Annotated in this window: 42 protein-coding genes and 3 tRNA genes (2 of these 45 only partly in view); 34 read left to right on the forward strand and 11 right to left on the reverse strand. The window is 59.5% G+C overall.

What is annotated here, in order from left to right; genetic code table 11:
• On the forward strand, positions 1-157 hold the 3' end of the coding sequence (locus GA0061103_RS11060; protein ID WP_092710859.1) for a metallophosphoesterase family protein. It extends 1,088 nt beyond the left edge of the window; only the last 157 of its 1,245 coding nucleotides appear in the window; its start codon lies off the left edge, out of view; the stop codon is at positions 155-157.
• Positions 157-3,612, forward strand: a complete 3,456-nt coding sequence (locus GA0061103_RS11065; protein ID WP_092710862.1) for an ATP-binding protein — start codon at positions 157-159, stop codon at positions 3,610-3,612. Before GA0061103_RS11060 ends, GA0061103_RS11065 begins: the two co-directional genes overlap by 1 nt.
• Before the next feature lie 11 nt (positions 3,613-3,623).
• On the opposite strand, the gene GA0061103_RS11070 is transcribed toward GA0061103_RS11065, so the two are convergent.
• From GA0061103_RS11070 to GA0061103_RS11100, 7 genes are all read right to left on the reverse strand, one after another.
• The gene (locus GA0061103_RS11070; protein WP_092711256.1) at positions 3,624-5,819 is read right to left on the reverse strand and encodes a glycosyltransferase family 2 protein; all 2,196 of its coding nucleotides are present in this window, start codon (positions 5,817-5,819) and stop codon (positions 3,624-3,626) included.
• 56 nt (positions 5,820-5,875) lie between these two features.
• Positions 5,876-6,982, reverse strand: coding sequence for a hypothetical protein (locus tag GA0061103_RS11075; protein ID WP_092710865.1), 1,107 nt, complete (start codon positions 6,980-6,982; stop codon positions 5,876-5,878).
• A gap of 17 nt (positions 6,983-6,999) precedes the next feature.
• The gene (locus tag GA0061103_RS11080; protein ID WP_245304723.1) at positions 7,000-8,199 is read right to left on the reverse strand and encodes a KpsE/RkpR family capsule polysaccharide export protein; all 1,200 of its coding nucleotides are present in this window, start codon (positions 8,197-8,199) and stop codon (positions 7,000-7,002) included.
• Between the two features lie 95 nt (positions 8,200-8,294).
• Positions 8,295-8,948 (reverse strand): ABC transporter ATP-binding protein, encoded by a 654-nt coding sequence (locus tag GA0061103_RS11085; RefSeq protein WP_092710871.1) that lies wholly within the window; start codon positions 8,946-8,948, stop codon positions 8,295-8,297.
• 13 nt (positions 8,949-8,961) lie between these two features.
• Positions 8,962-10,242 carry a KpsE/RkpR family capsule polysaccharide export protein gene (locus tag GA0061103_RS11090; protein WP_092710874.1) on the reverse strand — a complete coding sequence of 427 codons (1,281 nt, stop codon included), beginning with the start codon at positions 10,240-10,242 and terminating at the stop codon, positions 8,962-8,964.
• Between the two features lies 1 nt (position 10,243).
• Entirely contained in the window at positions 10,244-11,308 is a 1,065-nt protein-coding gene (locus tag GA0061103_RS11095; RefSeq protein ID WP_092710877.1) for a hypothetical protein, read from the reverse strand.
• A 140-nt stretch (positions 11,309-11,448) separates the two neighbouring features.
• The gene (locus GA0061103_RS11100) at positions 11,449-12,285 is read right to left on the reverse strand and encodes a class I SAM-dependent methyltransferase (RefSeq protein WP_092710880.1); all 837 of its coding nucleotides are present in this window, start codon (positions 12,283-12,285) and stop codon (positions 11,449-11,451) included.
• A gap of 637 nt (positions 12,286-12,922) precedes the next feature.
• Between GA0061103_RS11100 and GA0061103_RS11105 the strand changes: the two genes are divergently transcribed.
• From GA0061103_RS11105 to GA0061103_RS11130, 6 genes are all read left to right on the forward strand, one after another.
• Entirely contained in the window at positions 12,923-14,101 is a 1,179-nt protein-coding gene (locus GA0061103_RS11105) for a polysaccharide biosynthesis/export family protein (protein ID WP_092710883.1), read from the forward strand.
• Positions 14,102-14,444: 343 nt separating this feature from the next.
• Positions 14,445-21,908 carry a type I polyketide synthase gene (locus GA0061103_RS11110; RefSeq protein ID WP_092710886.1) on the forward strand — a complete coding sequence of 2,488 codons (7,464 nt, stop codon included), beginning with the start codon at positions 14,445-14,447 and terminating at the stop codon, positions 21,906-21,908.
• 62 nt (positions 21,909-21,970) lie between these two features.
• Positions 21,971-23,329 carry an aminotransferase class I/II-fold pyridoxal phosphate-dependent enzyme gene (locus tag GA0061103_RS11115; RefSeq protein ID WP_245304741.1) on the forward strand — a complete coding sequence of 453 codons (1,359 nt, stop codon included), beginning with the start codon at positions 21,971-21,973 and terminating at the stop codon, positions 23,327-23,329.
• Positions 23,330-23,347: 18 nt separating this feature from the next.
• A complete protein-coding gene (locus GA0061103_RS11120) occupies positions 23,348-24,202 on the forward strand; it encodes an SDR family oxidoreductase (protein ID WP_092710892.1) in 855 nt (284 codons plus the stop codon).
• A gap of 131 nt (positions 24,203-24,333) precedes the next feature.
• On the forward strand, positions 24,334-25,911 hold the full coding sequence (locus GA0061103_RS11125; RefSeq protein WP_092711258.1) for an LTA synthase family protein: 1,578 nt from the start codon (positions 24,334-24,336) through the stop codon (positions 25,909-25,911).
• Positions 25,911-27,203, forward strand: a complete 1,293-nt coding sequence (locus tag GA0061103_RS11130; protein WP_092710895.1) for a capsule biosynthesis protein — start codon at positions 25,911-25,913, stop codon at positions 27,201-27,203. Before GA0061103_RS11125 ends, GA0061103_RS11130 begins: the two co-directional genes overlap by 1 nt.
• A gap of 362 nt (positions 27,204-27,565) precedes the next feature.
• On the opposite strand, the gene GA0061103_RS11135 is transcribed toward GA0061103_RS11130, so the two are convergent.
• A tRNA-Val gene (locus GA0061103_RS11135) sits at positions 27,566-27,641 on the reverse strand.
• 391 nt (positions 27,642-28,032) lie between these two features.
• On the opposite strand from GA0061103_RS11135, the gene GA0061103_RS11140 reads away from it, so the two are divergent.
• The 25 genes from GA0061103_RS11140 (at position 28,033) to GA0061103_RS11260 (ending at position 52,119) form a co-directional block, all read left to right on the forward strand.
• A tRNA-Asp gene (locus GA0061103_RS11140) sits at positions 28,033-28,109 on the forward strand.
• A 48-nt stretch (positions 28,110-28,157) separates the two neighbouring features.
• Positions 28,158-28,234 (forward strand) — tRNA-Asp (locus GA0061103_RS11145).
• A gap of 258 nt (positions 28,235-28,492) precedes the next feature.
• Complete coding sequence (locus tag GA0061103_RS11150; protein WP_034489570.1) at positions 28,493-28,858, forward strand: NADH-quinone oxidoreductase subunit A; 366 nt, start codon at positions 28,493-28,495, stop codon at positions 28,856-28,858.
• Positions 28,849-29,430, forward strand: coding sequence for a NuoB/complex I 20 kDa subunit family protein (locus GA0061103_RS11155; RefSeq protein WP_015339504.1), 582 nt, complete (start codon positions 28,849-28,851; stop codon positions 29,428-29,430). The genes GA0061103_RS11150 and GA0061103_RS11155 overlap by 10 nt, the downstream gene beginning before the upstream one ends.
• An 18-nt stretch (positions 29,431-29,448) precedes the next feature.
• The gene (locus tag GA0061103_RS11160) at positions 29,449-30,051 is read left to right on the forward strand and encodes an NADH-quinone oxidoreductase subunit C (RefSeq protein WP_092710898.1); all 603 of its coding nucleotides are present in this window, start codon (positions 29,449-29,451) and stop codon (positions 30,049-30,051) included.
• Between the two features lie 66 nt (positions 30,052-30,117).
• Positions 30,118-31,308, forward strand: a complete 1,191-nt coding sequence (locus tag GA0061103_RS11165) for an NADH-quinone oxidoreductase subunit D (RefSeq protein ID WP_047627059.1) — start codon at positions 30,118-30,120, stop codon at positions 31,306-31,308.
• Positions 31,308-31,625: a hypothetical protein gene (locus GA0061103_RS11170; RefSeq protein ID WP_092710901.1), complete on the forward strand. Its 318-nt coding sequence runs from the start codon at positions 31,308-31,310 to the stop codon at positions 31,623-31,625. Before GA0061103_RS11165 ends, GA0061103_RS11170 begins: the two co-directional genes overlap by 1 nt.
• Positions 31,626-31,640: 15 nt before the next feature.
• A complete protein-coding gene (locus GA0061103_RS11175; RefSeq protein WP_092710904.1) occupies positions 31,641-32,762 on the forward strand; it encodes an NADH-quinone oxidoreductase subunit E in 1,122 nt (373 codons plus the stop codon).
• A 10-nt stretch (positions 32,763-32,772) separates the two neighbouring features.
• Positions 32,773-34,077, forward strand: coding sequence for an NADH-quinone oxidoreductase subunit NuoF (gene nuoF, locus GA0061103_RS11180; RefSeq protein ID WP_092710906.1), 1,305 nt, complete (start codon positions 32,773-32,775; stop codon positions 34,075-34,077).
• Positions 34,078-34,086: 9 nt separating this feature from the next.
• On the forward strand, positions 34,087-34,848 hold the full coding sequence (locus GA0061103_RS11185; RefSeq protein WP_092710908.1) for a 5' DNA nuclease: 762 nt from the start codon (positions 34,087-34,089) through the stop codon (positions 34,846-34,848).
• A 240-nt stretch (positions 34,849-35,088) separates the two neighbouring features.
• Positions 35,089-37,170: an NADH-quinone oxidoreductase subunit NuoG gene (gene nuoG / locus GA0061103_RS11190; RefSeq protein WP_092710911.1), complete on the forward strand. Its 2,082-nt coding sequence runs from the start codon at positions 35,089-35,091 to the stop codon at positions 37,168-37,170.
• 12 nt (positions 37,171-37,182) lie between these two features.
• Positions 37,183-38,226, forward strand: coding sequence for an NADH-quinone oxidoreductase subunit NuoH (nuoH, locus tag GA0061103_RS11195; protein WP_092710914.1), 1,044 nt, complete (start codon positions 37,183-37,185; stop codon positions 38,224-38,226).
• Between the two features lie 40 nt (positions 38,227-38,266).
• Complete coding sequence (gene nuoI / locus GA0061103_RS11200) at positions 38,267-38,758, forward strand: NADH-quinone oxidoreductase subunit NuoI (RefSeq protein WP_092710917.1); 492 nt, start codon at positions 38,267-38,269, stop codon at positions 38,756-38,758.
• 149 nt (positions 38,759-38,907) lie between these two features.
• Complete coding sequence (locus tag GA0061103_RS11205; RefSeq protein WP_092710920.1) at positions 38,908-39,522, forward strand: NADH-quinone oxidoreductase subunit J; 615 nt, start codon at positions 38,908-38,910, stop codon at positions 39,520-39,522.
• A gap of 31 nt (positions 39,523-39,553) precedes the next feature.
• Positions 39,554-39,862 carry an NADH-quinone oxidoreductase subunit NuoK gene (gene nuoK / locus GA0061103_RS11210; protein WP_007689961.1) on the forward strand — a complete coding sequence of 103 codons (309 nt, stop codon included), beginning with the start codon at positions 39,554-39,556 and terminating at the stop codon, positions 39,860-39,862.
• A gap of 7 nt (positions 39,863-39,869) precedes the next feature.
• Complete coding sequence (gene nuoL, locus GA0061103_RS11215) at positions 39,870-41,864, forward strand: NADH-quinone oxidoreductase subunit L (protein ID WP_092710923.1); 1,995 nt, start codon at positions 39,870-39,872, stop codon at positions 41,862-41,864.
• Entirely contained in the window at positions 41,864-43,375 is a 1,512-nt protein-coding gene (locus tag GA0061103_RS11220) for an NADH-quinone oxidoreductase subunit M (protein ID WP_092710926.1), read from the forward strand. Before nuoL ends, GA0061103_RS11220 begins: the two co-directional genes overlap by 1 nt.
• Before the next feature lie 18 nt (positions 43,376-43,393).
• Positions 43,394-44,836 carry an NADH-quinone oxidoreductase subunit NuoN gene (gene nuoN, locus GA0061103_RS11225; protein ID WP_092710929.1) on the forward strand — a complete coding sequence of 481 codons (1,443 nt, stop codon included), beginning with the start codon at positions 43,394-43,396 and terminating at the stop codon, positions 44,834-44,836.
• Positions 44,836-45,600, forward strand: a complete 765-nt coding sequence (locus GA0061103_RS11230) for a biotin--[acetyl-CoA-carboxylase] ligase (protein WP_092710932.1) — start codon at positions 44,836-44,838, stop codon at positions 45,598-45,600. Before nuoN ends, GA0061103_RS11230 begins: the two co-directional genes overlap by 1 nt.
• 14 nt (positions 45,601-45,614) lie before the next feature.
• Complete coding sequence (locus GA0061103_RS11235; RefSeq protein ID WP_092710935.1) at positions 45,615-47,288, forward strand: ribonuclease J; 1,674 nt, start codon at positions 45,615-45,617, stop codon at positions 47,286-47,288.
• Positions 47,289-47,312: 24 nt separating this feature from the next.
• Positions 47,313-47,717, forward strand: coding sequence for a methylmalonyl-CoA epimerase (gene mce, locus GA0061103_RS11240; RefSeq protein WP_092710938.1), 405 nt, complete (start codon positions 47,313-47,315; stop codon positions 47,715-47,717).
• A gap of 149 nt (positions 47,718-47,866) precedes the next feature.
• On the forward strand, positions 47,867-48,142 hold the full coding sequence (locus tag GA0061103_RS11245) for a DUF1467 family protein (protein ID WP_092710940.1): 276 nt from the start codon (positions 47,867-47,869) through the stop codon (positions 48,140-48,142).
• Positions 48,143-48,761: 619 nt separating this feature from the next.
• Positions 48,762-50,084, forward strand: a complete 1,323-nt coding sequence (gene proS, locus GA0061103_RS11250) for a proline--tRNA ligase (protein ID WP_092710943.1) — start codon at positions 48,762-48,764, stop codon at positions 50,082-50,084.
• A gap of 26 nt (positions 50,085-50,110) precedes the next feature.
• Positions 50,111-51,421 (forward strand): lipoprotein-releasing ABC transporter permease subunit, encoded by a 1,311-nt coding sequence (locus tag GA0061103_RS11255; RefSeq protein ID WP_092710946.1) that lies wholly within the window; start codon positions 50,111-50,113, stop codon positions 51,419-51,421.
• A gap of 14 nt (positions 51,422-51,435) precedes the next feature.
• On the forward strand, positions 51,436-52,119 hold the full coding sequence (locus tag GA0061103_RS11260; RefSeq protein ID WP_092711260.1) for an ABC transporter ATP-binding protein: 684 nt from the start codon (positions 51,436-51,438) through the stop codon (positions 52,117-52,119).
• A 5-nt stretch (positions 52,120-52,124) separates the two neighbouring features.
• On the opposite strand, the gene GA0061103_RS11265 is transcribed toward GA0061103_RS11260, so the two are convergent.
• Entirely contained in the window at positions 52,125-52,592 is a 468-nt protein-coding gene (locus GA0061103_RS11265) for a DUF5680 domain-containing protein (protein WP_092710950.1), read from the reverse strand.
• A 79-nt stretch (positions 52,593-52,671) separates the two neighbouring features.
• Positions 52,672-53,259, reverse strand: coding sequence for a hypothetical protein (locus GA0061103_RS11270; protein ID WP_092710953.1), 588 nt, complete (start codon positions 53,257-53,259; stop codon positions 52,672-52,674).
• Between the two features lie 355 nt (positions 53,260-53,614).
• Here GA0061103_RS11270 and dnaE point away from each other — a divergent pair, with 355 nt between their 5' ends.
• Positions 53,615-57,109, forward strand: a complete 3,495-nt coding sequence (dnaE, locus tag GA0061103_RS11275) for a DNA polymerase III subunit alpha (RefSeq protein WP_092710956.1) — start codon at positions 53,615-53,617, stop codon at positions 57,107-57,109.
• Here the strand turns inward: dnaE and GA0061103_RS11280 are convergent.
• A protein-coding gene (locus GA0061103_RS11280) for a L,D-transpeptidase family protein (RefSeq protein WP_092710959.1) crosses the window boundary here: on the reverse strand, positions 57,106-57,671 show its end. 706 nt of this gene lie beyond the right edge of the window; 566 of the gene's 1,272 nt are visible here — the last part of the coding sequence; the start codon falls outside the window, past its right edge; the stop codon is at positions 57,106-57,108. The two genes, dnaE and GA0061103_RS11280, sit on opposite strands and share 4 nt — an antisense overlap.

Raw genomic sequence — 57,671 nt, forward strand, 5'->3', positions numbered from 1 at the left:
CGATATTGCCGCCGAAGCCGGTCGGCTGGTCGACGAGATCGCCGTGCGTCTGCCGGGCGGCCTCGGTGCGACGGAACAGCCGCTGGACGACAGCATGGAAGCCCTCATCGAAGAGGCGCGGCAACTGCTGCTGGCGCGCGGGCAGGGAGCAGCCTGATGCGCTTTACCCGGCTCGATATTCTCCGCTATGGCGCGCTGACCGATCGCGCAATCGATTTTCGCCCCGGTGCGCGGCTGCATGTGATCTATGGTCCGAACGAGGCGGGCAAATCTTCGGCTCTGAGCGCGATCTCCGATCTTCTCTTCGGCTTCCCCACCGCCGCCGAGCAGAGCTTCTTGCACGAACCCGGAACATTGCGGATCGGCGCCGATATCAGCGCCCGCGATGGCGCAAAGCTGAATTTCCGCCGCCGTCGCGGCCGCAAGGGCACGCTTCTCGCGCCCGACGATAAGGAGACGCCACTTGCCGAGGATGCGCTTTCGCCCTTCCTCGGCAATCTCAGCCGCGATGTCTTCGAGCGCGCCTTCGGTCTCGATTCGCAGCGACTGCGGCAGGGCGCGACCGCCATGCTGCGCAGCGGCGGCGAGATCGGCAGCTTATTGTTTTCCGCCGCTTCCGGTCTGACTGGTCTGTCCCGCCTGCGCCAGTCGCTGGAAGCGGAGGCCGACGGCATCTATGCGGCCAGACGCTCGAAGGATCGCGGCTTCTATCGGGCTCTCGACCGCTACGAAGATGCGCGCAAGGCAGAGCGGGATAACGAGCTGAAATCCGGCGACTGGAAGAAGTTGCTTGCCGAAGCGGCCGAGCTGGAGACGGAGCTGGAACGTCTGCAGGCGGAGCGCCGCGGCACGCGCGAGGCGCTGGATCGGCTTAAGCGGTTGAAGACCCTGCAGCCCCTGTTATCGGAAATCGATGCGGAAACCCTCGCACTCGATAACCTTTCCGATCTCGCCGCGATCCCCGATGGCTTTGCCGACAAGCTTGAGCAGAATCTGCGCGATAAACAGACGAGCGAAGAGGAGCTACGGCGGGCTCGGCAAGCCGTTCTGCGAGCGGAGGAGGATCTCTCGCGTATCCAGGTGGATGAAACGCTGTTGCAGATGTCGGGCGATATCACGCAGCTCTTTGCCGATACCGGCAACTACCGTGCCCAGCGGTATGATCTGCCGCGTGTCGATCAGGAGCTCGCCGGTTACGACACGACGCTTTCGCAGCTCGCCCGCCGTCTCGGTCTTGCTGAGGCCGAGCTGGAACGACAGCAGCCGAGCGACATCGATCGCGCGCGTCTGTCCGAACTGGTGGAGCAGGGCCGGCAGCTTGCGCGGCAGATGCAATCGCTTGCCGAACAATCCGACAGCGAGCGCAAGCAGCTTACCGCTCTGGAGAGGGACAGCCTCAACGGGCGGCTGATCGATCCGAGACCCTATACTGACCAGCTTGAGGCTTTGGGCGGCGACCTCTCCGCCTTGGCTCGCCTCGATGGGCTGGAAACCCAGATACGCCGCACCGAGGCCGATCTCCATGAGGCGGCCGGACGACTGCAGCCACCGATCGGTGACATTGATATATTGTTCGCGGTACCGCTGCCGGAAGCGACGGAGATTACGGGATATCGTGATGCGATCGATGCCGCTCGATCGAAAGTGCGCGACGCTACCGGCAAGCTTCAGACCTGTGATGAGCAGCTGGCGGAGATAGAACGAATCCTCGCGGATGCCGAGCGCACCGGGCCGGTTGTCACGCGCGAGCAGATCATTGCCGCGCGCGAAAGCCGTGATGCGCAATGGTCGTCCGTCCAGGAAAAGTGGAAGGGCGACGCGGCCCCGGAAGCGAAGATTCTTGCGGAATTGACCGTCAGTGTGGCCGAGGCGGACCGTCTGGCCGATGCCGCCCTGAGCGATGCGGATCGTGTCGCGCGCCACGCCGACTATCGTTTGCGGCAGGCACGTCTGCTGCAGGAGCGGGAGGAGGCTTCCGGTCGGCTCAAGGGCTTCGAGAAGGCACTGAAGGATGCACAGGAAGCCTTCGCAGCCCTTTTCGAGCCCTGCGGTATCGATGCGCTCGATCCTTCGACGATGCTCGAGTGGCGGCGCGGAGTAGAGCTGCTGCGGCGCGAGCGCAAGGCTTTGCGCGATCTGCTTGATCAGCGCGACGAGAATGCGCTAGCGGAAGGCCGCGTTTTGCCGGCCCTGCAGGATATCGTCGAGGCAACCGGCTATAAGAGCGGCCGCCTTCCGCCGGCAGCGATTGCGGAAGGTCTGCGCAAGCATCTGCGCCTTCTGTCCGAACGCTGGAGCGAAAGCCGCACGCGGGAAGGGGAGATCGGCGCGGCGCGTGAAAGACTGGCCCGGTTCGACGACCAGCAACAGAGCTTGGAACGGCAGCACACCGATTGGCGCGGCGCATTCGCCAAGGCCGTGGAGCTGCTCGGTCTGCCATCCGACACGACGCTGGACATGGCGAATGCCGCCTTGAAGGCATGGCAGGAACTGCCCGATGTCCTGGCGGAGCGCGAAAACCGCCTGCGCCGGGTCAACGGCATGCGGCGCGACATGGCGGATTTCGAGCGGCGACTGGCGACCCTTGGCGCCAATAGCGGCTATGAGCTGGATCATCTGCCGCCGGATGCTGCTGCCGAGGCGCTGCACACGCGCGTCAACGCCATGCGGGGCGAACTGAAGAAGCGCGACGGCCTGGAAGAGGAGCGCCAGCGCGGGGAAGGGCTTGTAGTCCGCCAGGAGGCTGCGCTTGCCGCCATCGCCGCCGGTCTAGGCGAACTGACCGCCGAGATCGGCGGTGTCGAAGATCTGCCGGCACTCCTCTCTCGCCTGCGCGAACGCATGCGTCTGACCGCGCGGCTCATCGAAAGCCGAGATCGTTTCCGTCAGCAGGCCGACGGCAAGGCCGAAGACGAACTCCGCGCTGAGCTAGCCGGCTTCGAACGCGTTGCGGCCGATCTCGAAATCGAGCGATTGACCGAGGAAGATCAGCGGCAGTTCGCCGTGCACGGCGAACTTTCGGCGCGGCTGGCGGAGAATCGCCGGCAACGACAGGCGCTGGAAACGGGCGCCAGTGCCGAATACGCAGTTTTCGAGAAGCTGTCGGCCGAGCAGGAGGCAAAGGATCTCGCGCGGCAATGGGTCGTGCTGAAGATTGCGGTCCGCATGCTCGCCGGTTCGATGGAGGCCTATCGCGAGAAGCAGGCCGATCCCGTCATCCGGCGTGCCGGCGAGCTGTTCTCGCAGTTGACGGGTGGCCGCTTTTCCCGCCTCGTCGAAGCCCATGATGAAAGCGACGCGCTGCAGCTGCTGGCGGAACGTGCGGCCGGCGAACGCGTGCCGCTCGACGGTCTGAGCGAGGGCACGGGCGACCAGCTTTATCTCGCCTTGCGGCTGGCATTCCTCGAGGATTATTCCGCCCGCAACGAGCCGGCGCCGTTGATCGTCGACGACATCTTCCAGACCTTCGATGACGAGCGCGTTCGGGCCGGTCTGCAGGTGCTGGCCGCAACGGCCGATCGCTTCCAGACAATCCTCTTTACCCATGAGAGAAGCGTGGTCGACATTGCCAAAAGCGAGATCGGCAAAGATCTCGATCTGATACAGCTCTGACCGAGCCCGCTTCAGACAGCGTCAGGCATCAAGGGGATGTGCAGTTGCGTCGGCACCACGATCTTCGGGTCTGACTTGTCGCGGCCATAGGCCGGATTGAGCGCGCGGTCGATGAAACCCTGCGTGGCGTGGAGCCGGCGCAGGTTCTGCTTTTCCTGCTCGAAACGCTTTTTCCGCTCGCCGGATTTGTCCGAACCGCGCGACAGCGATTCATGGTGATAAAGACAGGCAAAGGGCGTCCAGACGATGCGATAGCCGGCTTTGTGCGCCCGCAGACAATAATCCACGTCATTATAGGCGACCGCGAAATTCTCCTCGTCGAAGAGGCCGATTTTCCGTAGGCAGTCCCCCGAGATCAGCATCACCGCTCCGGTCACGCATGTCATGGTGTTGCGCACATGCAGCCGGTTCATCGGTCCGCCGAATTCCTTCGGCTTGTTCATATACCAATGACCGGCAAGTCCGCCAAAGCCAACCACCACACCGGCATGCTGCATCTTGTCATTGGCGAAGAGCAGTTTGGCGCCGACGATGCCGGTCCTGTCATAGGCGAGGCAGGAGACCATCTCCTTCAACCAGTCCGCTTCGATGACCTCGACGTCGTTATTCAGGATGAGATAGTGCTCCCCCGTCGCTGCTCTCAGGCCGCGATTGACCGAGCGCGAGAAGTTGAAGGCTTCCGGTGTTACAGTTGCAGAAAATCGCGGCTCGCTCTGGCGGTAGCGCTCGTAGAGATCGAGGACAGGTTGATCCGTGGAGCCGTTGTCGATGACCAGAACTTCGAAATTCGGATAATCCGTCTTTTCAAAGAGATCGCCGAGGATGCGCGAAATCAGATCGAAATTGTTTTTGCTCGGAATGATGATCGAGACTTTCGGCCACGCGTGCGGGGCTTCGAAGATGATCCGGTGCAGCGTGTTGGTGAGGGCACCCTCGACGGCGATCGTCTGCTTCAGCCGCTCAAATCGTTCGACCAGTGCCTTCCTGGCGTTCGTGGTGGCGGCCTCCATGAAGTTGCGGGAAAAGGTCTTGCCATTGCGGCGCCACCAGTATGCCGGGTAGGGCAGGTGGAGGACGCTCTCCTCGGGGACGCCCTCCAGATAACGCAGCAGCAGATCGTAATCCTGCGAGCCGTCGTAGCCCATGCGGAGATAGCCGATCTCCCGAAGGCGGCTGTGGCGGTAGACGGAAAAATGGTTGATGTAATTGACGCCCGTCAGCAGCACGGAATCATAGGCCGGCTTCAGCATGACGCCGGTCGGCTTCAGGACGTCGTCGACCACCAGTTCGTCCGTATAGAGGAAATTCGCGCCTTGATTTTGCTCCAGCGTATGCCGGATGAGCTTGAAGGCATGCGGTGCGATGACATCGTCATGATCGAGAAAGGCAATCCATTGCCCCCGTGCTTGGGACAGACCCGCATTGGTGGCGGCCGCGATGCCGCCGTTGCGCTCATTCAGCACAAAGCGGATATTGTCTTTCGATTGCCGGCTCTGATACCACTGCCCTGTTTCCGGCGACGTCGAGCCATCATCGCTCAGGATGAGCTCGGTGCCTGTTTCGCCCTGTTCTTCGAAGGATTTGACGAGGTCGTCCAGATAGCGGGGCGGTGCATTGTAGACCGGGACGACGACGCTCAGCCAGGTTCCGGCCGTTGCGGATACCGGTGCCGTCTCCAGTGCGGAGGCAAGCCCATAGCTGGCGTCCGCATATTGCACGGTCAGACTTGCGGCGCGTCGCCCGAAGCGAAGCTTGGGTAATTTCATCCAATATTGGGGTAGCTTGCCGAGATCGACGCGCTTGGTTCGTCCATCCGGTTCAAGAAGAGTCGAAATATATGCCTCGGCCGATTTTTTGGACGCAAAGGCCCTGACGGCGAACTGGAACGTCGTCGGGAAGCTGGCCGGATCGGCGCGCAGGGCGCAGATGGAGCCGACCGAACCGATGTCGGCGGTGATGACGAAACGATGCCCTTCCGGAAGGGAGACCGTATCCTTCTCTCGGAAGCCGTAGCCGCGATTGATATAGAATTTGGGATCTAGAGGCTCGTCGATCGCGACTATATGGATGACGACCAGCTTCTTTCGCATGGGCGCAAACCTGATCTCGAAAGCCGGATCATCCCCCAGGGATTTCCATAGGCTGAGATCGGCGTCAGCGGAGATTTCCCGTTCGAGATCGGCGTTTGGTATAATTTTGAGTGTCATCGAAATATTGATTTCATCCACATGCGAGCAGAGACATTGCCTGCGAAATTCCTGGCCTAGCCCGCGCCGCTTAGAGGTTCAAAACGTATGCCTGGAAATGTCGGACTGGCGTACAGCCGCATTTTCTCGATCGAATGTCGCGTAGCATCGCGGGCAGAAAGCCGCTGCGCGCGGTCGCCGATGAGCAAGCCGATAGCGGCAAGCCACTCGTCGGCGGTATTGCCGATGTGAAGTTCCCCGGCAACGGCGCATCGTTCGAAAATCGGGCATCGGGAAAATATGGCTGCTGCCCGCAGGCGGCTGATGTCGATCCGCTTGGTATCCGAGCGGCTCGCATTGGTCTTTCCGGACAGAAGAGGAGCCAGAGCGATATCGGCTTGATGATGCGCTGTCTTTGCGAGATAGGCCGGCCAGGGGAGTGGCGGAATGATCGTCATTCTCGTCGGGTCGATCCCTTGCAGAGCCCAGCGTCGGGCGAGAGTGCCGGCGGCAAACACCTCGAAATGCAGGTTGCTGTGTTTTTCCATCGCGGCTTTGACGATCGGCATGAGGAACTCGTGTTCGCGACGATGGACGCCGGTGGCATGGTAGACCATTCTCAGCGGCGCGCCTCCGTCATCCCCGGCATTGACCACGATTTCTGCTGCATCCGCTGGAAGCGGGGGCAGGATATCGATCCGATGGCTTCTCATCGCGAGCGCGTTTGCCAGGGGTTCGGTCGAGGTCCAGACATGGGTGAGGAGCCTATTGACCCTCGGCATTGGGCGAACCGCCAATTTGATCAGCCTGAACTTATAGAGCCAACCGGCTTCGTTACCTGTCACGACCGCGGGAATGTCGTCGTCGACGAAATAGGCGACCCCGGCCAGCGTGCCTCGTCTTTCTTCCAGCCAGCGCAATTGCGGCTGCTTGATGTAGCGGCAAATGATGACGAAGAGCCCGTCGCTATCGACAGCGTCGAGTGGGTCGTCGAGGCCCTTCATGATGACCGGAATATGGCCAAGTGTCTTGGCCCGCTCAGCAAGATAGTAGCTGAAGCTCGGATTGGGATGGCGCGACAAGATGAGCAGACGTCTCGCAACGCGCTCACCATCTTCCTCCGGCGCACGGGATGGCCGTGGTCTTGGAAGCAATTGATAGACGATATCGCGCAAAACTTGCATGGGGCTTCCGCGCAAAATCACGCCAGGCGACTTCGGAGATTTGCGAGGATGCCGAAAACAGCACCCCAGGCAAGAAGCGTCACGCCCAGGATTCCGCTGATCCAGAGCGCCCGCTGGGGATACTCCGCCTCGTCGGGCAGGCTGGGCGCCAGGAACGTATCGAGGTAGAGCAGCTGCTGCTTGCTGACGAACTTGACCTGCTCCAACGTCTTCATGCTCGTGGCAAATTGCTGCTCGGCAAGGCTCTGTTCCAGTTCGCGCTGTGACATATCCACGGAAACGTCCGCGAGATTCTGCTCGGATTTGTTCTGCCCGGCGACTTGGCTGTTGAGCTGATCGATCTGCTTCTGTCTGCTGTCGATCTCGCGTTTCAACACGCGCATCTGCGGTGCATCGGCGGAGACAGTTCCAAGCAGCGCATCATATTTCTGCTGAAGCTCTATCCTCTCCTTCTGCACGGATGATATCAAGTTGGTGATAACGGCCGACGATCCCGCGACGCTGAGGACGCCTGTCTGGTTGCGCGCAATCAAAAGCTGATCTCGCGCCTTCTGCAGCTGATCCCTAGCATTGTCGAGATTCGCCTGGGCGGTTGCGATGACGTCACGCCAGATGCGGGTGTTGACGTCGTTGACGACGACCTCAGACGCGGCGACAACCTCGCGCAATACCTTCTGGGCATCGGCCGCGGTGAAAGCGCGCGCCTTGACCGTCACGATGCCGCTGTTGGCATCGATTTTGATCGAAACCATGTCTTCCCAGTAATTGAGCAGCTTTTCCGAACTCGCATCCTTCTTCAGGCGCGCAATCCGATCGATCGAGTCGCTACCGTAGATCTTTTGGAAGTCGACCCTTTCCTCGAGCGCGGTAACCATGTCCTTGCTCTTGATGAAGTTGGTGACGATCAGGGTGTTCTGGACGATTTGCGCCGGAGGCAGGCCGGTCACCTTGGTAATCTGATTGCTGCCGAGTGCGGGCGTGGAGGTGCGGACCGTAAAGCGCGTTTCGGATTGATACTGATCGGACGCGACGAGGGTAAAATAGTAGATCGAAGCGATATTGGGGACGACAATCAGCAGAAAGGTCGATGCCAGCATGGCCTTGCCGATGATCTGCTGCATCGGCCGCGGCCGCAGGCCGACAGCCTTGAACAGCTGGCTGCGCCTCGATGTCGAGAAGCGCAGCTTCCGCGCAGTCACCGACAGATTCGTGGCCACGTTCCGGCTATGCTCCGTCGCGCTGAGCTGAAGCGTTTTTGGCGCGTTTTCGGTGTCATGAGCCATATTGGGCCTTGCCGTCGATCCCTGATCTTCTATCGATTCAATCTATAATAGGCTTCGATAGCCTGCTCTACCTTATCGAAGACGATAAGTCTGCCATCGACAAGTACAATACCCCTGTCGCAATGTGTATTAATCATGCCCATGCTATGGGACACCATGATGATATCGGAATTCTTGCGCCTGTTCTCGAATGCGATGCGGCAGCGCTCCTGAAATCTCGCATCGCCGACGGCCAGAACCTCGTCCACGAGATAGCATTCGAACTCGATCGCCATCGAAAGCCCGAATGCCAATCGCGCGCTCATGCCCGAGGAGTAGGTGCGCACCGGCGCATCGAGATAGTCGCCCAACTCTGCGAACTCTTCGACGAAGCGGGAGACACGCCTGACATCCTCGCCGTAGGCGCGCGCAACGAAATGAACATTGGCCCGCCCCGTCATGAAGGGATTGAAGCCGCTGCCGAGGCCCAGCGGCCAGGATACTCGAACATTCTTGCTGATCTTGCCCGAATTCGGCAGCATCGTGCCTGCAATCATGCGGATCGTCGTCGATTTTCCAGCACCGTTCACGCCCAGCAAGCCGTAGGAGTAGCCGGATTCGAACTCGCAATGCACCCGGTCGAGGATGATCTTCTTGCCGCTCTGTGTCTTGAAGAATTTCGAGACGTTCTTGAAGCTGATCATGGTGCTTCCCCACTCATATCCGGTGATCCTCGACGGATGCCCAGATAAGAGAAAGCGTCGCCCAGGTAACAACAAGCGCAAGCAATATGATCAGAGGCGTACTGACACGGCGTGGAAATATCGATTCGTCCGGCAGCACCGGCTTGACGAAAACGGCGAGATAGAGCGTCTTGCGCAAAGCTTCGGCAAGCACGGCATCGTAGTTCTTCTGCGCGCTTTCGTAGAGCTTTTCCGCGATCATGCGATCGGTCTCCAGCCTGGAATAGTCCAGCAGGGCCTTTGCAAGGCTCGCATTCTCAGGGCCTGTCAACTCCGATCTCATCTTCTCGATCTGTGCATCGAGGCTGTCCTTGGCGAGATTGAGCTGCTGATAGGTCGGAGAATTCTGGGCATTGGATTGCCGCATGACGAAGAGACGCGTTTCGAATTCCAGTTTCTGGGCCAGCAGGCCCGTCAGAATCGTGCCGCTGTTCTGCGCTTGTGCCTGCGGGCTGAGAAGGCCGGATGCGTTTTGAAACTGGTTGAGAGCGGTCAAAGTATCGCCATAGGCCTTGCCGCTTTTCTGGACGTCGGCCTTCATGCTCTGCACGATGTCGTTGCGTGCCCGTTCGGAAAGCTCGTTGATGAGCTTTTCGCTTTCCTCGATGATGGCGTCCGCGAGCTTGACGGAATCATCGGGCGTGAAAGCCCTGACCTTCAGCGTGATAATGCCGGAGGTAACGTCTATATAGGCGCTGACATGGTCGTTCCAGTATTTCAGAAACTCTTCATCGGATCGCGCCGAGCCGAATCGCGACAGGAAATCCGCATCCTGCCGGGTAAACATGGCCCGATAATCGAGTTTCTTGCCGATCCGGTTGAGGATTTCCGTCGAGTGGATGAAGCTGGTGACGACATAAGCGTCCTGCGAAGCCGAGCGCATGTTCAGAGCGCTGGTGGCTCCACCGGAATCACCAGCATCACCCGTGTCGCCTGCTCCCGATACAGCACGAACGGCAAAACGTGCTTCCGCTACATATTGGTTCGAGGCAATGAAGGCGTAATATACCGAGCTGGCCAGGAAAGGCAGGATGACGAGTAATACGAAGCCGATAAGTCTCAGCGGCGGCTTGCCGCCCGATTGTGTTTCGGGCTCGTTGCCATCATGCACCGGTATATATTCGACGTCGTCGAGATCGGTGCGCGTACGTTGCGCCGGCAGCCTGCGCCGGAACAGCGAAGGCAGGATATGTCGGCTCGTTTTTACCCGCGGAGAGTCCTGAACTATCGTGTCTTCAATGACTGGCTTCGGCATGTCAGCTTGCAATCGTTTCCGGCAGTCCGGGCGCGGTTGGTTTCATCGCCTGACGCACATAGTGGTCGAAAATCAAATCCTCTTCGAGCATGAGCTCGGCAATATGCAATGAACGCAACCTTGTCGCAACGTCTTCAAGGGTGCTGTGTCTGGGTGGCAACGGAAAATCGTCAACCGAAATCCCGATGAGCTCGCTGAGCGCCTGTTGAAAATAGAGACTGTCCGTATCGAAACCGACAATTGCAAAGCGCGAGAGAAGATCGATCGCGGTGGCGACCTCGGCGCGTGTCACGGTCTGTTCCGGTATGGTCGTGGCCAATTGCCGGGTGACCGGAGATACCAAAACGTTTCTGACACTCTGAGGCGCTTTCTTCAGGGCTGCCTTGAGAGAGGCTTCGTTTTCGAGGCTTACCTCGGCAAAATGCTCCGCAGCAGGCGCCAGGATGATCTTGTCGCGGTCGCCGAAGAAGGAAATCTGAGTTTTCGCCATTCGTTTCAGAAGGAATATCCGCAGAGCGAGTTCGTAATAGGGATCGGTAAGCAGGACGATGGCCTTGAATCCCTTGTCGAGGAACTCTTCATAATTGCGCATCAACAGCCGACCGCTAAGATAGATCGACTCGATGGCGTTCAGATGAAAGGCTTGGAGGGTCGTTTCGTGACCGAAGCGCTCGACGGATGAGAGCTCGTATTGAAAGTTGCGGCCGCAATGGTAGTCGAATTTGACCATTGGCAGCAGCTGTGTCTCTAGCCTTACAATCTTTAACGGAATCGTGTTCGATACTTGCGGTCGCCGATAGATCAACAATCCGGACTTCGCATCATGGATCATCAGCGATGTACGTTCCATGAGGTCCGGCATGATCGTCGTATCGAGCCTGAACCCGACACGGCCATCTTCGTGCCGTCCCGAGTCGATGACCGCCTGCTTGAGCTGGTCGCATGGCAGGATCGTCAGATCGCCGCCGGCGTCCGAGATTCTGATCTGTGGTTTGTCGGAAAAGCCATCGGGGATCAGATAGCCCTCGATAATATTGCCATGATCATATTCGAGGTTAAAAAGCACGGAGTTTCTCCGGCGCTTTTACCAGATCGGCGCAGGGTCGAAATTGCTGATGGAGTGACGTCATTGCGCCCTGCATAGCATCACATCTATCAAGATGCCTATCGATATCGCAGATGTTGGGCCTTGGCATTCGAACCTCGTCAGGCCTCGCTGGGCGTTTTTCGTGCCAGCAGCGAGAAGCTGGGGCCGCCTGGGTGGCTCAGATTTTCATCCCGGATGATAACGTCATTGAAGCCGAATGTGCGCAGCAGCATCAATATATCGTCCTTGTGCATCCAAAAGTGCCGGTCCTTCATGCCGCCGCAGAAAGACGCATTGGCATTGGCGTGGTGATAGCTACGCTCGTAGTAGCGCACCGCAACGCCATCTAGCAGTTTCGTCTCCACCTTGCCGCTGAAAGGCAGCCACCGCACGTCGCCCTCCGGCATTGCGTCCTCGAGGACGAAGTGCGTCCAGATGAAAACCGCATTGGACCGCTTTGCCAGCAAGCGAAGAAACTCGCCGGGGTCGGCCATGTGATAGAGAACCCCTGATGCAAGCGCAAAGTCGTAGATTTCTTCGCCTTCCGTCAGCCACGCCTGAATGTCGCCGAGCATGAAAGAGGCGGTGTCGATGTTCAGGATCTGCTTGGTAACCAGACATCTTAGAAAGCAGAGACGGTTTGCCTCGATCGCATCGATACGCGCCGGGCGATGGCAATTCAGCATATGGGTATGCATTCCCTCAAGCGGGCCGACTTCGAGAATGGTCCTGCCTTCTATCGATCCGAATGTGCGCAATGCCCAATCGATGCGGTCGTCCGCGTAAAGAGGCAGGTTACCGGCGTTAAGATCGAATTCGGGCGGAAACGCACAGTTCCATCCTTGAAGCGCATCGATGGCGTTTTGGTGCGCTGGCCTGCCTTGCTCGTACTGATCGAATATCTCCAGGGGACTTTTCGATGCTTTCTTCTGGGAGCGCTTTGAAAAACCAAGCATTAATACATAACCTTCATTTCAATCGGCATCCCGCCGATCCGGAGAAGTTCTCGCGTTGGCGTATCGCGGCCTCCAAACCGCTTTTCGCCTCGCAGCAAGTTGGCGGAATTCATAAGCGCCGGTGGACAATCGAGGATTGCCGAGGCAGATTCGAGGAGCCATTGATGCTATCTCGCTGGAGGCAGAAATTCGGCAAGTACCGATTGTTGTGGTCTGTCATCTCTGCATGGGTTGCGGGTCATGACTCAACTCTTTTACAGGCAATAGCAATCTTATGAAAAGCGGCATAAGTGCGATTCTGCGGAACTTTATGTCGCTGATCGGGCGATTTTTTACTATTGCCGTTACTTAACGGCCTCTTTTTATTTTTCAGAAAATTTTAATTTTAAACCGCAAATAATACTCGTCCAAATTGCTTTAACCGCCTTTGCCCCTTATAAACCCGATCTGATCGGGCACTTCTTGAATCCCGGGTGTGTTCAGATGATCGCACCTGATATTTTTGATTGCATTTCCGGCGTTTGGGCTTGTTGACGCGTGCCCGTTATGCTTTTCAAGGCGTCGATAGATTTGATGCATTCTATGTCGATGTATGCCATCAGGTAATCACGGCAGCTAATTAGTTTGAGGTTTTCAATTGTTTCGTATTGGCGCCGTACTTTGTTGCGTGGTTCTGGCGGGATGTAATTCCGTTTCGAGCGAAGGTCCGCTGGCTGGCGCTATTGTAAAAGATGCCGGTCAATCCAGTGTCGAATTGGGTCGCAGGAATGCCGCAGTTTTCGACATTGTCGACATCGACAGCCGCAGTGCGCGCCTGGTTTCCGACTACGTTTCCTCCACGCTCAATCGCCGGTTTGGCATGGGCGGTGGTGTCGGTCCGGTCGTTATCGGTGTCGGCGACGCATTGAAGGTCACGATTTTCGAAGCTGGCGCCGATGGCCTGTTTTCGACGGCGCAATCGAAGCAGGTATCGCTCGATATCGTCGTGCAGCCGGACGGTACGGCAGCAATCCCTTATGCCGGCTCGGTTCGATTCGCAGGCAAGACGCTTGACCAGGCTCGCAAGGCAATCCTGGCGGCTCTGGCAACCAAGGCCGTTGAGCCGGATGTTATCGTAACAAGCATGGGCACGCCGTCGCGGACCGTCACCGTTTCGGGTGCGGTCGGCCGTCCTTCCATGGTTCCGCTCGATCTGACCAAGGAAAAGATCACCGAAGTCATCGCCAAGGCCGGTGGCCCCTCGACGCAACCTTACGAAACCTATGTTACGCTGGTTCGCGGCAGCAGGACCGGAACGGTTCTGCTGAAGTCGATCATCGAGCATCCTTCGGAAGATATCTATGTCCAGCCGGGCGACCAGATTTTCCTCGTCCGCGATCCAAGAACCTTCACCTTGCTCGGCTCCGTTCGTGGGGACGGCCGCATCGAGTTCGGGGCGAACGATCTAAATCTGCTTGAGGCCGTAGCCCTCGGTCATGGCGCGATCGACGACTCGAGCAATGCCAAGGGCTTCTTCCTGTTCCGCTACGAAGAGCCTGAAATCGCCAAGATTCTGCTCAGCCCCGCTCGTTTCCAGGACCTGTTGCGCAAGGGTATGGTGCCGGATGCCAAGGGGCGCTATCCGATCGTTTATCGGTTCGATATGTCCAATCCTGACAGCCTGATCGTGGGACAGACTTTCCCCGTCAAGAGCCGTGACGTCATCTACGTGTCGCGCCATCCGTCCGTCGACATCAGGAAGTTCTTGAATCTTATCGGTACGCCGCTAGGCATCGCGTCCCAGGGAGCAGCAACAGCGGTGAATCTGGGGCAGTAATCCTGGAAAAATGGAGGGGCAGCGGTTCTGTCTGATCTACCTGCGCCCCTAATCATTGGCGGATGCCGACATCTGTATGATTGTGACGGATCGTGCCTTGTCGGCAACGGAAATTCATCGCGAACTGACTTGTCGAAAACACGACAATCGTCGCAAGCAATAGCTGCGATCTTCGATTTGGATTAAAGAGTGTAAGAGATCGCATATTGCATCGGTTGTTGCGCTGCCGCATATTGGTTGCACACGCAATTTTTTTGTCGATAACAACCACAGATAATAACGTGCGCAGTTGATATTGAATTTGGCCAGTTTGGTGCACTTCTTCGAGTATTGCTGAGAGATCATGACAGTTGAAATTATCGGACGCGCAAGCGTTGCCCCAGGGGCGAGTTCGATTGAAGAACTGCAGCTTGTCCTCAAGGAGGGGCGTTGTACCGTAAGCCGCATACCAGAGGAGCGCTGGGATCTCGCGCGCTTTTGGCATCCGGCTGTTGGCATTCAGGGGAAGACTTACAGTTTTGCAGCCGGCGTCTTCGATAATGTCTACGCCTTCGATTCCGTGGTTTTCGGCCTTTCCCAGCGCGAAGCGATGCAGATGGACCCGCAGCAGCGCATCCTTCTGAATATAGTCTGGCGCGCTTTGGAAGATGCAAACCTGCCGATCGATGGATTTGAGGGGCAGCGCGTCGGCGTCTATGTCGGGGCATCCTCCCTTGAGTACGGCAATCTGACGTTGGAAGACCCTGCTTCGGGTAGCCCGTATTTCATGACGGGCAACACGCTTTCCATCGTGTCCAACCGCATCTCGCACATATTCGGATTGCGCGGACCGAGCATGACGATCGACACGGCCTGTTCGTCGTCGCTGGTTGCACTCGACCAGGCGGTGAAGGCGCTGGAGAGCGGCGAGATCGATACGGCGATCGTCGGCGGCATCAATATCCTGCTCAACCCCATGTCCTTTGTAGGTTTTGCCCAGGCGCGCATGCTGTCGCCGGAAGGACTCTGCCGCGCCTATGATGACAACGGCCGCGGTTACGTCCGCGCAGAAGGTGGTGCGGCGATCGTATTGCGCCGGACGGACGTGGCGTTGCGCGAAAAGGACCGCAGCTATGCCAGGATACATGCCGTAGGCGTCAATTCTTCGGGACGTACCAACGGCATTTCCATGCCGTCCCGCGAGGCGCAGGCCGCCTTGCTTCAGTCGATCTATGAAGGCCGCAATATCGATGTCAATCGCATAGCCTTCATCGAAGGGCATGGAACGGGAACGAAGGTCGGCGACCCCGCCGAAATATGGGCGATCGGTGAAGTCATAGGCCGCAATCGGCGGGCGCCGGTGCCGATCGGTTCGATCAAGACCAATATCGGCCATACCGAACCCGCGTCCGGCCTTTTCGGACTGCTGAAGGCCGTCATTGCGCTTGAGAATAATTTCCTTCCGGCTTCGTTGCATTTCGACCACCCGAACGAGTCCATCGACTTCGAGGGTTTGAACGTTCGGGTCAACACAGCAACGATCGAGCTTCTTCCGGCCAAGCAGGCACGCTTTGCCGGGATCAATTCCTTCGGCTTCGGCGGAACGAACGCTCACGTTGTCATCAGCGATCCCGATCCGATTGCTCCGCCGGAGCCGCCAATCCGGGGCGAGGGGGTCGTTTTTGCCGTCAGCGCCCATACGGCGTCGGCGCTTTCGACGCTACTTGAAGACTACAGGACCCGTCTTGAAACGGCCGAGCCCAAGGAGGCTCGTCAGATCGTCGCTTCCGCTGCCGCCAATCGCGAACCCATGCGCCATCGCTTTGCTGCCCGCGCGAAGGACAGCGCGGCCGTGCTTGCCGCCATCGATGCGCATCTCGCAGGCAAAAATTCGGTCGGCGAGGCGGGCGAAGCTCCGGCGCAAGCTGCCAAGATCGCCTTCGTCTTTTCCGGCAACGGCGCGCAGTGGGCGGGAATGGGTGTCGGCGCTTATCAGGAAAACCGCCATTTCCGGCAATGTTTTCAGTCCTTCAGCGCGCTCTTTGAATACTATCTCGGCGAGAAGCTGACCGATGTTCTGGTCGCTTCCGATCTTGCCGCACGCTTGGCCGATACCAAGATCGCGCAGCCGCTGTTGTTCGCAATCCAGGCTTCTCTTTCGGATTGCCTGTGGTCCATGGGGGTCAAGCCCGATGCGGTCTTCGGCCATTCGGTCGGCGAAATCGCAGCCGCTTATGCCGCCAAGGCGCTGACGGCTGCCGAAGCGGTTGCAATCGTCGCCAAGCGCTCGCTGCATCAGGATCTCCTTGCCGGCGAAGGCAAGATGGCAGCCGTTGTGCTTGGCGAGGATGCCGCGCTGGCCTTTGCGAAATCCAAGGGTCTCGACAGTATATGTATCGCGGCGATCAATGCTCCGAATTCGGTAACGATCTCCGGTCCGGCCGATGAGATAGAGGCCTACAGGGACGCTGCGCGCAAATCCCAGATCGTCGCGCATGTTCTCGATATCGATTATCCGTTCCACCATCCGATCATCGACCGCGCCAAAGAGGCTTTTTTCGCGGATCTGCCCGATCTCGCGCCGGATAGCGGCACGGGGATCTTCATTTCGACGGTGACCGGCGAACTGCGCGACGGGCGCCTGCTGGATACCCAATATTGGTGGCGCAATGTTCGGGATCCCGTGCTCTTCAAGGCTGGTTGTCAGGCCGCGATAGCGATGGGATGCAACCTCTTCATCGAGATTTCGCCGCGCCCGATCCTGTCGAACTATGTGGCGGAGATCGCCAAACAGGCATCGGTTCAGGTCATTGCGATACCGACCTTGCTACGGGAGGCGCCCGTCGCCGACCATGATCCAGTTTCGCAATCATTTGCGCGGGCAGTCGCCAATGGAGCGCCTGCGCTGCGTGCCCGCGGCAGCGCCACCCGCAACGCCTTCGTCAAACTGCCGTCCCTGCCTTTCGAGCCGGTGGAGCTCCGCACCCCTCCAACGACGGACGAGATCGATATCTTCGGTCGGGATCGCAAGAGCCCATATACGCTGCTCGGCTGGCGCGCCGATCTCAATGGTTCGAATTGGAAGAACCATCTCGATGCCCGTCTCTTCCCCGATCTTGCCGAACATGTGGTCGACGGCAAGGCAATCATGCCGGGCAGCGGCTTCGTCGAGATCGCGGTAACTGCGGCGCAACGCTATTACGGGACGGATGAGGTTGAAATCGGCAATCTCGAAATCATCAGGCCGCTCGAATTGTCCCAGGATCGAATGGTCGAACTGTCGACCATCCTGTCGCCTGAGACCGGAGATATCGAGATCCGGTCACGCGAACGCCTAAGCCATGACGAATGGACGGTTCATGTGGTTGGACGTTGCCGCAAGCCGCTGGCGGGCGAGGGGGACAACAAGTCCTTCGAGCGATCGGGCAATGAGCGCAAATCAACGTTGACCTCCGATGTGACTTACGAAACGGCGGAACGTTTCGGATTGCATTATGGCCCGCATTTCCAGCTTCTGTCCAAAGCCGTGGCCTTCGGTCATCATGTGATCGAAGTGGATCTGAAGCCGGCCGCTCCGCCATCTCATCCGTTCGGCAGCTATAATCTCAACCCCATGTCGGTCGACGCGGCGTTTCACGGTCTCGTCGCATTGTTCGATCAGTTCTCCGGCGACGAAACCGGTGCTCCCTATATTCCCGTTCATTTCGGTACCGTGAGAGCTTTCGGCAAGGGAAGACCGATCGTCAAAGCCATTATCGAGATCGAGCGGTTCAGCGCGAATTCGATCAAGGCCCGTTTCACCCTGTTCGATGCAGATGGCACGCCGGTCGTCGTTCTTGACGATAGCCGTTTCCGCCGTACGCAGCTGCGCCGCAGGGCGACGCTCGATTCCGTCGCTTTTCATTATGAGAGCGTGCCTTCGGCTCTTTTCGCCGGTGGAGACAGATCCAGTGCCGGTACACGGCGGATTTCGTCGCATGGTGGCTCCGACGGGAACCATGTGCTCAACAACGCAAGTCTTCTTCTTGATGCCGCGATCTATCGGGCCTGCCATGATATCGCGCTGAAGGTTGCGGACCGCAACGGTACTGTTGCATTCTCCGGGCTTCCCGGCGATCCCGAGTTCAGGTCTTTCCTCGTCAATTGCCTTTACATTCTGGAAGATGCCGGCATCGCGGAGACGGGAGACGGCAGGTGGCATGTTCCCCTGGAGCCGACGCTGCCGCCGGTGGCGGAGCTGCTGCAGGAAATCTATCGCGAGGACGCCGGGCGCGTGGCCGAGAGTGTCCTCGTTGGCGATGCCTATCGCGAGACGCTCGAGCATCTGGCGATGATACGTCCGCATGTGCTGGGGCGTGAGCCTGCGGCCCAAGGCGCAAACATGCCGGGCGGGGCGACGCTGGAGCATGTGCTTGTCCATTCTCCCTTGAGCCAGAGGCGGCTTTCGATGCTAGCGGAGGCATTGGCTTCCTCCGTCGAGGCGAAGGACGGGGCGATCGGGCACGTTCTGGAGGTCGGCTCGGTATCGGTGGCTTTCAGTCGAAAGCTGGCAACGATCGCCGCGGTCGCAGGTGCATGTCTCGTGATCGCCGAGCCGCGCGAGCAAGCCCGCCGAGCATTGGAGATCGCCTTCGAGCGTGATGCGCATGTTATTGTGGTTGATCCGGCCAGGCTGGCGGACCGCCATGTCGCCGACATCGTGGTCGCCTCCGGCGATCAGAGCCAGCATCTGATGCGCCACAATGACGAGATCAAGCGGATGGTCCGGTCGGTCGCCGCCGGCGGCGCGCAGTTGCTGCTCGCCGATCGCGCGCCGAGCGCTTTCAATGATTTTGTCTTCGGCCTGTCCGAAGGCTGGTTTGCCGATAGCCAGTCGCCGGAATTCCCGGTCGGACGGCTTGGCACACCTCAGCAGATTGCCGATCTCCTCGAGACCCTGGGCTTTGCCAAGCCTCTGATCCAGGAGCAGACTTTCCCCGAAGGCGCACTGATCACGGTGTCGGCCGTATCCGAGCGGCAGCCGGAAGAGAATTCTGCCGTGGAAGCCACCGATCCGATCCTGATCTTGTCGGAGCAGGGCGGGAAGGGTCTCGGCAAGCCGGGCAAGCATATAACGGTCATCGATCTCGGCGGATCGTCTCCGGATATTGTCGACGCTCTCGATGCCATTGATCCGACTACTCGCCGCGTCGTTTATCTTGCGGATATGAACCGCGGCGATACAGCGGAACTCTCGTTGTCTCGTCTCTCGGCGTTCACGCAGTTGGCGAGCCTGTTGTCGCAGAACAGCGATGGAGCGCGGCCTCGACTGGTCATCGTGGCGTCGGGCGGCTCTCCTCTGTCGGTTGGCTCTATCGATGATGCCAACGCCGGCCTATGGGCTTTCGGCCGCGTCCTTCAGAACGAGTACGATGCATTTGACGTGCATCTGCTGGATGCCGATACGGCTGGCGGCCGAACGCTCTCGGTGGTCGATACCCTGATGATGGCGGAAACGGACAATAGGGAATGGTTCCTGGATCGCGCGACCGGAAAGATCCGGGAAATCCGGGCTGTGGCTGGTCCCTTCGATGCCATCGAAGCGAGCCGCAGTGATTTCACAGCAGCAACGATCCGCCAGCATGTGAGCGGGCGTCTGGATAGCGTGGCCTGGGAGGAGACGGGTCTTCCCGCGCCCGACGAAGGAGAGGTTGTGATCTCCGTCGAAGCCACCGGCCTCAATTTCCGGGATGTCATGTGGGCTATGGGCCTTCTGCCCGAAGAAGCATTGGAAGACGGCTTTGCCGGTGCCACGATCGGCATGGAATTCGCCGGGCGAATTCTTGCTGTGGGCGATGCGGTCGATGATCTCAAGCCGGGCGATAAGGTGATGGGGATCGGGCCTGCCGCATTCTCAACTCATGTGTGCGTCCATCGCGACGGTGTGACAAAGCTGCCGGAGCGGATGGAAACCGTTGCCGCTGCCACTGTGCCGGTTGCCTTTCTGACCGCCTATTATGCGATGGTCGAGCTTGGGCGCATTCAGCCTGACGAGACCATCCTGATTCATGGAGCTGCCGGTGGTGTCGGTCTGGCTGCGCTCCAGATTGCCAAGCACAGGGGTGCCAAGGTGATCGCCACGGCCGGCACGGTCGAGAAGCGCGGCTTCCTCGAGATGCTCGGCGCCGATCATGTGCTTGATTCCCGCTCGCTGGATTTCGTGTCCGGCGTGCGGCGGCTTACGGGCGGTGAAGGTGTTGATCTCGTTCTCAATTCGCTCTTTTCGGAAGCGATGGAGCGGAGCATCGAGCTGGTCAAGCCCTTCGGCCGCTTCCTGGAGCTTGGCAAGCGTGACTATTACGCCGACCGCAAGATCGGCCTGCGTCCGTTCCGGCGCAATGTCAGCTATTTCGGTATCGACGCCGATCAGCTTCTGGTCAATGTCCCCGATCTGACACGGCGCATCTTCAAGGAGATCGGCCAGCTTTTCGCCGAGGAAAAGCTGACGCCGCTGCCATATCGCGCCTTCGCTTATGACGAGATCGGCAACGCTTTCCGGCTGATGCAGAATGCCGGCCATATCGGCAAGATCGTGGTGCGGCCGCCTGTTGCGGGTGTCGACAACGTCCTGCGAGCGCCTGCGAAATCCCTGCGTTTCGATGCCAGGGGCGTTTTCCTGGTTGCGGGCGGCATTGGCGGCTTCGGCCTATCCGCCGCTGATTGGCTTGTTTCCAAGGGTGCGCGCCGCATGGCGCTGTGCTCGCGTCGAGGCATTGCCGATACAGAAACGAAAAAGGCGATCGCCGATTGGGCCAAGCGGGGTGTCGTGACGACGCTGCATGCCTGCGATATCACCGATGCTGCCGCGGTCGAGACGCTGCTTGCCTCGCTTCGCGCCGAAGGCCCGCTGAAGGGGGTCGTTCATGCCGCCATGGTTCTGGACGACGCGCTGCTTGCCAACCTGACGCCGGAGCGCAATCGTCCCGTTCTCGAGGTCAAGATCCGTGGCGCCGAAAACCTGGATCGTCTGACGCGGGACGACAAGCTGGAGCTTTTCCTGCTGTTCTCCTCGGCAACGACCATGCTCGGCAATCCTGGCCAGGCGAATTATGTGATGGCAAACGGCTATCTGGAGGGCCTGGCGCGTGCGCGCCGCGCTGCCGGCAAGCCCGCGCTCGCCGTCGGTTTCGGCGCCATCGCCGACAAGGGCTTCCTTGCCCGCAACATCGAGGTCAATGATCTCCTCTCCAAGCGCATTGGTAAGGCAGCGCTGAAGGCACGCGACGCTCTGGAGCAGGTCGAGCGTTATATGCTGGCGGACAGAGGTGCGGTCGATGCGGCGGCGATCATGATCGCCGAGATCGATTGGAGCGCCGTTCGCCTGCTGCCGATCTCCGGCCGGTCGCTGTTCGAGCCGCTGATGCGGCATGCGGGCAGCCATCAGGCCCTCAACGAGGGAGATGGCATCGATCTTAAGGAACTGATCAGGGGGAAATCGGAAGGGGAGGCTCAGGCCGCCCTGCATGCGCTCGTCGCTGCGGAGATCGCCGCCATCCTGCGCGTGACGGAAGACACGGTGACGCCCGACAAGGTTCTGAAGGATATCGGGCTCGACAGCCTGATGGCGATGGAGCTCGGCATGAGCTTCCAGCAGAAGACCGGCTTCGATATTCCTCTGAGTGGCGTCGGCGAGGGTACGACCGTGGGCGATGTCGTCAGCCGCTTGCGTGATCGTGTCATGAATCGCAATGGTGATGATGCTAATGGTGACGCGGCAGGTGATGACGGCGTGGTCGAGCGTCTGGCGCGCAGCCATGCCTCAGACCAGGAAAAAAGGGCCGTCCAGTGACCACGTATGATGCTGATGATGGCAATCCGGCGGAGCAGAAGAAAAGCAAGCTGCTCGAGCAGATGCGCCGTGTTGGCGAATCCTCTGGCCGTAACCGGACCGAGCGGCTGAACCGGCAGCCGCAGGCACAACCGCGCCAGGTAACGCGCTTCGAGGATCTGCCCGAATACAAGCGCGTCGCAACGCAGCGCATCGCGGGTGAATTGCTTGGCGTTGCCAATCCCTTCTACCGGTCGCACGATGCTGCCGCGGGCGCGACGACGCGCATCGGCGGGCGCGAGTTCGTCAATTTTGCTTCCTATGACTACTTGGCGACCAATACCGACCCGCATGTCGCCGCACGTGCCAAAGAGGCGATCGATCGTTTCGGAATTTCGGCGTCGGCTAGCCGCCTTGTGGCAGGAGAGCGGCCTGGTCATGTCGAGCTCGAGCGTAGGCTCGCCGCAGTCTATGGCGTCGATGCCGCCGTCTGCTTCGTCAGCGGCTACCTGACCAATGTCACAGCGATCGGCTGCCTGATGGGGCCGCAGGATCTCGTGATCCACGATGAATTCATTCATAACAGTGCGCTTGCCGGCATCAAGCTTTCCGGCGCGGCACGCCGGCTGTTTCAGCATAACGATGTCGAGAATCTCGAAAATATCCTGAAGACGCTCTCATCGGATTTTCGGCGCGTCCTCGTCATCGTCGAAGGCATCTATTCGATGGATGGCGATATTGCCGATCTTCCCGCCCTGCTGGAATTGAGGGCGCGCTACGGTTTTTGGCTGATGGTCGACGAAGCGCATGCGCTTGGCATTCTCGGCAAGACGGGCCGCGGTACGTTCGAGCATTTCGATCTCGATCCGCGTGATGTCGATATCTGGATGGGGACGCTGTCGAAGACGACCTCTAGCTGTGGCGGCTACATTGCCGGCAGCAGCGCACTTGCCGATATTCTGAAGGCGGAAGCCGGCGGTTTCGTCTATAGCGTCGGTCTCTCACCGGTTCTCGCCGCTGCCGCCGTTGCTGGCCTCGATATCCTCAAATCCGAACCGGAGCGAACCCAACGCCTCAGGCGCAATGGCCACCTTTTTCTCGAAGAAGCAAAGGCTGCGGGCCTCGATACCGGCCTCAGCATGGGCCATTCGGTCGTGCCCGTGATCGTCGGCGATTCGCTTCGTGCAGCGCAGCTTTCGAACGACCTGCTCGCCGAAGGCATCAATGTGTTGCCCATCATCCACCCGGCGGTGCCGGAAGGCATGGCGCGGCTCCGCTTCTTCATCACCTGTAATCATACCGAGGAGCAGATTCGGCGAGCGGTCGCGCTCACGGCCGAAAAACTCAAGAGTTTGAAGGACCGCAATTTCGGTCTTGCCTCGCTGGATATCGACAAGATGATGCAGCTGCTGCCCCTGGCTCAGGCTCCAGGCGGCTCATAAGTTCGGGGCGGTCGTTTCATGCACGTTATCGTCACGGGAGGTTCAAGCGGAATTGGTCTGGCGGTAGCGAAGCTTTATGTGGCCAGGGGTGCTCGAGTTTCGCTTCTTGCTCGCGATACGGGGCGTCTCGAAGCGGCGCGCGCGGAAATCGCAGCGCTTCCCGGTGTCGACGGTGCCTTTATCCGGACGGCTTCCGTTGATGTGGCTTCGGCCGAACAGACCACGGAGGCGATAAAGCTTTGCGAAGCGTCCTTCGGTCCCTGTGATATCCTCATAGCTTCCGCGGGTATCGTCGAACCCTGCGCCTTCGATGCGATGCCGACATCGGTCTTCGATGAGCAGATCTCCATCAATGTTCTCGGGACGGCCAATGCGGTTCGGGCTGTTTATAAAGGCATGAAGAGCCGGCGCGGCGGCCGGATCATGATGATCTCCTCGGGAGCGGCCTTGATCGGCATCTTCGGCTACACCGCCTATTGCGCGTCCAAATCTGCGTTGGAGGGTTTTGCCGAGGCTTTGAGTGCCGAGGCTGGTGCTTCGGGCGTAAAGATTTCCATCTGCTTTCCGCCCGATACGATGACGCCGCAATATCGTCGGGAAATCTCTCTCAGACCTCACGAAGCGAAAATGTTGATGGGGTCCGTCAAGCCGTGGAGTGCAGAGGCCGTCGCGGCAAAAATCGTCCACGGACTGGATCGTGGCAAACAAAGAATCCATTTTGGATTTTCGCTGACGGCGCTTGCATTTTTCGGACCACTGATAAAACCGCCGCTGCTATGGTGGTTTTCGCGCAAGACGCGAAAAATATTTGGTAGGGAGGGGGGGCGCGGTCTTGCCGATACCGCCGAGCAAGGCTTTGATAGTGATAAGTAATACGAAACAACTACCGGTGTTGCGCTGTCGGTGAAACACGTGCAAGAGAAGGTAAGTCAGGGAATTGGCGGCCCGTTCCTCGTGGATATGAGAAATGCCGTAGAGGCGGCGGGCATTTGGATGGCGCAATCTTGAAGCTTCATGATTTTCCAGTTCTTTTGACGCTTGCCTGCTTCGCGTTCTCCTGCGTGATCGTCCTGCTGACCGATCCTTTCGCCATGCCGGCTGCCGTCACCGCCGAGAATCGCCCGAAAAGAAGCTGGCGGCGGGTAGCCTGCGACTGGGCGGCGAGGATCCCGGTCATCATATTGATCTATGTCGCCTTCTTTGCCATTTCCTGGCGCCCGCTCTACAGCACGCAGGCTGTCATCAGCTTCTTCGTCATCTTCACGGGCATATCGAGGGCGAAGTTCGAGTTTATCCGTGAGCCGCTGGTTTTTTCGGACATCGCGCTCGTCGTGGATGTCTTCAAATACAAGGAGATCTTCTACGCGACTTCGCTGAACATCGTCTTCTGGATCATCGCCTTCGCTTATGTTTTCGGCCTCAGCGGCCTCTACATGTATCTTGAGCCATCGGTTTTGCCGGCGTCGAACCAATTGCTATGGGTCCTGTTGATGTTGGCGGTCGCCTTCGCGCCATGGCTCGCGCTGTTCAGCAGGGTCGTCAGCGAACCGGTCTGCCGTTTCACACAGAAGTTTCTCGGCAAGGTTGACGTGAAGATCGATACGGTGCGCTTCGGCACCTTCGCCTCCGTCGTCTTTCATTTCGTCATCTGGGTCGGTGTCCGGCGCGAGGCGATCGTCGCGGAATTATCCGGGCGCTTCATGTCGGCGCTGCAGGAGCTTTGGGAGCATGGCGAAGACGAACCGCTCATCGTCGTCTGGCAATCCGAATCCTTCATCGATCTCAGGCATTTCGGCGTCGACAACATCAAGCTTCCCAATCTCGACCGCCTGCGCGAGCAGGCCGCGCAATGGGGCCGCATGACCAGCGTCTTCGAGGGTGGCTATACGCTGCGAACCGAATTTGCTGTCTTGAGCGGGCTGTTGCCTGAAAATGTACATATCGATGCCAGCTACCCCTATCTGCGCGCCAGCCACTATAAGGATGTGGTCTGGCCGGCGCGGCTGAAGAAGGCGGGCTGGAAGACGCAGTTCATCCATCCCTACGACAAGACATTCTTCCTTCGACACAAGGCATTGCCGCAGCTCGGCTTCGACCGGATGATGATGCTGGACGAGTTCGATCACAATCCGGAACGCGATGGCCCCTATGTCAGCGACCTCTCGCTGACGAAGAGTGTGATTCGGACGATCGACGACGATGGCATGGGCAAGAATTTCCTGTTCGTTGCGTCCATGGCGAATCACGGCCCCTGGGAGCCGGGCCGCTGCGGCGACCTTGTCAATCCGGTGGATATCTATGGCGAGCTCCTGATGCGCGCCGATCACGCGCTCGGCAATCTCGCCCATCACCTCGACAGGCTGGATCGCCCGGTCTGGCTGCTCTTCTATGGTGATCATGCACCCTTGCTGAAAGCCTTTGCAGATCCGTTCCCCGATCCGCGCACCGATTACCTCATCGTTCCGCTTGGCCGCGCGCGCGCCCATTCCCAAAAGCCGCAGCCGCCACAGGAAGAGGCACCGTGGAACCTGTTCGGCACATTGCTGCACTATGCCGGCCTTGCCACCGAGGTTCCGGAGTGATGCCCAGCGGGGAGGGCGCCGCCCCCGCGCGCGTATTCCTGTTCCTGCAGGGGCCATCCTCGCCATTGTTTATCGAGATCGCCGGAATCCTGGAAATGGCCGGCAGCCGCTGCATCCGCATCAACCTGAATGCCGGGGACTGGATTTGTTGGCGCTGGCGCGGCGCCTCCAATTACCGCGGCGGTTTTGCCGGATGGCGCGCTCATGTCAGACAGCGAATCGAGGCCGAGAACGTCACCGACCTGATTCTGCACGGCGAGGAGCGCCCCTACCACCAGGTTGCCATCGAGGAGGCGCGGCGTGCCGGCGTTACCGTCAATGTTGTCGAGATGGGATATTTGCGGCCGGACTGGGTGACGCTCGAGCGAGATGGCCTCTCCTCCAATTCGCACTTTCCGGCTGAGCCTGCCCATATATTGAAGGCAGCGTCCAAGCTGCCGGAACCGGATTGGAAACGCCGCTACAGTCAAACTTTTCTGGCGGAAGCGCTTTATGATCTCGCCTACTATCTCCCGATCGTCTTTCTGCAGTTTCTCTATCCCGGCTATCGGCGGCACGGGCTTTACCATCCCTTGATGGAATATGCCGGCTGGCTGAGGAAACTTCCTTCCAGCGGCAGGAGGGCACGAGAGGCAGAGGGTGTGATCGAGGGTCTGATTGCCGGCGGCAAAGGATTCTTCGTCTATCCGCTGCAGCTTCAGACCGATTTTCAGTTGCGAGCACATTCGCCCTTCCATCAACAGCAGGATGCCATCCGGCTGATTGTTCGTTCCTTCGCGGAGAATGCCGCACCCGACGCGCACCTCGTCCTCAAGCTCCATCCGCTCGACCATGGGCTGGTGGATTGGCGCGCCTATGTCGATCGCATCGGCGCCTCATGCGGATTGTCGCCGCGCATTCATCTGATCGATGGCGGCAATCTTGATCGGTTGATTGCTGCCAGCCAAGGTATGGTGACGGTCAACTCGACTGCGGCGCTTTCCGCGCTACAGGCTGAAAAGCCGGTCAAAGCGCTGGGAGCGGCGATCTACGACATCGATGGCCTGAGCGATCAAGGCAGCCTGGATCGATTCTGGCGGGAGCCGTCGCCGCCGTCGCCGGAGCTATGCGGCGCATTCTTTCGCCTGCTGGCCGCAGCGGTGCAGGTACGCGGCAACTTTTGCTCCGGGGAGGGCGCGCGCGCCGCCGCCGCGCAGATCGCGGAGAGATTGTTGTCGCGGACCGTCAATCTGCCTGACGCCTACATCGACCCGCCGCCGAGGCGGCGGCCGATAAAGCTTCCTGTGCCGTAAGGATGATGCAATGTAATGGAAGAAGAATTGGTGCCGCTGCGAGGTCTTCAGGCTGAAATTGACAACGAGGCCACTTACATGTGGACTGAAACGGAACTCAGCGCAGCGATTCGACACTGGGAATGAATGTGGATAACGGTTTGCGGGGAGCAAACGCCATGGATGACAGCAAGATGGAACGATTCATGTTGAAGGAGCTGCTGATGATTATCGCAGCCCTCGTGCTTGTTTCCGTGGTGCTTCTGGCCGTCATTATTCTCGGCAACTACTGAGCCGTAGGTGTTGGGCGCGCAAAGCCGCCCATCGTGATTGCAGCGAACCGCCGACGATCAATCAAACTAACAATTGAATATTGTGAAGAGTGGTGGGCGATGAGAGACTCGAACTCCCGACATCCTCGGTGTAAACGAGGCGCTCTACCAACTGAGCTAATCGCCCTTCTGCGAAGCGGGTCATTGGCCCGCCGCATTCGGTGGCCGTGATCTATGCGGAACGACGACAAACCGCAAGAGTGTTTGTGAAGATTTTTTGATTTTTTTGAATTTTACACCTCTCCGGCCGGGGTCATCCACATGAGCAGATGTGAGGCTTGCTGGATTGCTCCTGTGCATATCAGGCGCTGATGAAATGCGTGGAGTGGGAACCTGCCATGTCAAATCGCCGGAACGGAAAGTTGCGGGCGAGCTTGTCCAAAACAATTCGCACTCTGTCATCGATTTGTATTCAAACCTGCTTGACACCCAAACACGAACCCCGTAGTTAGCCGCTCATCGAACGGCGAGGGCCGCTTTGATGGGTGCGGAAGCATCCGGAATGCTTGAAATGAAATGCGGGTGTAGCTCAGTCGGTTAGAGTGCCGGCCTGTCACGCCGGAGGTCGCGGGTTCGAGCCCCGTCACTCGCGCCATTTCAAGGCAAATTTCGGATCTGCATCGGCTGAAAGGCCAAACAATGCGCGGGTGTAGCTCAGTCGGTTAGAGTGCCGGCCTGTCACGCCGGAGGTCGCGGGTTCGAGCCCCGTCACTCGCGCCATTTTCTCCAAGCCATTACAATCAAACATCAATTTATTGCGATTGCGAAAGAGCCTTTTCGCGCCAGCGCTGATTTGTCGCGTTGCCGTCGCAACACATTGATATCTACCGCTCGATAGTACCCTAAAGGACAGATTCAAAAGGCTTGCGCCCGCGCTCCGGCTGCGCTAACCACGGCTTTGTTGCAACGCTCTTTCGCTTGCTGGGCATTTGCTCAGATGCGCCGCCCCGGCGCTGATCGCAAGCAGGGATGGACATGATGACTGGACTGCTCAGTTCCTATATTCCGATAGCGATTTTCATTGGTATTGCCTTGGTAATCGGCCTGGCGCTGTTGATCACGCCGTTCGCCGTCGCCTTCAAGGCGCCTGACTCGGAAAAGCTGTCGGCTTACGAATGCGGCTTCAATGCATTCGATGACGCCCGCATGAAGTTCGATATCCGCTTCTATCTGGTATCGATTCTCTTCATCATCTTCGATCTGGAAGTCGCCTTCCTCTTCCCGTGGGCCGTTTCGTTCGGTGCGATCGGCTGGTTCGGGTTCTGGTCGATGATGGTCTTCCTCGCGGTGCTGACCATCGGCTTTATCTATGAATGGAAGAAGGGAGCCCTGGAATGGGAGTAGCCCCAAGCAACACGACGCTCGTCGCGCCGCAGCCGAAGGGGATCATCGATCCCGCGACCGGCAGGCCCGTTGGCAGCAACGACCCGTTCTTCGGCGAAATCAACAATGAGCTCGCCGACAAGGGCTTTCTGGTCACCTCCACCGATGAGCTGATCAACTGGGCGCGCACCGGCTCTCTGATGTGGATGACCTTCGGTCTCGCCTGCTGCGCTGTCGAGATGATGCAGGTTTCCATGCCGCGCTACGACGTCGAGCGCTTCGGCTTTGCGCCGCGCGCTTCGCCGCGCCAGTCCGACGTCATGATCGTCGCCGGCACGCTCACCAACAAGATGGCGCCCGCTTTGCGCAAGGTCTACGACCAGATGCCCGAGCCGCGTTACGTCATTTCGATGGGCTCCTGCGCCAACGGCGGCGGCTACTATCACTATTCCTATTCCGTCGTTCGCGGATGCGACCGTGTCGTTCCGATCGACATCTATATTCCGGGCTGTCCTCCCACGGCGGAGGCGCTGCTTTACGGCGTGCTTCTGCTGCAGAAGAAGATCCGGCGCACCGGCACCATCGAACGGTAAGGCAGGGGACAAGGTATCATGAGTGAAGCCCTGAACGAGCTTGCCGCCTACCTCACGGAAGTTCGCAGCGCTCTGATCTCCTCGAGCGAGATCAAGTACGGCGAACTGAATGTGACGACGACGGCCGAAAACGTTATCGCCCTGCTGACCTTCCTGCGCGACGATGCCAAGTGCGGCTTCGTCAACATGACGGATATCTGCGGCGTCGACTGGCCGCAGCGCGCCGAGCGTTTTGATGTGGTATACCATCTGCTGTCGCCCAAGAAGAACCTGCGCATTCGCGTCAAGGTTCCTGTCGGCGAAGATCAGCCTGTTCCCTCCGCTTGCGGCGTCTATCCCGGCGCCGATTGGTTCGAGCGCGAAACCTGGGACATGTACGGTGTTCTCTTCACCGGCCACCCGGATCTGCGCCGCCTGCTGACGGACTATGGTTTCGAAGGTCATCCGCTGCGCAAAGACTTCCCGACGACCGGTTTCGTCGAGGTTCGTTACGACGATGCCGCCAAGCGCGTCGTCTACGAGCCCGTGGAACTGAAGCAGGAATTCCGCAACTTCGACTTCCTCTCGCCCTGGGAGGGCACCGACTACGTGCTCCCGGGTGACGAGAAGGCGAAGGCCTGATTGTTGGCGTGTGGCAGGTCTCGGTCTGCCATTCTCTGAAATTCTGAAAACGCGAGCATCGCCGCCATGACAGAACATAACGTTCGCAACTTCAACATCAATTTCGGCCCGCAGCATCCGGCTGCGCACGGCGTTTTGCGTCTTGTCCTCGAATTGGACGGCGAAATTGTGGAACGCGTCGATCCGCATATCGGCCTGCTGCATCGCGGCACTGAAAAGCTGATCGAAACGAAGACCTATCTTCAGGCCGTTCCTTATTTCGACCGCCTCGACTACGTGGCGCCGATGAACCAGGAACACGCCTATGCGCTGGCCGTCGAAAAGCTGCTCGGCATCGATATCCCGATCCGCGGCCAGCTGATCCGCGTTCTCTATTCGGAAATCGGCCGCATCCTGTCGCATCTGCTGAACGTCACGACGCAGGCCATGGACGTCGGCGCGCTGACGCCGCCGCTCTGGGGCTTCGAAGAGCGCGAAAAGCTGATGGTGTTCTACGAGCGCGCCTCCGGCTCGCGCATGCACGCCGCCTATGTTCGCCCAGGCGGCGTTCACCAGGATCTTCCCGAAAAGCTGGTTCAGGATATCGGTGACTGGTGCGATCCGTTCCTGAAAGCGCTCGACGATATCGACGATCTTCTGACCGGCAACCGCATCTTCAAGCAGCGCAACGTCGATATCGGCGTGGTTTCGCTAGAAGACTGTTGGGCTTGGGGCTTCTCCGGCGTGATGGTCCGTGGCTCGGGTGCTGCCTGGGACTTGCGCAAGGCGCAGCCCTACGAATGCTATTCCGATCTCGAATTCGACATTCCGATCGGCAAGAACGGCGACTGCTACGACCGTTACCTCATCCGCATGATCGAAATGCGCGAGTCCGTCCGCATCATGAAGCAGTGCGTCAATCGCTTGCTCGGCGATGCCAAGACGGGTCCCGTTTCGTCGCTGGACGGCAAGGTCGTTCCGCCGAAGCGCGGCGAGATGAAGCGCTCGATGGAAGCGCTGATCCACCACTTCAAGCTTTACACCGAAGGCTATCACGTGCCGGCTGGCGAGGTTTATGCGGCTGTCGAAGCGCCGAAGGGCGAATTCGGCGTCTATCTCGTCTCGGATGGCTCCAACAAGCCGTATCGCTGCAAGATCCGCGCTCCGGGCTATGCGCATCTGCAGGCCATGGACTTCATGTGCCGCGGCCACCAGCTCGCTGACGTCGCGGCCGTGCTCGGTTCGCTCGATATTGTGTTCGGTGAGGTGGATCGTTGATGCGAGCCTGGCAGGTCGTCATTCCGGCACTTCTGGTCGCCTGCGGTGCCTCGGCGCAGCAGACTGGCAAGACGCAGGGCCTGCCGAGCATCAACCTGCAGAATTCGAATTCGATCAATTCGAATTCTGCGAAAAGTGGAAGCGGGGTTGCGTCGGGCGGAGATTCGACCATGGGTGACCTCCTTTCCCGCGGTTACGAGATCAAGGCCGCTGTGCCGAATGGCGGCAAGTTTGTTGTGTTTATGCAGAAAGACCAGTCGGCCTATGCCTGTGAATTCTCGTCTCTGACGAATACGCGGTGTGGGTCCTTAAACTGAGATAAGGCGTGAAAGATGTCCGTTCGTCGACTAGCCGAAGATCAATTCCAGCCTGCCGCCTTCGCTTTCAATGCGGAGAATGCGGTCTGGGCTGAAAAAACGATCCAGAAATATCCTGATGGTCGTCAGCAATCCGCGATCATCCCGCTGATGATGCGCGCACAGGAGCAGGATGGCTGGGTCACCAAGGCGGCTATCGAAACGATCGCCGACATGCTCGACATGGCCTATATCCGTGCGCTCGAAGTCGCGACTTTCTACACGCAGTTCCAGCTGCATCCGGTCGGCACCCGCGCCCACGTTCAGGTTTGCGGCACCACGCCCTGCATGCTGCGCGGCGCCGAGGGGCTGATCAAGATCTGCAAGAGCCGGATCAACGATCACGCCTTTGAGCGCAATGCCGACGGCACGCTTTCCTGGGAAGAAGTCGAATGTCAGGGCGCCTGCGTCAACGCACCGATGGTGGTGATCGGCAAGGATACCTATGAGGATCTGACGCCGACACGTCTCGAAGAGATCATCGATGCGTTCGCCGCAGGCAAGGGACATGAGATTCAGACTGGCCCGCAGATCGATCGCGTTTTCTCCGCTCCGGAAGGCGGCCTGACCTCTCTCCTGTCGGATGAGGCGAAGGCAAAGAGCGCCGCAAGCAAGACAGCCAAGGCCACTGCAGAAGCCGTGTCGATCCCGCCGTCCGAAGCTGCTCGCGCGAAAAGCATGGATGCCGAAACCAATCCGAGCCTGAAGACGCCGGCAACGGCGCCGAAGGAAGCCGCCAAGAACGCCAAGGCCGCCGAAACGCAGCCGCTTTCGGGCACTGCTGCTGCGGAGCCTGCGGCCGGCAAGCCGTCGCTCGATGACAAGGATCGTCCCGCCGGTATCGAAAGACCCGCGCAGCCGGATAATCTGCAGCTCATTTCAGGCGTCGGCCCGAAGATCGAAGGCACCTTGCACGAGCTCGGTATCTTCACCTTCGCGCAGATTGCCAGCTGGCATGAGGCCGAGCGCCATTGGGTCGACGGCTATCTGAATTTCAAGGGCCGGATCGAGCGCGACGAATGGGTCAGGCAGGCTGAGGCACTCGCTAAGGGTGGCGAAGCGGAATATATCAAGGTCTTCGGCAAGAAGCCGCGGTAAGAGGTGAAGCATGTTACAGGATCAGGATCGCATCTTTACCAATATCTACGGCCTCAAGGATAAGTCTCTGAAGGGTGCGATGTCGCGCGGCCATTGGGACGGCACGAAGCAAATCCTCGAAAAGGGTCGTGACTGGATCATCAACGAGATGAAGGCGTCAGGCCTTCGCGGCCGTGGCGGCGCAGGCTTCCCGACCGGTCTCAAGTGGTCCTTCATGCCGAAGGAAAGCGACGGCCGTCCGCATTATCTCGTCGTCAATGCCGACGAGTCCGAACCGGGCACCTGCAAGGACCGCGACATCATGCGCCACGATCCGCATACGCTGATCGAAGGCTGCGTCATCGCCGGCTTCGCCATGGGTGCCAACACCGCCTATATCTATGTCCGCGGCGAATATATGCGCGAGCGCGAAGCCCTGCAGGCCGCGATCGATGAATGCTACGGCGCCGGATTGCTGGGAAAAAACAATAAGCTCGGCTGGGATTTTGATGTTTTCGTTCATCATGGTGCCGGCGCTTACATCTGCGGCGAGGAAACCGCGCTGCTCGAAAGCCTGGAAGGCAAGAAGGGCCAGCCACGCCTGAAGCCGCCGTTCCCGGCCAATATGGGCCTTTACGGCTGCCCGACCACCGTCAACAACGTCGAGTCCATCGCCGTTGCTCCGACGATCCTGCGCCGCGGCGCCGGCTGGTTCTCGTCCTTCGGCCGCCCGAACAACGTCGGCACGAAACTGTTCATGCTCTCCGGTCACGTCAACCGTCCCTGCACGGTCGAGGAGACGATGGGCATCACCTTTCGCGAGCTGGTCGAAAAGCATGGCGGCGGTATTCGCGGCGGCTGGGATAACCTGCTTGCCGTCATTCCCGGCGGCGCATCGTGCCCGGTCGTTCCGGCTGCCGACATCATCGACTGCCCGATGGATTTCGACGGCCTGCGCGAAGTCAAGTCGTCCTTCGGCACGGCTGCGGCGATCGTCATGGACAAGTCGACCGACATCATCAAGGCGATTGCCCGCATCTCGGCCTTCTTCAAGCATGAAAGCTGCGGCCAGTGCACGCCGTGCCGCGAAGGTACCGGCTGGATGTGGCGCGTTCTCGAGCGTATGGCTCGCGGCAACGCCCAGAAGCGCGAGATCGACATGCTGTTCCAGGTGACGAAGCAGATCGAAGGTCATACCATCTGCGCACTCGGTGACGCAGCCGCATGGCCGGTTCAGGGCCTGATCCGCAATTTCCGTCCCGAGATCGAAAAGCGTATCGACCAGTATACTGCCAACGCGACGAGCCACGGCGCGGTTCTGGAAGCAGCCGAGTAAGGATCGAAGATGGCGAAGACCAACGATATCAGGCAGGACAGCGGAGCGGCCGGCAATACGTCGGCCGATCTTGGCCGCGCCGCTGCCGATATGTTTGGGAATGCGCCGATCATGCCGATCCATCCGCTGATGGCCCATCCGGCCGCAGCCATTGCCGCCGTGACCGCAATCGGTTTCGGCTTTACGTCGCAGCTGGCGGGCGCATTTCTCGGCGCTTTCCAGGGCGCGGTTGAAGCAACCACCAGACTGGCCGATGCTCTGGAAGACGAAAAGCACCAGGGTCATGCTGCTGCTAAGCCGGCTGCAGCGAGTGATGCGGCAGGGGATGCAAAGCCTGTGAAGGTCGAGGCTGCGGTCAAAGTTGTTGCGCCAAAGCCGGTCGCGACACCGAAGCCAGTTGCCGCGAAGCGGAAGCCGGCTTACGTGAAGAAGGTCGAGCCGAAGCCCGCGGTTGTCGCACCCAAGGCGGTCGCGGCACCTGCAAAGAAGACCGCGAAGGTTGAAGCCGCTGCGCCGGTCGCCGCAAAGGCGGCTCCTGCGCGCGGCCGCAAGGCAGCCGAAAAGGCTGACGACCTGAAGCGGATTTCCGGCGTCGGTCCGAAGCTGGAGCAGGTGCTGAACGGACGCGGCATCAAGCGATTTGCCGATATCGCCGCCTGGAGCGATGCCGATATCGAGCGGATCGACGCGGAGCTTGGCTTCGACGGCCGCATCCGGCGCGACGACTGGGTCGGTCAGGCCAAGGCGCTGCTGCCGAAGGGCCGGAGTTGAGATTTTTCCTCGGCTGTATCGTGGCCGGGGAGGGTGAATGACAGCGATGGAGACGATGTGAGTGACTCACATGGCTCGATCGTAAAGCGGGTCTTGCGGGGACAAGGCTTGGCAAAGCTTATTGTGAGCGAACCGGTGCCATCAGGCGTTTTGAGCCGCCGCGATGGCAATCCGGTCTGCGATCATGAAATTGTCTGCGGCCAGGTTGGGCTGAAGACGTGACATAGGACTGAGTGGACGATGGCTAAACTGAAGATTGACGGTAAAGAGATCGAAGTTCCGGATCACTACACGCTTATCCAGGCGTGCGAGGAAGCCGGCGCCGAAGTCCCGCGCTTCTGCTTCCATGAACGACTGTCGGTGGCCGGCAATTGCCGCATGTGCCTCGTAGAGGTGAAAGGCGGTCCGCCGAAGCCGCAGGCATCCTGCGCCATGGGCGTGCGCGATATCCGTGGCGGCCCGAACGGCGAGCTTCCGGAAGTCTTCACCAACACGCCGATGGTCAAGAAGGCCCGCGAAGGCGTGATGGAATTCCTGCTGATCAACCACCCGCTGGATTGCCCGATCTGCGACCAGGGCGGCGAATGCGACCTGCAGGACCAGGCCATGGCCTTCGGTATCGACAGCTCGCGCTATCAGGAAGACAAGCGCGCCGTCGAAGACAAGTATATCGGCCCGCTCGTCAAGACGGTCATGAACCGCTGCATCCACTGCACGCGCTGCGTCCGCTTCACGACGGAAGTTGCCGGCATTTCGGAACTCGGCCTGATCGGCCGGGGCGAAGATGCCGAGATCACCACCTATCTCGAGCAGGCGATGACCTCCGAGCTGCAGGGCAACGTCGTTGACCTTTGCCCGGTCGGCGCTCTCACCTCGAAGCCCTTCGCCTTCACGGCTCGTCCGTGGGAACTGAACAAGACAGAATCGATCGACGTCATGGACGCCCTCGGCTCGGCGATCCGCGTCGATACCCGCGGCCGCGAAGTCATGCGCGTTCTGCCCCGCGTCAACGAGCAGATCAACGAAGAGTGGATCTCCGACAAGACCCGCTTCATCTGGGACGGTCTGAAGACCCAGCGCCTCGACAAGCCTTATGTCCGCAAGGATGGCCGCCTGCAGCCGACGACCTGGAGCGATGCTTTCGCAGCCATCAAGTCGGCGGTTTCGGCCACCAGCGGCGACAAGATCGGCGCCATCGCCGGCGATCTTGCTTCGGTCGAGGAAATGTACGCCCTCGGCGAGCTGCTGAAGTCGCTGGGATCGGAAAATCTCGACTGTCGCCAGGACGGGACGGCGCTTGATCCGTCGCTCGGCCGCGCAAGCTACATTTTCAACCCGAGCATCCAGGGCATCGAAGCCGCTGACGCGCTGCTAATCGTCGGCGCCAATCCGCGCTTCGAGGCTGCCGTGATGAACTCGCGCATCCGCAAGCGCTGGCGTCGCGGCAAGTTCCCGATCGGCGTGATCGGTGAGGCCGCCGACCTTCGCTACTCGTACGACTATCTCGGCGCTGGTCCGGATACGCTGGCCGATCTCGTCAGCGGCTCGCACAGCTTCGCCGATGTCCTGAAGAACGCTCAGAAGCCGATGATCATCATCGGCCAGGGCGCTCTTACACGCGAAGACGGCGCGGAAGTGCTGGCGAACGTCGCCAAGCTCGCGGCAGCCGTTGGCGTCGTCAAGGAAGACTGGAACGGCTTTGCCGTGCTGCACACCGCAGCCTCGCGCGTCGGCGGCCTCGATCTCGGCTTCGTGCCGGGCGCAAAGGGCGTCAATGCCGCTGCCATGCTGTCCTCGATGGATGTCCTCTTCCTGCTTGGTGCCGATGAACTCGATTTCAGCCGCAAGGGCGCGAAGTTCACGGTCTATATCGGCTCGCACGGCGACAACGGCGCACAGAGCGCCGACGTCATCCTTCCGGCAGCCGCCTACACTGAAAAGTCGGGCACCTGGGTCAACACCGAAGGCCGCGCCCAGATGGGCAACCGCGCCGGTTTCGCGCCGGGCGACGCCCGCGAGGACTGGGCAATCATCCGCGCCCTTTCCGACGTGCTCGGCAAGAAGCTTCCCTTTGATTCGCTGAGAGAATTGCGTGCGAAGCTCTATGCAGCCTTCCCGCATTTCGCCGGCATCGACGAGATTGCCGAAGCCGATAGCGCCCAAATTGCCGCACTTGCGAAAAAAGCCGGCGCGATGGGCAAATCGGCATTTGCTTCGCCGATCAAAGACTTCTATTTGACGAACCCGATAACGCGCGCATCGGCTGTCATGGCCGAGTGCTCGGCATTGGCCCGCAACAATTTCCGCGTTGCGGCAGAGTAAGGGCACAGGACTATGGATTCATTCGTTTCGACCTATCTCTGGCCGGCGCTGATCATGATTGGCCAGTCGCTGCTGCTCCTGGTCTGCCTTCTGGTTTTCATCGCCTACATTCTGCTTGCCGACCGCAAGATCTGGGCAGCCGTTCAGCTGCGCCGCGGCCCGAACGTCGTCGGCCCCTTCGGCCTGTTCCAGTCCTTCGCCGACTTGCTGAAGTTCATGTTCAAGGAGCCGATCATCCCGGCCGGCGCCAACAAGACCGTGTTCCTGCTGGCCCCGCTGGTTTCGGTGGTGCTGGCGCTCTCCACCTGGGCCGTCGTGCCGGTGGCGCAGAACTGGGTTGTCGCTGACATCAACGTCGGCATTCTCTACATTCTGGCGATTTCGTCGCTTGAAGTTTACGGCATCATCATGGGCGGCTGGGCTTCGAACTCGAAGTATCCGTTCCTCGGCGCGCTCCGCTCGGCAGCGCAGATGGTGTCCTACGAAGTCTCGATCGGCCTCGTCATCGTCACCGTGCTGCTCTGCGTCGGTTCGCTGAACCTGACGGATATCGTGCTGTCGCAGCAGACCGGCCTCGGCACCAAGCTCGGCCTGCCGGCCTCGTTCCTCGACTGGCACTGGCTGTCGCTCTTCCCGATGTTCATCGTGTTCTTCATTTCGGCGCTGGCTGAAACCAACCGTCCGCCCTTCGACCTTCCGGAAGCGGAATCGGAGCTGGTTGCCGGCTTCATGGTCGAATACGGTTCTTCGCCCTACATGATGTTCATGCTCGGCGAATATGCCGCCGTCGTCCTGATGTGCTCGCTGACGACGATCCTCTTCCTCGGCGGCTGGCTGCCTCCGGTCGATATCTGGATCCTGAACTGGGTTCCGGGCATCATCTGGTTCCTGCTGAAGTCGTGCCTTGTATTCTTCATGTTCGCGATGGTGAAGGCATTCGTGCCGCGCTACCGCTATGACCAGCTCATGCGCCTTGGCTGGAAGGTTTTCCTGCCGCTGTCGCTTGCCATGGTCGTTATCGTTGCATTCGTGCTGAAGCTGACGGGATGGGCATGATGATGTCGATCCTCGCTTCAAGCAGATTTGGAGGTTGAAGATGGCCGGAATTTCCAATGCCGTCAGCTCGCTGTTCCTCAAGGAATTTGTCGGCGCATTCTTTTTGTCGATGCGTTACTTCTTCAAGCAGAAGGCAACGATCAACTACCCGTTCGAAAAGGGACCGGTCAGCCCGCGCTTCCGCGGTGAGCATGCACTGCGCCGTTATCCGAATGGCGAAGAGCGTTGCATTGCCTGCAAGCTCTGCGAAGCCATCTGTCCTGCCCAGGCCATCACCATCGAGGCCGGGCCGCGCCGTAACGACGGTACCCGCCGCACGGTGCGTTACGATATCGACATGGTGAAGTGCATCTATTGCGGCTTCTGCCAAGAGGCATGCCCGGTCGACGCGATCGTCGAAGGGCCGAATTTCGAATTCGCCACCGAGACCCGCGAAGAGCTCTATTTCGACAAGGCGCGGCTTTTGGAGAATGGTGACCGCTGGGAACGCGAAATCGCGCGCAACATCGCGATCGACTCGCCGTACCGCTGAGCGGAGTTTTGAATATGTCGTGACAGGCGGCCGATTGTCGCCGTCGCGGTTGAATCTAGACCGGGGCTCTGCCGGACTTATCGTTCGGTCGAGCTCCATCGGGCAGGGAAACTCCCGGCTGCCCGGGGGAAGACGAAAAAGGCACCAACATGGGTCTGCAGGCTCTTTTTTTCTATATCTTCGCCTTTGTCGCTGTGGCGTCGGCGTTCATGGTCATCTCGGCGCGGAATCCGGTCCATTCGGTCCTGTTCCTCATCCTGGTTTTCTTCAACGCGGCCGGCCTCTTCCTGCTGATGGGGGCTGAATTCCTGGCGATGATCCTGCTGGTCGTTTATGTCGGCGCCGTGGCGGTTCTCTTCCTCTTCGTCGTCATGATGCTCGATATCGATTTCTCGGAGCTCAGGGCTGGTATTCTGGAATATGCACCGATCGGCGCATTGATCGGTATCATTCTGGCGGCCGAACTCATCGTCGTCATCGGCGGCAGCGTGATTTCACCGACCATTGCCAAGACCGTCGCCATGCCGATCCCGGCGCCGGCGACCCGGACGAATACCGCCGCCCTCGGCGACGTGCTTTATACCAACTACGTTTATTTCTTCGAGATCGCTGGCCTCGTTCTGCTGGTCGCGATGATCGGCGCAATCGTGCTGACGCTGAAGCATCGCACGCACATCAAGCGCCAGAACATTTCCCAACAGGTCGCCCGCACGCCCGCGACCGCCGTCGAGGTGGTCAAGGTCAAGCCGGGGCAGGGCGTCTGAGGCGAGGCACGAGGATCAAAGGAACAAGAACATGGTCATCGGACTTTCCCATTACCTCACGGTCAGCGCCATCCTCTTCGTGCTCGGCGTCTTCGGTATTTTTCTGAACCGCAAGAACGTCATCATCATCCTGATGTCGGTCGAACTCATATTGCTCGCCGTCAACATCAACATGGTCGCGTTCTCGTCGTTCCTCAACGACATCGTCGGCCAGGTTTTCGCTCTGTTCATTTTGACCGTCGCCGCGGCTGAAGCCGCGATCGGTCTTGCAATTCTCGTCGTCTTCTACCGTAACCGCGGCTCCATCGCGGTTGAAGACGTCAACGTGATGAAGGGCTGATAAAGCTATGTTTTTATATAAGGCTATCGTCTTTCTTCCCCTGATTGGCGCGATCATCGCCGGCCTTTTCGGCCGTGCGATCGGCGCCAAGGCTTCGGAATATGTTACCACCGGCCTGATGATCATCGCGGCCGTCCTGTCGTGGATCGTCTTCTTCACGGTGGCGCTTGGCCATACGGATGGCCCGATCAAGGTTGAAGTCCTGCGCTGGATCCAGTCCGGCGGCATCGACGTTTCCTGGGCGCTGCGCGTCGACACGCTGACCTCGGTGATGCTGATCGTCGTGAACTCGGTTTCGACCCTCGTTCACGTCTATTCGATCGGATACATGCACCATGATCCGCATCGTCCGCGCTTCTTCGCCTATCTCTCGCTCTTCACCTTCGCCATGCTGATGCTGGTGACGTCCGACAACCTCGCCCAGATGTTCTTCGGCTGGGAAGGCGTCGGTCTTGCGTCCTACCTGCTGATCGGCTTCTGGTTCAAGAAGCCGTCCGCCTCGGCCGCCGCGATCAAGGCCTTCATCGTCAACCGCGTCGGCGACTTCGGCTTCGTGCTCGGCATTGCCGGTGTCTTTGTCCTCTTCGGCTCGATCAATTTCGATGTCATCTTCGGCAATGCGCAGAGCTTTGCCGCGGGGCAGGGCGGACAGCCGACCGATATCGTGCTCAACTTCCTCGGCATGCATCTCGATCGCGGTCACGCGCTGACGGCCGTCTGCCTGCTGCTCTTCATGGGTGCGATGGGTAAATCGGCACAGTTCCTGCTGCACACCTGGCTGCCGGACGCCATGGAAGGCCCGACACCGGTTTCCGCGCTCATCCATGCCGCAACCATGGTCACCGCCGGCGTCTTTCTCGTCGCCCGCATGTCGCCGATCTTCGAACTGTCGCAGGATGCGCTGACCGTTGTTACCATCATCGGCGCGATCACGGCCTTCTTCGCCGCGACCGTCGGCCTCGTGCAGAACGATATCAAGCGCGTTATCGCTTACTCGACCTGTTCGCAGCTCGGCTACATGTTCGTCGCCCTCGGCGTCGGCGCTTACGGCGCGGCGATCTTCCATCTCTTCACCCACGCCTTCTTCAAGGCTCTGCTTTTCCTCTGCGCCGGCTCGGTCATCCACGCCGTCGATGGCGAGCAGGACATGCGTCATATGGGTGGCCTTCGCCCGCATATCCAGAAGACCTTCTGGATGATGGTCATCGGCACGCTGGCGATCACCGGCGTCGGCATCCCGCTGACCCACATCGGCTTTGCCGGCTTCCTCTCGAAGGATGCGATCATCCTGGCGGCCTTCGCGTCGCACAATGCAGCCGCCGGCTTCGCCTTCACGATGCTGGTCATCGCCGCGATGTTCACCAGCTTCTATTCCTGGCGCCTGATCTTCATGACCTTCTTCGGCAAGCCGCGCGCATCGCACGAGGTCATGCACCACGTGCATGAATCGCCGAACGTCATGCTGATCCCGCTTTACCTGCTGGCGATCGGCGCTGTCGCAGCCGGCATGTATTTCAATGCTGATTTCGTCGGCCACGCCTACGAGGAATTCTGGAAGCATGCGCTGTTCACGCTCCCGGACAACAAGATCCTCGAGGAAATGGAACATGCGCCTGTCTGGGTTGAGCTTAGCCCGTTCATCGCCATGCTCCTCGGCCTCGTCACCGCCTGGTACTTCTACATCAGGTCGCCGGAAACGCCGCGCCGCCTCGCTCAGCAGCAGCGCGTCCTCTACGAGTTCCTGCTGAACAAGTGGTACTTCGACGAACTCTATGACTTCCTCTTCGTCCGCTCCGCCAAGGCGCTTGGCCGCTTCCTCTGGAAGAAGGGCGATATCGGGGTCATCGACACCATCGGCCCGAACGGCATTGCCGCCCGCGTCGTCGATGTTACCAACCGCGTCGTGCGCCTGCAGACCGGTTACCTCTATCACTATGCCTTCGCGATGCTGCTCGGCATTGCAGCCCTCGTTACCTGGATGATGCTCGGGAGTTCCCTCTGATGACCGATTGGCCCATTCTTTCAACGGTCACATTCCTGCCGCTGGTCGGTGTCGTTCTCCTGCTGTTTACACAGGACAACGGTGCCAATGGCCGCCGGAACGTCCTGAATATTTCGCTGGCAACGACCATCGTCACGTTCATCGTGTCGCTGTTCGTCTGGATCTGGTTCGACAATGCCAATCCGGGTTTCCAGATGGTCGAAAAGCATGAGTGGCTGACGGGCGGCATCAGCTACCACATGGGCGTCGACGGCATTTCCATGCTGTTCGTCATCCTGTCGACCTTCCTGATGCCCTTCTGCGTGCTCGCAAGCTGGCTCTCGGTCGAAAAGCGCCTGAAGGACTACATGATCGCCTTCCTCGTCCTCGAGACGATGATGATCGGTGTGTTCGTGTCGCTGGATATCGTGCTGTTCTACGTCTTCTTCGAAGCCGGCCTCATCCCGATGTTCCTGATCATCGGCGTCTGGGGCGGCAAGGATCGCGTCTACGCCAGCTACAAGTTCTTCCTCTATACGCTGCTCGGCTCGGTGCTGATGCTGCTCGCCATCATGGCGATGTACTGGCAGGCCGGCACGACCGATATCCCGACGCTGCTCGCTTACAAGTTCCCGCCGCAGCTGCAGACCTGGCTATGGCTCGCATTCTTCGCCTCCTTCGCGGTGAAGATGCCGATGTGGCCGGTGCACACCTGGCTTCCGGACGCGCACGTTCAGGCACCGACGGCAGGCTCGGTCATCCTGGCAGGTGTTCTCCTGAAGCTCGGCGGCTACGGTCTCATCCGTTTCTCGCTCGGCATGTTCCCGAACGCCTCGGAATATTTCGCGCCGCTCGTCTTCGCTCTTTCGGTCATCGCCATCATCTACACTTCGCTGGTGGCGCTGATGCAGGACGATATCAAGAAGCTTATTGCCTACTCCTCGGTGGCCCACATGGGCTACGTGACGATGGGTATCTTTGCGGCCAACCAGCAGGGGGTCCAGGGCGCGATCTTCCAGATGCTGTCGCACGGCATCGTCTCGGGCGCACTCTTCCTCTGCGTCGGCGTGATCTACGACCGCACCCATACCCGCGAAATCGCGGCTTACGGCGGCTTGGTCAACAACATGCCGAAATATGCCGTCGCCATGATGGTCTTCACCATGGCCAATGTCGGTCTGCCCGGCACCTCCGGCTTCATCGGCGAATTCCTGACCCTGATCGGCGTCTTCCGCGCCAATACCTGGGTTGCGCTCTTTGCCGCGACCGGCGTGATCCTGTCGGCAGCTTACGCGCTCTGGCTCTATCGCCGCGTGATTTTCGGCGCGCTGGAAAAGGAAAACCTGAAGAAGCTCCTGGATCTGTCGCCGCGTGAACAGCTGATCCTCTATCCGCTGATTGCCTTGACGATCCTCTTCGGCGTCTATCCGGCTCCGATCTTCGATGCCACGGCCGCTTCGGTGGATCTACTGGTGAACAATTATACCGCTGCCCTGCACGCTGCGCAGAATGTTGCGCTGTCGATGAATTGATGACGGGACCTATTCGACATGACTGCTGACACAATTCTTGCAAGCCTGCATCTTTCCATTCCGGAGCTCATCCTCGCGGTCGGTGCGCTTGCGTTGCTCATGATCGGCGTCTTCTCGGGCGAGCGGTCGGGACCCACGGTCACCGGTCTTGCCATCGCGCTCCTCGCGGTGGCCGGCCTCTGGATCATCTTCGTGCCGGGCGAGGGCCTTGCCTATGGCGGCGCCTATCTCGCCGACGGCTTCTCGCGCTTCATGAAGATCGTCGCGCTGGTCGGTTCGATCGTCGCCATGTTCCTCAGCATGGGGCAGGCGCGCGAGCAGCAGCTCGATCGCTTCGAGTTCCCGGTTCTGCTTGTGCTCGCGACCCTCGGCATCCTGCTGATGATCTCAGCGCATGACCTGATCTCGCTCTATCTGTCGCTGGAGCTGCAGTCGCTGGCGCTCTACGTCGTCGCCGCCATCAACCGCGACAGCCTGAAGTCGACGGAAGCCGGCCTGAAGTACTTCGTGCTCGGCGCGCTGTCCTCCGGTATGCTGCTCTACGGCATGTCGCTGGTTTACGGCTTCACCGGCCACACGAGTTTCGACGCCATCGCAACGGCGCTCAGCTCCGAGACCCGTTCGCTCGGCCTCGTCTTCGGTCTGGTCTTCGTGCTTGCCGGCCTCGCCTTCAAAATCTCCGCCGTGCCGTTCCACATGTGGACGCCGGACGTTTACGAAGGTGCTCCGACGCCGGTTACCGCTTTCTTCGCGGCAGCGCCTAAGGTTGCGGCCATGGCGATCCTGACGCGCATCGTCGTTACCGCCTTCCATCCCGTGCTTGCCGACTGGCAGCAGATCATCGTGTTCATCTCGATCGCCTCGATGCTGCTCGGCTCGTTTGCGGCGATTGGTCAGCGCAATTTCAAGCGACTGATGGCCTATTCGTCGATCGGTCATATGGGCTATGCGCTCGTCGGCCTTGCTGCCGGCACCAAGACCGGCGTCTCCGGCGTCATGCTCTACATGGTCATCTACATGGTCATGACGCTCGGCTCTTTCGCCATCATCATGGCGATGCGCCGCAAGGATGGCCGCCAGGTCGAAAGCATTGAAGATCTCGCCGGCCTCTCCACGACCAACCCCTTCATGGCGGTCGTGCTGACGGCGCTGATGTTCTCGCTGGCAGGCATTCCGCCGCTCGCAGGCTTCTTCGGAAAGTACTTCGTCTTCGTCGCCGCTATCCAGGCGCATCTCTATGCGCTCGCGATCATCGGCGTTCTGGCCTCGGTCGTCGGCGCTTACTACTATCTGCGCGTCATCAAGGTGATGTGGTTCGATGAAGCCAAGGACGAATTCACGCGCACGGCTGGTTCGCTGCGCCTTGTCTTCGGTCTCTCCGGCCTCTTCGTCATCACCTACGTCTTCTTCGGCGGTGCAATCGGCGGAGCTGCCGATCTCGCTGCTGCGACGCTGTTTTGATGACGTCTGACATGAACAGCCGGAAGTCGCTCGCCGACTTCCGGCATGATGCCCTTCAAGAGACATCGTCCACGAATAGCGTGTGCCTCGATCGCGCACGTACCGGCGATCCCGGCAACCTTTGGGTGACCGCCGAGCGTCAAACGGGTGGACGCGGCCGCCGCGGTCGGCCCTGGGTGTCTGAAGCCGGCAATCTCTACGCATCACTCCTTCTGATCGATCCCGCTCCGATGGACCGCCTTGGCTCGCTGCCGCTTGCGGTCGCGGTGGCTGTGCATCAGGCGGTGCGCGGCGTCCTGCCGCTGGCGGCAGAACCTGCAGAGATCAAATGGCCGAATGATATCCTGATCGGCCGCAAGAAGACCTGCGGTATTCTGATCGAAGGCGAGGCTCTGCCCGATGGGCGTTATGCGCTCGTCATCGGCATCGGCATCAACATTGCCGTCATGCCCGAAAACCCGATGTATCCCGTCACCTGCCTCAGGCAGCAGGGCTCGATGGTTTCGCCGGACGAGCTGTTTGCCCATCTATACGCGGATATGGCCGAGGCGCTCGGCCTCTGGAACCGTGGCAAGGGCGTTCGCGAGATCACCGCGCGCTGGCGCGAGTTCGCATGCGGCGTCGGGGAAAAGATCACGGTAAACTTGCCGGATCGCTCGATTTTAGGCCATTTCACCGGAATCGATGATAATGGCTTGTTGATGCTCGAGACCGAGGACGGCAGGATCATGCCGATCGCCGCGGGCGACGTTTTCTTTAGGTAATGGGTAGGGACCACATGGCGAAACAAGACGAACTGGTGTTTCTGCCTCTCGGCGGCGTCGGCGAAATCGGCATGAATCTCGCGCTCTATGGCTATGGTCCGGCGGAGCAGCGCCAGTGGATCATGGTCGATTGCGGCGTCACGTTCCCAGGCCCGGATCTGCCTGGTGTCGATCTCGTTTTGCCGGATATCCGTTTCCTCGCCAAGGAACGCAAGAACCTCAAGGGCATCATCATCACTCATGCCCATGAGGATCACTACGGCGCGTTGAACGATCTTTGGCCGGGCCTGAATGTCCCGATCTATGCCTCCGCATTTACCGCCGGCCTTCTCGAAGCCAAGCGCGATTACGAGAAGTCGATGGGCGAGATTCCCGTAACGCTGTTCAAGGCCGGCGACCGCATCAATGTCGGCCCCTTCGAGATCGAAGGCGTGGCCGTCAATCACTCGATCCCCGAGCCGATGTCGCTGATGATCCGCACGCCGGTCGGCAATGTCGTCCATACCGGCGACTGGAAGATCGATCATGAGCCGTCGCTCGGCCCGCTGACGGATGAGACCCGCTTCCGCCAGCTCGGCGATGAAGGCGTATTGGCCTTGATGTGCGATTCCACCAATGCCTTGCGCGATGGTGTTTCACCTTCGGAAAAGGACGTTTCGGAAAGCCTGCGCAAGATCATCGAGGATGCCGAGGGTAGGGTGGCAATCACCACCTTCTCCTCGAATGTCGGTCGTATCCGCACGATCGCCGAGGCTGCCGAAGCCGCCGGCCGCGAAGTGCTACTGCTCGGCAGCTCGCTGAAGCGCGTCGTCGACGTCGCCCGCGATATCGGCCTCATGGAAGGGATCAAGCCTTTTATCGCCGAAGACGAATATGGCTATATCCCGCGCGACAAGGTCGTGGTCATCCTGACCGGCAGCCAGGGCGAGCCCCGCGCCGCCCTTGCCAAACTTTCGCGCGACGAAATGCGCAATGTCGCATTGGCATCGGGCGATATCGTCGTCTTCTCCTCGCGCGCTATTCCCGGCAATGAAAAGGCGATCCAGGACATCAAGAATGGCCTGATCGAGCAGGGCGTGCACGTGGTGACGGATGCCGAGGCGCTCGTGCATGTTTCCGGGCACCCCCGGCGCAACGAGCTGCAGAAGATGTATGAATGGACGCGCCCGAAGGTCGTCGTGCCTGTTCATGGCGAGGCGACGCATCTGACCGCGCACAAGGAACTGGCCGAACAGAGCGGCATTGCCACCGTGCCGCGTGTGCGCAACGGCGATGTGCTGCGCCTTGCACCAGGCCCGGTCGAGGTGATCGGCGAGGCGCCGCATGGCCGCATCTTCAAGGACGGTATTCTGATCGGCGATTTCGACGAGATGGGCATCGGCGAGCGCAAGAAGCTCTCCTATGTCGGCCATGTCGCCGTCAATGTCGTGCTCGATGCCCGCTATGACATCGTCGGCGATCCCGACCTTGTGCCGATCGGCCTGCCGGCCTATGACGACGAAGGCGAGGAGATGGAGGATACGCTCTTCGATGCTATCGTCAGCGCCATCGAAAGCATTCCGCGCGCTCGCCGCAAGGATCTCAACATGCTGCAGGAGGCTGTCCGTCGTGCAGTGCGCGCCGCCGCCAACCAGGGCTGGGGCAAGAAGCCGATGGTGACTGTGTTCGTCACGCGCACCGGCGGCTGAGGTCTGATCGGTGAGGAGAGAGCCATGCTGGGGCGCATCAATCACATCGCCATCGCCGTTCCCGATATCACTGTCGCTTCCCGAATCTATCGCGAGACGCTCGGCGCAACCGTATCCGCGCCGCAATCCTTGCCCGAGCACGGCGTAACCGTCGTTTTCGTCGAGCTTCCGAACAGCAAGGTTGAGCTGCTGGAACCTCTGGGTGAAGCCTCGCCCATCGCCTCCTTCCTGGCCAAGAACCCGGATGGCGGCATGCATCATATCTGTTACGAAGTCGCGGATATCCTGGCGGCACGCGATCAGCTGGTTGCCAAGGGTGCGCGCGTGCTCGGCAATGGCGAGCCGAAGATCGGCGCGCATGGCAAGCCTGTACTCTTCTTGCATCCGAAGGATTTCTTCGGCACGCTCATCGAACTTGAGCAGGTGTGACATCAGAGCCGGATGATTTTTGGCGGAACTGGCCTAAAATCTGAATCTGCTTTAAGTGCGCTGATCGGCGCTTTGAAAGACAACTGCTTTGCCCCTATAAGCAGTTTGGAAGAGGAGGGGACGAGCGGGCTCGTCTCGAAGGGAGCACAATGGCACAGCAGATTGCCGCAGGTTTCGCCGTCTATTTCGTCATCTGGTGGATTACGCTTTTCGCAGTCCTGCCTTTTGGGCTGCGAACTCAGGCCGAAGATGAGCATGTGATCCTCGGTACCGTCGAAAGCGCGCCGACGAAATTTCGTGCCTGGCGGGTCGTGTTTGCCACGACGCTGGTATCGGCCCTTATCTATGGTGCCTGGTATATCGCCTCGCGTTATTTCGGGCTGAGTATAGATTCTATTCCGCAGATCGTTCCCAGCTACAAGTGATCTATAAAAATTGTAGATCAAAGGTGCCTGGAATGCGGGCGCCTTGCGATCGCCATCAATTCGTCACACGCTTGTCATGAGCGTAGCGCAAAGAATTTACAGCTTGTGTATATTATTTCAGCAGAAGCACGAACCGAGTGTTCCGGGCAAATCCGCGCGATCGAGGCTGAGCTGAGAAAGCAAAAAAAAACAAGGCCATAAGCCTTGTTTTAAAGTATCGCGTGATCCTTATCCGTTACCGGGGCAGCGACGAGCGCGCCTAAGATCTGATCCTCCCAAGACTTGACCGCGAAACGGCAAGAATTTAGCCTTCCTGCCTCTTTTGTGAGCTAAAATTAGCTCAAACATTGAGCTTTGTCATCCTTTTTTTTGCTTTTTTGCTACAGCGGCGCAGAATTTTTCTGTTGACGAATTTCCGTCGTAAATCCTTATAAACGTGCGCTTTTTCGAAACATCGAAAATAGGCTCTATCCCCTGTATTCTCGGGCTTTTGTCAAATTCTTCTATTGAAGAATGCGGGTTTCCTTCCTGCGCCGAAGCAGTTATGAACTGCCTCCAGTACATAATTTGCTAACGATTCCGCCGCGAGCGGAACGTCAAACCATCTGGAACAAGCGTCATGCGTCTGTCTCGTTACTTCATGCCCATCCTGAAGGAAAATCCCAAGGAGGCTGAAATTGTTTCCCATCGGCTCATGCTGCGCACCGGCATGATCCGGCAGCAGTCGCAGGGCATCTATTCCTGGCTGCCGTTGGGCAAACGCGTGCTGGACAAGGTCAACAAGATCATTCGCGAGGAACAGAACCGTTCCGGCGCCATTGAGCTGTCGATGCCAACGCTGCAGTCCGCCGAGCTCTGGCAGGAAAGCGGCCGTTATGACGCCTACGGCAAGGAGATGCTGCGCATCAAGGACCGGCAGGATCGGCCCATGCTCTATGGTCCGACCAATGAGGAAATGGTCACCGACATTTTCCGGTCCTACATCAAGTCCTACAAGGACTTGCCGCTGAACCTCTATCATATCCAGCTGAAGTTCCGTGACGAGATCCGTCCGCGTTTCGGCACCATGCGCTCGCGCGAATTCATGATGAAGGATGCCTATTCCTTCGATCTGACGCAGGAAGGCGCCGTACAATCTTATAACAAGATGTTCGCCGCCTATTTGCGTACCTTCAATCGCCTTGGTCTCAGGGCGATCCCGATGCGGGCAGATACCGGCCCGATCGGCGGCAATCTCAGCCACGAATTCATCATTCTCGCCGACACCGGCGAGTCGGAAGTTTTCTGCCACAAGGATTTCGTCAATTTCGACATTCCCGGCGAAGATACCAATTTCGATGATGTCGCCGCCCTGAAGGGGATTTTCGACAAGTGGACCTCGGTCTACGCCGCCACCTCTGAAATGCATGACGAAGCCGCCTTCAACGCCATTCCGGAAGGCGATCGCCTGTCGGCGCGCGGCATCGAGGTCGGCCACATCTTCTATTTCGGCACGAAATATTCCGAGCCGATGGGCGCGAAGGTGCAGGGTCCGGACGGCAAGGAACATGCTGTCCACATGGGATCTTACGGTATCGGCCCGACACGCCTTGTTCCCGCCATCATCGAAGCATCGCATGACGAGAACGGAATCATCTGGCCGGCTTCGGTCGCGCCTTTTGACGTCGTGGTGATCAACATGAAGGCTGGCGACCAGGCCTGCGACGAGGCTTGCGAGACGGTCTACGCCGCGCTGTCGAAGGCTGGCAAGGACGTGCTGTATGACGACCGCGACGAGCGCGCCGGAACGAAGTTCGCGACGGCCGATCTGATCGGCGTGCCCGTGCAGATCATCGTCGGTCCGCGTTCGATCGCGAACGGCGAAGTGGAAGTGAAGGACCGCAAGACTGGCGCTCGCGATACGATGACGGTCGAGGCAGCGATCAATCGGCTGGCAGGCTGATTGACGATACAAAGGATGGAAGGCGAATGGCGGTGAGCGCGGCAGTGGAACAGCAGGAAAATTCGTTCAAGGCCGGCCCATCGTCTCGCCCGTTTTCCGGTTTCGAACGGCTTGTGGCCTGGCGCTATCTGCGCTCCCGACGCAAGGAAGCCTCGATTTCGGTCATTGCCGGCTTCTCTCTGGTCGGCATCATGCTCGGCGTCGCGGCGCTAATCATCGTCATGGCCGTGATGAACGGTTTCCGCGCCGAGCTCTTCAAGCAAATTCTCGGTTTCAATGGTCATGTCGTTGTTCAGCCGATCGATTCGCCGCTGAATGACTATGCCGATCTGGCGAAGAAATTTTCGGCAGTTCCCGGCGTCACGATGGCCTTGCCGCTCGTCGAGGGGGAAACACTTGCCTCCGGTCGCGGCGGTTCCGGCACCGGCGCGCTGGTGCGCGGCATCCGTGCGGAGGATCTGACCAAGCTCAAATCGGTCTCCGATCACATCGTCTCCGGAGATATGGTGGGGTTCGCGTCGGGGCAGGGTGTCCTCGTCGGCAGCCGGCTGGCGCGGCAATTGGGTCTGACGGTCGGCGATCAGATCACGCTCACAGCGCCGGATGGCGACGTCACGCCCTTTGGTGTCAATCCGCGCGTCAAAGCCTATACGATCTCCGGCATTTTCGAAGTCGGCATGTCGGAATATGATTCCTCCGTCGTCTTCATGCCGCTCGAGGAAGCGCAGGTCTTCTTCAATGCCGAGGGCATCGTCGAGAAGATCGAACTCTTCATCACCAATCCCGATGATGTCGACGATCTCAGGCCGAAGATCGAGGAAGCGGCCGGGCGGCAGATCTTCCTGACGGACTGGCGGCAGGTCAACGCCACCTTCTTCTCGGCCCTGCAGGTCGAGCGCAATACGATGTTCATGATCCTGACGCTGATCGTTCTTGTCGCAGCGCTGAATATTATTTCAGGCCTCATCATGCTGGTGAAGGATAAAGGCAGCGATATCGCGATCCTGCGTACCATGGGGGCGACATCAGGCGCGATCATGCGCATCTTCTTCATGACGGGGGCGGCGATCGGCGTCGTCGGCACGCTTGCCGGCGTCATACTTGGCGTCCTGGTTTGTCTGAACATCGAGTCCATTCGCCAGTTCTTCTCGTGGATTTCGGGCACCGTGATCTTCAATCCGGAGGTCTATTTCCTCAGCAAATTGCCGGCCCAGATGAATCTTAGTGAAACCATCTCCGTTATCGTGATGGCACTCACTCTGTCCTTCCTTGCTACCATCTTCCCGGCCTGGCGTGCCTCGCGGCTCGATCCGGTGCAGGCGCTGCGCTACGAATAAGGATACCGCATTTGATCAAACGCAACGTCGTTCTCCAGCTCTCGGGCGTGGAGCGTCATTACGGGCAGGGGGAGACGCGTCTGTCGATCCTGAAGGATGCCGATTTCACCTTGCGCAGCGGCGAGATGGTGGCGCTGGTCGCTCCATCGGGCACGGGAAAATCGACACTCCTGCATGTCGCCGGCCTGCTGGAACATCCGGATGGCGGCGAGGTGCTCGTCAACGGTCAGGCCTGCGAAGCCTTGTCGGATGACAGGCGCACGGCTGTCCGCCGCAGCGAGATCGGCTTCGTCTATCAGTTCCACCACCTTTTGCCTGAGTTCTCGGCGCTTGAGAACATCATGATGCCGCAGCTCATTTCCGGCCTCTCGCGCAAGGATGCAAGCGCACGCGCAGCCCAGCTTCTCGATTACATGCGTATCGGCCATCGTGGCGACCATCGCCCGGCCGAGCTCTCCGGCGGCGAACAGCAGCGTGTCGCAATCGCCCGCGCCGTAGCCAATGCACCGCTGGTGCTGCTCGCCGACGAGCCAACGGGCAATCTCGATCCGGCGACCGCGCATTACGTCTTCGATGCACTGGAAGCGCTGGTGCGCCAATCGGGCCTCGCCGCCCTGATTGCCACGCACAATCACGAGCTTGCGGCCCGCATGGATCGCCGCGTGACGCTGAGCGAAGGCAAGGTGGTCGAGGTCTGATACCTTTACGGGACGATCAGGCCGCCGCGATAATCCAGCTCATAGGCTTTGCGTTCCCTGACGACGATAGCTTCGTAGCCATTGAAATGATGGCAGTCGCCGATGTTTTCGTCGACGTAAAGCCCATAGGCATGCTCGAACTCAAAGCCGCCGAGAAAGCGCTTCTCATCCAGATAGAGACGCAGAAGTGCTGCCTTGATGACCATGCCGGCGCGGGTGCCGTCGATCAGATCGGGCTCGACGATATGGCCAAAATAATTCATCGCCCAAACTGGCTGGTCGTCATGCCAGACGAGTTCCTGTCCGGCGAAATCCGTGCCGCCGAAATAGCTGTCGAGATAGCGCCAGCGGCCGCTCGCATAGCCGATGTCATGCGAGCCGCTTCGGCAGGACGGCAGTCTCTTACCATCGCCGACATAGGTCTCGGCCTTGGCGGTGACAATAAAATCGTTCAGCTCGGCAAGATCCGGCATGGCCCTCTCCAGTGTTGGTGAGCTGGCACGATGCCACCGAGCTGACGATTTGTAAAGAACAAAAAGGGAACATTTGCCGCTATTGGCCGATCTCGCAGGCCTTCTCTCCGATATCATCCTGCCAATCCTGGATGTTGACGGTCTTGGCATCGCCCTTCAGCGTCTTGCCGTCCTTCGTCACCTTGCCGGTCAGCACATTGTAATCGCAGCTATGGCTGTTATCGGGCTCGAGCGTATCGCGGGCATCGTAAGTGTAGCCGGCAACCACGAAACCGTTGTTGCGATAGGCAAGCGTCAGCGTCTGGTGCCAGCGATCGCGGCCAATGGCATCGTTCTGCGAGGTAATCGCGATCGAGCCGTTCGGCAGCGCGGCGATCGATGGTTCCTGGCCGTAAATGCCATCAGCCCCGGCTCTGCCCCATATCTTGTCCGGAGCGCTCGCAGCCAGCTGCAGTAGAGAATGTTCGCTGTCGCGCAGATAGATGTAGATGCCGATGGAGGTCTCATCAGGCTTGCCGGGCGCCACCAGAAGGGCAAGGTCCGGCTTGCCGTCCTTGTTCCAGTCGCCGATCGCGGCATCGACGATGCGGCCGGGTGCGTTTGCATCTTCGGCTTGAGCCGCAGTTGCAGTCAAAAGAAGGATGAGGGCGCAGGCAAGTGATTTCATCGTGATCTCCCTATTTGCCCTTGCATAGCGTCGGGTGTTCGCGGGGTCTATCGGAGTGCCAAAAACCCCCTGATGAAATTTATTGATGCTTCTATTGACTCTCGAACAAAAATGGAACAAAAAAGAAACATAACGAGTAAGGAGCGCGTAAATGACCGACATTATTCGAGACGTTGCAGCATTCACTTCCATCGTCATGTTCGTTGCCAGCTTTTCCCTCATCATGATGGCGATGTAAGTTTTATCCCCCGTTTGCACATGCTGTTCCCATATTTGATGGGAGCGACTTCTGGACTTTACGGTCCGCAATGCCGAAAATGTCGCCGATTCATTGAGGTGTGCGGAAGGGTATGAGATGGCGGATGCAGGTGGTAGCGGCGCGGTAGCGCCGGTCGGCGAAATGCCGGAATTCGTACACCTCAGGGTTCATTCCGCCTATTCTCTGCTAGAGGGCGCATTGCCGCTCAAGAAGATATTGGCCAAGGCTGCCGGCGACAGCCAACCCGCCATCGCGATTACCGATACCAACAATCTGTTCGTTGCGCTGGAATTCTCGCAAAAGGCGATGGACGAGGGACTGCAGCCGATCATCGGCTGCCAGGTATCGATCGAAATGGAAGACGGCGGCGAGGGTGAGAAGCGCGGGCCACAGCAGGCCTTGGCAAAGCTGCCGTCCATCGTGCTGCTTGCTGCCACCGAGCAGGGCTATGAGCGCCTCGTCGATCTCGTCAGCCGTGCCTATCTCGGCGGCGAAGGCAACCATGCCGTTCACGTTGCGGCCTCGTGGCTGGATGAGATCGGTACGGAAGGCCTGATTGCTCTCACCGGTTCGCTGACCGGCCCAGTCGACATGGCGTTGAAGGAAGGCCATGCGCCGCAGGCGCTTTCCCGTCTGCTGGCCCTGAAACGCCTGTTCGGCGACAGGTTGTATGTCGAATTGCAGCGCCATGGCACCTATGACCGCCGCCACGAGCAGAAGATGATTGCGATGGCTTACGAGCATGAGATTCCGCTCGTTGCGACCAATGAAGCCTTTTTCCCGACGCGCGACGATTATGATGCGCACGACGCGTTGATGGCGGTTGCCCACAACGCCATCGTCTCGGACGATACGCGGTTCCGCCTGACCCCGGATCATTATCTGAAAAGCCGCGCCGATATGGCGAAGCTCTTTGGCAACCTGCCGGAAGCATTGGAAAACACCGTCGAGATCGCGCGGCGCTGCTCCTTCATCCTGAAGACGCGCAAGCCGATCCTGCCGCGCTTTACCGGCGCCACCGATGATGCGGAGGAGGCCGAACGCGCCGAGTCCGCCGAGCTGCGTGCTCAGGCGGTCGAGGGGCTCGACCAGCGGCTCGCCTCGCTCGGCATGGCACCGGGCTACGGGGAGAAGGAATACCGCGATCGGCTGGAGTTCGAGCTCAGCGTCATCGAGCGCATGAAGTTCCCCGGCTACTTCCTGATCGTTGCCGACTTCATCAAATGGGCCAAGCGCCACGATATCCCTGTCGGCCCCGGCCGCGGCTCGGGTGCAGGCTCGCTCGTCGCCTACGCGCTGACGATTACCGACGTCGATCCGCTGCGCTTCTCGCTGCTGTTCGAGCGCTTCCTCAATCCGGAACGCGTCTCGATGCCGGACTTCGATATCGACTTCTGCCAAGATCGGCGCGAAGAGGTGATCCGCTACGTGCAGGCCAAATATGGCCGCGAGCAGGTGGCGCAGATCATCACCTTCGGATCGCTGCAGGCGCGCGCCGCCCTTCGTGACGTCGGCCGCGTGCTGGAAATGCCCTACGGCCAGGTCGACAAGATCTGCAAGCTGGTGCCGAACAATCCCGCCAATCCGACGCCGCTGAGCAAAGCGATCGAGGAGGAGCCGCGTCTGCAGGAGGAGGCGGATAAGGAGCCAGTCGTCGCGCGCCTTCTCGACATCGCCCAGAAGATCGAAGGCCTCTATCGCCACGCCTCGACACACGCCGCCGGTATTGTCATCGGCGACCGCCCGCTGTCGAAGCTCGTGCCGATGTATCGCGATCCGCGCTCCGACATGCCGGTCACCCAGTTCAACATGAAATGGGTGGAGCAGGCTGGGCTGGTGAAGTTCGACTTCCTCGGCCTGAAGACGCTGACGGTTCTGAAGACGGCCGTTGATTTCGTCGCCAAGCGCGGCATCTCGATCGATCTTGCCGGCATACCGCTCGACGACAAACTGAGCTACGAGATGCTCTCGCGCGGTGAGACGGTCGGCGTGTTCCAGGTGGAAAGTGCGGGCATGCGCAAGGCGCTGATCGGCATGCGCCCGGACTGCATCGAGGATATCATCGCGCTGGTGGCGCTCTATCGTCCCGGCCCGATGGAGAACATCCCGGTCTATAATGCCCGCAAGCATGGCGAAGAAGAGATCGAATCGATCCATCCGAAGATCGATTACCTGCTGAAGGAAACGCAGGGCGTTATCGTCTACCAGGAACAGGTGATGCAGGTCGCCCAGGTGCTGTCGGGCTATTCGCTCGGCGAGGCCGATCTTCTGCGCCGCGCCATGGGTAAGAAGATCAAGGCTGAGATGGACCAGCAGCGCGAGCGCTTCGTCGATGGCGCCATCAAGAACGAGGTTTCGAAGGGGCAGGCCGATGTCATCTTCGATCTGCTCGCGAAATTCGCCAATTACGGCTTCAACAAATCGCACGCCGCCGCCTACGCCGTCGTCTCCTACCAGACCGCCTATATGAAGGCGCATTATCCGGTGGAGTTCCTGGCGGCGTCGATGACGCTCGATATGTCGAATACCGAAAAGGTCAACGACTTCCGTCAGGATGCAAAGCGCCTGGGCATCGAGGTCATCGCGCCTTCGGTGCAGACCTCGTTCCGCCATTTCGAGACCGGCGACAATCGCATCTATTACGCGCTGGCGGCCATCAAGGGCGTTGGCGAATCCGCTGTCGACCATATCGTCGAGGTCCGCGGCGACCAGCCCTTCGCCGGTATCGAGGATTTCTGCCTGCGCATCGATCCCAAGCAGATCAATCGCCGCGTTCTGGAAAGCCTGATCTGCGCCGGCGCGTTCGATTGTTTCGAGATCGACCGCGCCCAGCTGATTGCCGGTCTTGACCGCATCATGGGCTATGCCCAGGTGGCGCAGGAAAACAAGCGCAGTGGCCAGCACGACATGTTCGGAAGCGCCGCGTCCGGCCCGGAAAAGATCGTGTTCCCATCCTACACGCCCTGGCTCGCTTCGGAGCGGCTGCTGCGCGAATTCCAGGTGCTCGGCTTCTATCTGACGGCGCACCCGCTCGATACTTACAAGAGCGTGCTCGACAAGATGCGCGTGCAGCCCTTCGCCGATTTCTCCGCTGCCGTGAAGCAGGGCGCCAGCAACGGCCGCTTGGCCGGCACTGTCATCTCGAAGCAGGAGCGCAAGACGCGCACCGGCAATAAGATGGGCATCTTCGTCTTCTCTGACGCCTCCGGCCAGTTCGAGGCCGTGCTGTTCTCGGAAGCGCTCAACCAATATCGCGACGTTCTCGAGGTCGGCAAATCCTTCGTCATAACGGCCCAGGCGGATGAACGCCCGGAAGGCATCAGCCTGCGTCTGCAGACGGCCCAGTCGCTGGAGGAGAAATCGCTGCAGATGCAGAAGGCGCTGCGCGTCTATGTCCGCGATTCCGGCCCACTGAAGGCGGTTGCCGCGCATCTGAACGCCAGGGGCGATGGCCTCGTCTCCTTCATTGTCATCAAGGAGGAAGGCTTGCGCGAGGTCGAGGTGGCGCTGCCGGAGAAATATCGCATCACACCGGAAATCGCAGCAGCGCTGCGAACGGCGCCGGGCGTGATCGATGTGGAGCTTGTTTAGCCCTTTTTCCCGAGCGCGCCGTTATTGGTGATGGTGATGAAATCGGTCTCGTTGCCGGTTTCCGGCCCGATGCCGGTGTCGGAAATCGTCAGCGATGAGCCTGATGTCAGGATATCCTCGATGCGGTGGCGGACATCGTCGGGAATGGTGATGCGGCTGAGCGCCTGTCCGGCGGCATCGAGCGATTGCGATTGTTCCTCGCTGGTGATCCCGTACCGCTTCTTCGTTTGCTTGCTCAGGTCTTCTTCCAGCGTCATCCCGAACCAGTCGGCCTTGCCGCTGATGCGGTCGATCGCGTTGGCGGTGAAGAAATGCACGCCGAGCGCCTCTTGCGGCTCGGCAATGATGGCGGGGCCTTCGAAGAGCGGCTTGAAGTTCTGGCGAACCATGATCGCTCCATTCGGCGGTTCGCCCTTGCCGGCGGCGGCATAGACCGCTTTCATCAGCGCGGGACTGACGAGGCCGCCCGTGGTCTTGATATCATGCGCCTTCTTGAAGTCTTCGATCGCCTGTACCGTTGACGGCCCGAGCATGCCGTCCGGCGTTCCGGTGATGAACCCCA

This window comes from Martinezella multihospitum, assembly GCF_900094585.1.
Lineage (GTDB): Bacteria > Pseudomonadota > Alphaproteobacteria > Rhizobiales > Rhizobiaceae > Rhizobium > Rhizobium multihospitium.

Excerpts from the sequence above, each read along its gene's own strand:
- GA0061103_RS11205 (WP_092710920.1), top strand. The coding sequence starts at position 38,908 with ATGGGTCTGCAGGCTCTTTTTTTCTATATCTTCGCCTTTGTCGCTGTG.
- proS (WP_092710943.1), top strand. The coding sequence starts at position 48,762 with ATGCGTCTGTCTCGTTACTTCATGCCCATCCTGAAGGAAAATCCCAAG.
- GA0061103_RS11255 (WP_092710946.1), top strand. The coding sequence starts at position 50,111 with ATGGCGGTGAGCGCGGCAGTGGAACAGCAGGAAAATTCGTTCAAGGCC.
- GA0061103_RS11090 (WP_092710874.1), bottom strand. The coding sequence starts at position 10,242 with ATGCCGAAGCCAGTCATTGAAGACACGATAGTTCAGGACTCTCCGCGG.
- GA0061103_RS11165 (WP_047627059.1), top strand. The coding sequence starts at position 30,118 with ATGACAGAACATAACGTTCGCAACTTCAACATCAATTTCGGCCCGCAG.
- GA0061103_RS11085 (WP_092710871.1), bottom strand. The coding sequence starts at position 8,948 with ATGATCAGCTTCAAGAACGTCTCGAAATTCTTCAAGACACAGAGCGGC.
- GA0061103_RS11100 (WP_092710880.1), bottom strand. The coding sequence starts at position 12,285 with ATGCTTGGTTTTTCAAAGCGCTCCCAGAAGAAAGCATCGAAAAGTCCC.
- GA0061103_RS11070 (WP_092711256.1), bottom strand. The coding sequence starts at position 5,819 with ATGACACTCAAAATTATACCAAACGCCGATCTCGAACGGGAAATCTCC.
- GA0061103_RS11065 (WP_092710862.1), top strand. The coding sequence starts at position 157 with ATGCGCTTTACCCGGCTCGATATTCTCCGCTATGGCGCGCTGACCGAT.
- GA0061103_RS11160 (WP_092710898.1), top strand. The coding sequence starts at position 29,449 with ATGAGTGAAGCCCTGAACGAGCTTGCCGCCTACCTCACGGAAGTTCGC.
- GA0061103_RS11235 (WP_092710935.1), top strand. The coding sequence starts at position 45,615 with ATGGCGAAACAAGACGAACTGGTGTTTCTGCCTCTCGGCGGCGTCGGC.
- GA0061103_RS11185 (WP_092710908.1), top strand. The coding sequence starts at position 34,087 with ATGGCGAAGACCAACGATATCAGGCAGGACAGCGGAGCGGCCGGCAAT.
- GA0061103_RS11265 (WP_092710950.1), bottom strand. The coding sequence starts at position 52,592 with ATGCCGGATCTTGCCGAGCTGAACGATTTTATTGTCACCGCCAAGGCC.
- GA0061103_RS11245 (WP_092710940.1), top strand. The coding sequence starts at position 47,867 with ATGGCACAGCAGATTGCCGCAGGTTTCGCCGTCTATTTCGTCATCTGG.
- GA0061103_RS11220 (WP_092710926.1), top strand. The coding sequence starts at position 41,864 with ATGACCGATTGGCCCATTCTTTCAACGGTCACATTCCTGCCGCTGGTC.
- dnaE (WP_092710956.1), top strand. The coding sequence starts at position 53,615 with ATGGCGGATGCAGGTGGTAGCGGCGCGGTAGCGCCGGTCGGCGAAATG.
- GA0061103_RS11170 (WP_092710901.1), top strand. The coding sequence starts at position 31,308 with ATGCGAGCCTGGCAGGTCGTCATTCCGGCACTTCTGGTCGCCTGCGGT.
- nuoI (WP_092710917.1), top strand. The coding sequence starts at position 38,267 with ATGGCCGGAATTTCCAATGCCGTCAGCTCGCTGTTCCTCAAGGAATTT.
- GA0061103_RS11230 (WP_092710932.1), top strand. The coding sequence starts at position 44,836 with ATGACGTCTGACATGAACAGCCGGAAGTCGCTCGCCGACTTCCGGCAT.
- GA0061103_RS11075 (WP_092710865.1), bottom strand. The coding sequence starts at position 6,982 with ATGCAAGTTTTGCGCGATATCGTCTATCAATTGCTTCCAAGACCACGG.
- GA0061103_RS11130 (WP_092710895.1), top strand. The coding sequence starts at position 25,911 with ATGCCCAGCGGGGAGGGCGCCGCCCCCGCGCGCGTATTCCTGTTCCTG.
- nuoL (WP_092710923.1), top strand. The coding sequence starts at position 39,870 with ATGTTTTTATATAAGGCTATCGTCTTTCTTCCCCTGATTGGCGCGATC.
- GA0061103_RS11120 (WP_092710892.1), top strand. The coding sequence starts at position 23,348 with ATGCACGTTATCGTCACGGGAGGTTCAAGCGGAATTGGTCTGGCGGTA.
- GA0061103_RS11115 (WP_245304741.1), top strand. The coding sequence starts at position 21,971 with ATGCGCCGTGTTGGCGAATCCTCTGGCCGTAACCGGACCGAGCGGCTG.
- nuoN (WP_092710929.1), top strand. The coding sequence starts at position 43,394 with ATGACTGCTGACACAATTCTTGCAAGCCTGCATCTTTCCATTCCGGAG.
- GA0061103_RS11155 (WP_015339504.1), top strand. The coding sequence starts at position 28,849 with ATGGGAGTAGCCCCAAGCAACACGACGCTCGTCGCGCCGCAGCCGAAG.
- nuoG (WP_092710911.1), top strand. The coding sequence starts at position 35,089 with ATGGCTAAACTGAAGATTGACGGTAAAGAGATCGAAGTTCCGGATCAC.
- GA0061103_RS11150 (WP_034489570.1), top strand. The coding sequence starts at position 28,493 with ATGACTGGACTGCTCAGTTCCTATATTCCGATAGCGATTTTCATTGGT.
- nuoK (WP_007689961.1), top strand. The coding sequence starts at position 39,554 with ATGGTCATCGGACTTTCCCATTACCTCACGGTCAGCGCCATCCTCTTC.
- nuoH (WP_092710914.1), top strand. The coding sequence starts at position 37,183 with ATGGATTCATTCGTTTCGACCTATCTCTGGCCGGCGCTGATCATGATT.
- GA0061103_RS11270 (WP_092710953.1), bottom strand. The coding sequence starts at position 53,259 with ATGAAATCACTTGCCTGCGCCCTCATCCTTCTTTTGACTGCAACTGCG.
- mce (WP_092710938.1), top strand. The coding sequence starts at position 47,313 with ATGCTGGGGCGCATCAATCACATCGCCATCGCCGTTCCCGATATCACT.
- nuoF (WP_092710906.1), top strand. The coding sequence starts at position 32,773 with ATGTTACAGGATCAGGATCGCATCTTTACCAATATCTACGGCCTCAAG.
- GA0061103_RS11110 (WP_092710886.1), top strand. The coding sequence starts at position 14,445 with ATGACAGTTGAAATTATCGGACGCGCAAGCGTTGCCCCAGGGGCGAGT.
- GA0061103_RS11175 (WP_092710904.1), top strand. The coding sequence starts at position 31,641 with ATGTCCGTTCGTCGACTAGCCGAAGATCAATTCCAGCCTGCCGCCTTC.